Here is a 57,671-nt window from a genome sequence, read left to right as displayed (position 1 = left end):
CGGCGAGATGCCCCGCTCGTACCGGGAGACCTGCGCCCCGGAGTATCCGGTCATCGTGCCCAGCTCGGCGAGCGTGAGGCCCTTCGCCTTCCGGGTCTGACGTACCAGTTCCCCGGGCTTCACATCAGCCCCCTGGGGCGCTCGTGATCCGTTAATCGCATCTGAACCTCGTTCCCGCCGTTAGCCGAGGCTGCGCCGCTCCCACCGTAGTCCTAGGACTGCATGGCTGACAGGCCGTTTGCATGAGGTGCAAACGGCTTTGCAAGCCAGGACAGCGCCTCTCCCGGCGCTGGGCCGGCAGCAGCGACCTTCGACAGCGAGCGGCCCGCAGCCACGGGCCGCCCCAGATTCCGGGAGGTCCTGATGCAGTCCGCGAATCCCATCCCGTCCACGGCGCCGGCGGCCGATGACCGCCTCATCCCCGCCTACTACGTTCGTCCCGAGGGGCTTGGCCCGTACATCGCCCGGCTGTTGGCGGGCTGCTCCAACGTCTTCGACATCAAGGCCACGATGGCCGCCGACCTTGACCACGGAGGCGAGGACCTGCGGGCGGGGCAGGGCGTGGTCGAGGACGGCGCACTGCTCCAGGGCGACGTGATCGTCCAGGCGGGGGCCCGCATCGAGGCGGGAGCCCAGGTGATCGGACCGGTCCTGGTGTGCGCGGGGGCCGTCGTGGCGGCCGGCGCGCTGGTGCGGGACCACAGCGTGATCGGCCCCGGCTGCCGGGTCGGGTTCGGCGCGGAGATCACCCGCAGCCTGCTGGCCGGGCACGTCTTCATGAAGCACCCCTGCTTCATCGGCGACTCGGTCATCGGGCGGCGCGTCAACATCGGCTCGTTCTGCTCCACCACCGGACTGCGGTGCGACCGCGGCCCCGTCGCCGAGCCGGCGCTCGAGGAGATCACCGTCAACCTCGATGGGCAGCGGATCCCCACCGGTCAGACGAAGTTCGGCGCTGTCATCGGCGACGAGGTGGCGCTGCCCGCCGGAACCGTGCTCTCGCCGGGCACCCTGATCGGGCCGGGCACGGTGGTCTACCCGCGCGACCACATCGGCGGCTTCCTGCCCGCCGGCTCTCGGGTCCGGTGACGGCCGTGGCCACCGCACCCACACGCGACGCCATGGACACTACCCTCGTGCGGGTCACCGGCGGGCGCCCGCTGTCCGGCCGGATCCCGGTGCAGGGCAGCAAGAACATCGCCCTGCACCTGTACGCCGCCGCGCTCCTTGCCGACGTCCCGGTCGTCCTGTCCGGCGCGCCGGACATCATTGACACCGGGGTGTGCGCGCAGATCCTGCGCCACACCGGAGCTCACGTCGCCACTGGGGACGGCTGCTTCACGGTGACCCCGCCGGACGGTATCTGCCCGGTCGTTCATCCCGAGCTCGGCCGCCGCGTCCGCACGACCGCCGTGCTGGCCGCGGCGGTGCTGGCCCGCACCGGGCAGGTGACCTTCCCCTATCCCGGCGGCGACGCGTTCTGCCCCCGCCTGATCGACCGGCACCTCGCGGCGATGCAGGCCGCCGGCGCCGAGGTCATCGCGATCGACACCGGCATCCGCGCCCGGTGCGATGCCCGCCGGGTACGGGCGTTCACCGTGGATGTGAACACGCCGTACGGGCCGAGCCTCGGGGCGACGGTGACGGCGATGCTGCTGGCCGCCCGAGCGCACGGCGCCAGCCTGATCACCCATCCGTCGACCGAGCCGGAAGTCACCGAAACCGCCCGCTTCCTGGCCGACCGGGGCGTCATCGTCCACCTCGACCAGGAGGGCCTGCATGTGTCCGGCAGCGACTGGATCGCCGGCGGCTCGTTCGCAGTGGCCGGAGACCGGATCGAGGCCGCCACCATGGTCATGGCCACGGCCGCGACCGGCGGCAGCGTCCACCTCGACAACATCACCGCCGCCGACTTCCCCGCCGGCCTCACCCGCACCCTCGCCGCGGCCGGCATCACCTTGGCCGACGAGGCGAGCGGTGGTGTGCGTACGCGCCTCCACGGGCCGCTTCAGCCCGTGGAGGCAGCGACCGGCCCGCACCCGGGCCTGCCGACCGACACCGCGCCACAGCTGGCCGCGATGCTCACCCGAGCCGACGGCACCTCGGCAATCGGCGAACGTATCTACCCCCGCCGCGACACCCACGTTCAGGGCCTGCGCACCTTCGGCGCCGACATCACCGTCACCGGCTCAACGCTCCGCGTCCGGGGGCCGGCCCGCCTGAACGGCGCCACGGTGGAGGCTACGGACATCCGCGCGGTGACCGCACTGCTGATCGCCGCACTCGCCGCCCACGGCACCTCTACGATCCGAGGGATGTTCCATCTCCAGCGCGGCTACGCACGCCTGCTGCCCAATCTGGCCACGCTGGGAGCCGAGATCACCACCATCCCCGGAGGCCCTTGATGCCCGTCCCGTTCACCGCCGATGACACCACCCGCCTCCGGGACACCCTCGACCAGGTCGTCGCCGACGGCGCCACCCCCGGTGGCGTCATCGCCTACGGCACCACCGGCGCGAGCCCCGACTTCTTCAGCGTCGGCAAGGTCGCTCCCGAGTGTGGCGACACCGAGCCCGACCAGGACACCGTCTACGACATCGCCTCGCTGACGAAGGTCGTGGCCACCTGGCCCCTGATCGGCCAGGCCCTGGAAGCGGGGCTGCTCGACCTCGACGCCCCGATCCGCGACTTCCTGCCGCCGATGAACAGCGAGACCCCCAGCGGTGAGGCGACCGTGCGCCAGCTGATCGCGCATACCTCTGGCCTTCGCGCCTCCACGCGCCTCGACCACTACCGCGGCTCCGACCTGCCGCTGCACGAACTCCTGTGCCGCGAACCGCTGGAAGACGCCCCCGGCCAGCACCGGTACATCAACCGCGGCTACATCCTGCTCGGCCTGGCCCTCGCCCACATCCAGGGTCGCCCCCTCGACCAACTCGGCGCGGCTCTGTGGCGAACGCTCGGGATGGACACCACCGTGTACGGGCCCGTCGCCCGCACCACCAAGGTCGCCCCGACCGAACAGCGCATCCCCGGCGCCCCACGCATCTGGGGCGCCCCGCACGACGACAACGCCAGCCTCCTCGGTGGGATCGCCGGCCACGCCGGAGTGTTCTCCACCGCCAGCGACCTCGCGGTATACGCCCAGCGGCTGTTGGCCGCCCACGCGGACGGCGATGAGCACGGCCTGGGCAACTGGCTGCACGCCAGCCTCGTCCCCCAGGCCCCGATCGAGCCCGGCCTGGACCGCGGCCAGTCCTGGATCCTCGCCGCCGGTGGGCGCGTCGCGTACCACCACGGATTCACCGGCACGAGCTTCTACCTCGCGCCCGAGACCGGCCGTTACCTCGTCATCTGCGCCAACGCCGTCTACGGCGGCAACGCCCGCACCAAGATCGCCCCTCTGCGGGAACTCGCACTCAAGACGATCTCCGCCACCTGACACACGGAGGCGCCCCATGGGGGAGCTGCTGGCCGACCACACCACGCTTCGCCTGGGCGGACCAGCCCACCGTCTCCTCACACACACCGACCCCGCCGTCTGGCCTGACGTCGTGCGCTCCGCGTCGGGTGAAGGCACGGCGCCGTTCGTACTCGGCGGCGGCAGCAACACCCTGGCAGACGACGCTGGATACCCCGGAACCGTGATTCGCATGGCCACCCGCGGTGCGACCGTCCGCCCGCTTGGCGGCGACCTCGTGGAGGTCGTCGTACAGGCGGGAGAACCGCTCTCCGCACTCGTTGCATTCGCCGTCGACCAGGGTCTCTCGGGCATCGAGTACCTCGGCGGCATCCCCGGCACGACCGGTGCCGCCCCGGTACAGAACACCGGTGCCTACGGACAGCAGATATCTGACACCCTCACCCACGTCATCGCTTTCGACTGGCACCTCGAACGCATCGTCGAACTCCGCGCGGTTGACTGCGGGTTCGGCTATCGCGCCAGCACCTTTAAGTCCCAGCCTGGACGGTGGACGATCCTCGCCCTCGCCCTGCGCCTCCTCCGCAGTGCATCAGCGGCCCCGGTCGCCTACCGGCACCTCGCCGACGCCATGGGGGTCCCCTTGGGGGCCCGGCCACCGCTCACCCAGGCCGCCCAGGCCGTGATCACTGACCGGGAGCAGCGAGGTCTCGCCCTGCCGGGTTCCGGCCCCGATGCTCGGCAGGCGGGTTCCGTCTTCCTCAACCCGGTCATCACCCCGGTCCAGGAAGCAGCCGTACGCCGCGCCGGCGGCCCTGTCCACCGCGACCGAAGCGGACCCCAGCGCACCAGCGCCGGGTGGCTGCTGGAGCAGTGCGGCTACCGTCCCGGAACCCGCATCGGGCCCGGGGTGTACTGCTCCGCCACCCGGACTCTGACACTGACCACCCGTGACGATGCCACAGCAGCGTCTTTCACCTCGGCATTGCGGCAACTCGCCGCCGAAGTATTTGAGGCGTACGGCATCCGACTTTGTCCGGAGCCCGTTCGTCCGGGCCTGACCACAGGATCGTGGGAAGTCCCGGCCATGCCCTCACACCGAGCCGTCGCCAAGTCGTCCTCGTCCAACCGGCCTCCTGCTGTCGTGAGTCGGCTCTGGTGAGGGCCGAACCGGGCGCAGCCACGATCGAGCGGCGCAGGGCCGCAAGCAGGCCTGCTGGCGGGCTCATTCGCACACTGCCTCGGGTGATCCGTCGTCGGGCCAGGTTGGGCGGTACGGGTCATCGATGATCCACCCCCGCCATGCGGTGTCGCGGAGCTCGCCCGTGCTCTCGTCGACCACGCCCTCAGGCACCAGCCGCAGCCGGGGCCGGGCAGGCCGGCGCTGCTCGACGGCGTACTGCGTGCGTTCGGTGAGCCACTGCCGGTACCGGCGCCGCTGGTCGCCGTGCCGTTTGCGGCGCCTTTCGCCCAGGTCGGCGGTGCCCCGGGTGAGCGCGACGTGCTCAAGCTGGTCGGGGTCGGGGCGAAGGCCTTCGCCGCCGGCCAGGTGGCGGGGCAGGTAGACCAAGCCGTCGGCCTCCTCGGCGAGACCGTCTTCGACGAGCTTGTCCACGCGGCGGCGCACCGTGGTGCGGTGCAGGCCCGTCGCCGCGGCCAGGTGCGCGACGTCGGCCCCGTCGAGCGGGTCGAGGGCGGCGAGGATCCGGGCGCCGGACGTGCCGTGGGCATAGTGGTGACAGGCGTCGGTCCCCATCACGGAACCCAGCGCGCGCGTGCTCACCTCCCGCTCCGTGTGCGCGCCCGGGTCACCCTCTGCCCCCCTCTCCCCCGAGGCTGGACGGTGTCCCGGGCGCGCACACGACTTCTGGTCTTCGGGCCCTGCCGGGGGGATGCGCAGGGACCAGGCCGAACTGTGCTCTCCTATGCCGGCCGTGACCAGGACCAGCCACCCGGACGCCCGCAAGCGGGCGTTGCTGGCTTCTACGGTCGAGCGGGCGCAGCCCATCAGCTCGGCAAGCTGCCGTACCGACACCTCGTGCTCGATCCCGCCGGCCTGTTCGGCCAGCTGCAGCCGCGCGGTGAGGTTCTTGAGATCGGTGCCGCCGCCCGGTCCTGGCCAAACGACGGCTTCCACGGCGGCCCGCAGGCGGGCGATCGCCACGATGGCATCGGCCCGGCACACGATCGTGCCGGAAGTGCCCACGAACCCACGTGCCTTGTCGAGCATTCCGGCGAGCTTGCTCTCGGCGTACCGCTCCCCCTTGCGTGAGCGCAGCGACCGCGCCCAGGCGCCGCCCGCCGTCGGGCGCAGCACCAGGGCCTCCCACCACTGCGCGAGGGTCCACTCCCGGCCGGGCTGGGAGACCGCGACCGCCAGGGCCATCGTCAGCCGGTAGCCGGAATCGGCGGCCGTCCTGCCCGCGTACCGGGCCTCGGTGTCGCCCTCCAGCAGCAGCCGGCGCGCCCGCCCCGACAGACCCGGCAGCCCTTGCACCCACTCGGTCAACGACGGCCGCCGTACCGGCCGTTGCGCGACAGTAGCCCGTACGGGACGGTTCATGCTCCCACCCCCGCCTCGCTGCCACGTGCCGGCGAGCCCGGCAAAGCCGGGGGCCGTCGTACGGACACGGCGCGCTCGGGCGGCGCGGGGCGGATCAGGCCACGGACCTGGGCGGCCGCCTGCGAATAGCAGTCGGGTTCGGCATCCGCTTCGGACGTGGGCCGGGCGGCCCGCAGCGTACGCAGCTGGTCGTTGAGGAGTGCGTGTGCCGTGTTGAATCGTGCCGTCTGGGCGGTCTCTTCAGCCGCCTCGCGGGCCTCCTCAAGGCTGTCGTGGAGGTGGCTGCGCCGCATCTCGGTGGCGAAGACCTTCTCGTACTCGGCCTGGGCCGGCGGCTGGTAGGCGAACCAGTTCACAGCCCGGCGTTGCAAGGCGCCCAGTTGGAGTTCCGCGGCCAACCGCGCCGCGAGCGCCACCGACTCGGCGAACACGCCACCGCCCGCCGCGAGCAGCTCCCTCACCGCCTGGTCGATCGCGCCGCGCATGTCCTGCTCGGTCCTGCGGACCGCATCAAGCCGGTCCGCCTCGCCGCTCATGCCCCAGGTGGCCACCGCCACGTCGATGCCCTCGGCCACCAGTTCCTCGACGCGGCGCTCGTCGCGGCACCGGCCGCACAGACCGGCTGTCTCCGGCGTCCCGCACACCGTGCAAGCCAGTGCCCGCCGGGCGGCCTCCTGGGCTGCCCGCTGGGCCCGCTGCTCGGCCCACACCCGCTCACGGGCCTGCCGCTGGCGGAGGGCATCCTCGCGGCGCACCGCCGCGGCGGCGGCCTCCCGCTGCCAGCACGCGTTCAGCTCCGCCTCGAACACCAGCCGGTCAACCCGGCCGCCGGCCATAGCCGTTGCCGTCTGGGCGAAGGCCCGGGAGCGCAGCGCCCGTCCGTCCAGGACCAGCATCTGGCAGGCGGCGCAGTCGGCCCGGGTGTCCATCCGTCGTCCGTCGTCGCACCGACTGTCAGGGCACAACGCCCGGCGCGGCAGAGCACGGCCGACCAGCCACCCCACCGGGTCGGTGACCGGCACCGTGCCCTGCTCGGTCAACCGGCGCTTGAGTCGCTCCCGGAGAACCCGCTCGGCATCCACCCCAGGACCGCACGCCCCTGAGATCTCGTCGAGCCGCGCTCGGACCACCTTCGTGACGTAACGCCTGGTCGTCAGCCGGTTCAGCCGGCCCCAGACCATGGCCACCGGCTCCAGCACACGCTCCAGCCCTTTGGGCACCTGAGCCCACACCGGCGGCGGCCCCCCCGACGCTGACCGCCACGCCTCAAGCGTCGACACCGCGGCCGACGAACCCGACTCCCCCTCCGCCAGCAGCAGATCAGGCTTGTCCCCGCGAAGCGGGCCAGCCCCGGGGTCGACGGCCGTCACGTCACCGTGGAGACCATCCTCCAGCGTCGGGGAGTTCCCGCCCTCGCACGCGCGTACCGGCTGACGGCAGTACCCCGACGCGGCTTCGCCGGAAAACCCGAAACCTCCAGCACCCTCACCACGTACATCAGCCACCACAGCGTGGTCGGCGTGAGGGTCTGCAGCAGCGCAACTCGCCTCGAACGTCTCAAAGACGACCTGACCTGCGAAAAGGTCACTATCAGCGTCGTCGAGATCCCTGGGTGCAGTTCCGGAACCCTCCCCGGCGCCCCCAAGGTCATCCCACGACAGCTGCCGCCACCCATCCCCCTCCACCACAAGCACGTCGGGCTCTTCACGCCGGGCACACCGAACACAGCCCGCCGTATCACCGGCAGACGCCGGATCAGCAGACGCAGAACTCTCGAGCTCGGCATCGTCCGCGACCGCGGCCGCGGACCCATGCGCGGCCGCCACCGCCGGCACCACGAGTCGACCCGGCGCGACCGTCACCGCTTCCGCGGCAACAAGCCGGCCCAGCACCGTGGCCGCCACCGGCACACGGCACCCCAGCATCCGCGCCAGCGTCACCGCCGCCCGGCCATGACGAGCCACCTTCTTCGCCAACGGCCCACCGACCAACGGAACTCGCCCGTCCGGCCGTGCATGCAGGGCGAGCAGAACCAGTGCCAGCCGATCCGACGCCGCGCCCCTCCCCCGCCGTCCCTTCTTCACCAGCAGGCCCGGGGGCGTGGCGCACTGCTCACCCCACCCCGGAGCGAACAACTCCTCCAAAAACCGCAGCAGCGTCGCCAACTCGGCCTTCGACAACGCCAAAGGTGCGCCGACGTCGTTGCGGGCCTCCCACAGAGCTTCCACCCGATACTCGACACCGGTCGGCAGACCGTCGCCGCCCCGCAGCACACGCGCAGCCACGGCATCAACGTCACGGAGAACGTTGAGTACTTCGTGGTCGACGGTCGACTCCGACACCCCGAGCCAACGACCCAGCTCCCTGGCCGTGATCTCAACCCGGCAGCTGCCATGGCTGGCCTTCGCCATCAGCACGAGGGTGCCGAGACGCACAACATCCTTGCGGCCGACGAGCCTGGGATCGGCTAGCAGAGCGCGGACGGCCGTCAACAGCCGGAACCCCATGCCGCGCCCCAGCTGAAGGGCCAGAGTCGGTCGGTCGGCCAGGTATGGAGAGCTTGACGAGACGCCATGCGAGGGCGCTCGCCCTGGAATTTTCGACTTCTTGGGTAGGCTTCCGCCTGCTTCAGGCATGACTGAGCCGACCCTCGTACGGGTAGCTATGATCTGCTCCAGTCGAGGAGGTACAAGGACGTCCGTCATCGCCACCCGGCGCGCTAGGCCGTAGCAGAACAGCCGGGCATGCGACGTGATTCAGCTAGGGATGTCGGTTGTGCCTCACCTCCTCGACAACAGCAGTGGCCCGGGACCGCAGATCCCGGGCCGTCCTGCTACATGAGCCCCCGCAGGGCGTTTCTCAGTGGAGCGTGCCGGAAGCCAATGCTTCGCGGTCGACTCCGGCTGCTGGCCTCTCGGCGGTATGCCCGGCGAGTCACTTTGTTTCCCGGTCAGGACGCCGGCCAAAGTGCTTGAGCTGGGGTCCGTACTCGTTGCGAAGGCTTATGTCGTCCACTGGACGACGAATGAGTCCGCCGTCCGGAAGGCCATAGAGCTCGGACCAACGAGACTGTGCACCCTTTGTTTGGTGCTCGATGATTCGGATCGCTGAGCCAGGGTGCTGCGATGACACTTGCTGCTGCACCTTCTGGTACGTGGCGTCGTTGAGCGCGGTGCTTGATGTCGCAAACACCGTGACCTGTTGGGGAATGGTGCTGAAGCCCAGGAGAGCGATCTCCGTGTCTTGGACAGTGATCGTGGTGTCCAAGATCTTGCGCGGCCAGTGGAAGATAGTTTCGAGGTTCGGTGGAAGTTCAGCGATCCATTCGCCGATTGGGACTGCGACGAAGTTCGACCGCTGGTGCGCGAGGACAAATCCCGTGTGGGCACCGAAATCGTTGGTTACCTCAACGCCCTCAGGGGTAATCCACAGGATTGAGTCCATCTTGGTGGCTGGGTCACGTGCTGCATCTCGCGCCGCGTTGACCGCAAGCGACACCCAGGGCTCCATCGCCCGAGCCTCGCTTCGAGAGCGCTTCTTGCCCGGCCAGACGAGCTGATCCACAAAGGCGAACACGCGTACGACAATGACGTCTTCCCCGTCGAGCGCACTTGCGTTCACGAGACCGAGCTGGGCGGCCTTGGTAACCCAGGAGCGGTTGACGTTGGCCGTACTCGCGAGAACGGCCGGCTGCACGTAGGCGGACAAGGCGTCTCCAGTGTGTGTCCTTCAGGCTGTGGATCACCGTAGCGCATTGCGGCCCGTTCTCGTGTCACGACGCGACACGCGTTTCCCTCGATTCTTCGCCCCTGCCTGGGAGTTCGCCCGAGTTGTCCGGTTATACCGAGCTGTTTGTGTGTCGCGTCGCGTCATAGTCGAGGCACTCAAGAGGGCCGAACGATACGAACATAGGAGCGCGCCTAGATCCCTACAGGCATCCCTACAGGCATCCCTACAGGCATCCCTACAGAACTACTGATGTGACTACGAAGGCGCATTCTCAACGGCACGCCGAGTGTCGCTGCTCATGGAAGGGCAGGCAGAAGTGCGGAGGCGCCGACCACATCGCTGTGGTCGGCGCCTCCGTGAATCCGAGGGGGTTCCTGTGCCCTACTTCCCGAGCGGCCCTTCTGCTTCGAGATCGCGGAGGAAGCTGTCAAGGGCCCCTGAGTAGACGTGAACGGCGATGCGCGCGTGCCCTGCTTCCCGGAGATCATTGGCTAGGGGCGCTGCGACGGCATAGACCTCAGGGCTGACCCGATGGCTGGCCTGCTTCCCCGTGCCCACGTCCGTCTCGCGAGAGAGGAGGAACTCCTCGGCGAGCGCCAACTGCTCCTCTATGGTCGTCGGCAGATACTGGCTCATGGCAGCGTCGACGTACTGCGCAGCTGTCAGCGACTTACCGGAAGACGAACAGTCTTGCGCCACCCGTTTGCTTAGCTGTGTCACCAAGTCCGCCGCGAAGCGGAACGGATGCGTCTGCCAGGCGTCCCGACGGAGCTTGAGGTCCACCCTGCTGCTACGCCATGAGTTGAGCAGTGCCGTATGTGCGGGCCCCACCTTGGAGCCCTGGCGGGTGGAGACAGAGCGCTTTCGCCGGGACCCTGATGAAGGTGCTCCCCCCGCTCTTGGCTCAGCCTCAGTCATCTCGGCTGTGGTCGCCTCCTCCCCCGGTACCTGCTGCTCGTCGTCATGAGCAACGAGGTGCTGGGCGGCGGCCTCCCCGTCGGGTAGGTCTTGGTAGGCATGCGGGGTCGTTCCGTGCGTTGCTCCAGAGCTAGCAGCGCCTGGAGATGAAAGATCACCGAGATGCGGTCGTGCCGGTTCGCTGGGTTGCACATCCGTGGCGGAGACCGACAGAGGCGTGACGGAGCCGGGTGGCGCTCCCTCGCTCAACGCCTGGTCTTCGGCCCGCGTCTGCGCGGTGTCCGGCGCAACCGCCTCAGCCGCGCCCTGCCAGTCAGGGGGTGTGCTCGGGGCAGGCACGGCAATGGCGTCTTGTGAGGCCGAGGCCGGAACTTGGACAGCCCTAACTGGCTGGGCTCCGGCACCCTGACCCAGGACTGATCGGGCCGCCACGCTTGCCGCACCCGACAGGGCGGGATTGCTGAGCAAGTCTGGACGAGGCCTGAGACCCGCGACCTTCTTCGCCGTCCTCTTCTTGGGTTGCTTGCGCTCCGCTCCGGAGGGCTCTTCCTCAGGCATCGACGTTCTCCTCGACAAGGACCGGATCGGCGATGGTCCACTTCTGGCGCGGCAGTTGGATGCGGTCCAGGATCTCCTCCACGACGCCCGTGTACTGCTTGCCACACGAGTGATTCGGGAACCGCGTTACTGCGGGCCGGCCGTGGATGTAGGACTCCGAGATGCGGACGTCGCGTCGCACATCCGTAACGAACGGAAAGAGGCCCCGCCCTGGCTCAGCGTTGATGCCGTCACCAATCATCGCGTTCCGGATGTCCACGTCTTGAGCCGTCCACGCAGACTCGGGGTTGGAGCGATTGAGTAGAGCGCCGAGAAGCTGTGGCTCGCAGACTCCCTGGGTGTTCGTTGCGATCGCTTGCGTGGCTGCGCTCAGAACTAGGGCACCCTTAATGGACTGGTACTCCGGGATGCAGACGGTTACCACGAAGTCAGCGGCCGCCAGCGCCACTGCGTTGAGGTGGGATACGGCTGGCGGTGTGTCGATGAGGACGAAGTGGAAGCCCCGTGCCTCCTGGAGCAAGAGGTGCCGAAGGGTGACGATCTCCTTGTAGGGCTTCGTCACGAAGGCGTTCTGCGCCGCTGACATGGATGCCTCTTCCGAGGCAAGGACGCAGAGCTGACCGTGACCTTCGAAGTCCCCCAGTACCTCGTCGGTGCGGTCGAACATCGCCTGCTTGAGATGCGGACGCGGGAACTTCTGGAGAGCCATCTGCAGGATGTAGCCGAGAGACCGCTGGAGCTCCGCTTCGTTCGCAGCCTCATCTTCATGGCCGCCGAGCGTGATGCCGAGCGCGGTTCCAGCTTGCGCCTGGGGCTCAAGATCAACAATTAGGACGTTGTAGCCGGCCATGGAGAGGCGTGCGCCCAAGTTCACGGTGGTGGTGGTCTTGCCCACGCCGCCCTTCTGAGTGGCGATGGCAAGCACCACCGGCGCCGGGAGCGATGCCTCGTCGGCGACGTCGATGTCGCTCGGAAGGGCTGTGGTCATCGCGAGGGCCTCCGGAGTTGGGAGAGAGGGTGGCTGCGGGAGACGGCGAGGTGACTGTCGCGTCGTGTCACGCGCTTGAGGTGTATCTGAGTGACAGTACTTGTCATTTGCTGCATCACGAGTGCGCTCTGCTGGTTATTACGGACATTGGGGGCGTGCTTCGTGCACTGGATGTCTGCAGTCCGTGTCACGACGCGACACGGGCGACCATAACAGGAAGATGCGGCGAGTGTTGGTGTTGTGGCGTAGCGCGGGGCGTGTCGCGAGTCTTGCGGTGCACCGAGTCCACCCCAGTACCGAGGCCGCGGAGCTTGAGGGGCTGTCGCCAAGGCAGGGGGGTGTGCAGGCGGCGACAAGAGGCCATGCAGCTAGATAGCGCGAAGGGACATGGTGCGCGTGCAGGCGGAGTGGCGGGGTCAGACGCGCCAAGGTGCGGAACGTCCGAGCAGGGTGCGTTCGCAGCATGGAGCGCGCGGATCGACGCGCAGGCGGCGACGTCGTCGCAGGTGCGCGAGGTGATGGTGAGCAACTGCCAGTGTAGGTGCAGTGTGTGTCGATAGAGGTGCGTGTGAGGTGGAGAGACGGCCGACCTGACTCCATCGATCGAAACCTACAGAGGTACGAACATCCCTACAGAGATCCCTACAGAGATCCCTACGTACCTACTGGCATGCCTACAAGCATGCCTTCGAAGATGAGTAAATTAGCTCAGCCTCAGCAGTCAGTGCGCGCACTATGGAGACGCAAAGAGTATGTGTCGACCATAGATGGCGAGTGTGAAGTACAGGAGCAGTACCAACATATGTGTTGGTGGGGGCAAGCAAATGGCCAGTGGTAAGTGCGCAGGATGGGTTGCAAGTCCATGCCGACTGGAACGAATGTTTCACTGAATCAGAGCCGAGGCGAGTGCGCACCCTTTTGGTGCATCAGCGACCAGGTGCAGTGTCGGCGTACCAGTATCGTGGAGTCCAAAGGGACCTGATGTTGCAACTCCGTCCCAAAAAAGCTGCTTGAGACAATTCACGACGACCAACCGTCTCCGGTCGATGTCAAAAGCCCGTCGTAATGAGGCTATTCGAGGCCACTGCTTGTGGACATCCCAATCGAGAATTCAAGGAGGTGGAGAGCCCGAGGAGGCAGTGGCCGTGTGGCGCAGGCAGTGGACACCGGGGGGAGCCACACGGCAGTAACACTACGTTTGGCGGCGACCGGGCTCTGGCCGGTGGCAGTAGGGCCCCTAAAGGTCTACAGCCAGAACACCTCGGCGCGCTGAACGGCTCCGCCGCACGCGGCGGGCCAAGGTGCCTACACGGCCCGAGTGGGCTTGGTGAGGTGGACCAGACGGACAACCTCTGGTCAGCCGAAGCAGTCGCCCGGGGCTGGATCACCGGCGGCCTGGCCCGCACTCGACGATGCTGTAGTGAAGCGCAGCCAGAGCTGCCCGTCGCCGGTGCGGATGTCCAGGGTGTTGGGGCCGGTGCTCTGGACGTGGCCGGCGGGCCGGGCGCGCAGGACCCTGCGGGCGGCCAGGAGGACGTCCAGGCCGGGGAGTTCCCGGTGGTTGGGGTCGGTGAGCTGTGCCCAGCCGTTGTCGGTGCGGGTGTGGACGGTGTAGTTGGCGTCGGGGTCGATCAGCTGGCGGGCGGTGGCGTAGGCGTGGTTGGGGTTCATGTCGCTGCTCCGTCGGACGAGGGTCGGGGGTGTTCGTGCTCGCCGGCGTTGTTCACCTCAACGAGCAGCAGTCCGGGCCCTTCGTTCTGGTCCTCGATGTGGACGTAGGGGACGTCGGTGGCGGGGCCCCACTGTGCTCGGCGGCGGATGAGGACGCTGACACCGTGGACCTGGATCTCGTAGACGTCGCTGGGGGTGTTGTCCTCGGGGGAGGCGTCGACCACGGTGATCGACGCGTCGCGGATGCGGTGGAGTTCGGGGTCGGCCATGGAGGTTCCGGAGGTTGTTGGCGCGGAGTCGGGGGAGTAGGTGGCGGGATCGAGTGCGACGAGAGCCTCGGCGATGGCCGAAGCCAGGTGGGAGGGGATGAGGCTGGTGTTCTGCAGCAGCGCGAGCTTGTCGTGCGGGGTGTCGGCGTGGTCAATCGCGTCGAGCTGGTCCTGGTCCTCGGTGTCGTCGCACGCCCACTGCTGGGCTTCGGCGAGGAGGGCTTCGAAGAGGGGGCCGGCTGCGTCGGTGGGGTTCATGAGGGGCCTTGGGTCGGGGTGCCGTGCCCTGCGGGCCCGGCACCGGAGGGCGGCGTGGGGTGGTGTCAGGGCTTGGCGGGGAGGAAGTGGACGAGGTGGAGGGGGGTTTGCGGCCCGCGCTCGTTGAAGGCGTCGACGCAGTCGGAACAGGTCGCCAGACGGGGATCGGCCGCGATGGGCTGGTGGGACTCGGCGCCGCACAGGGTCCAGCCCTTGCTCGTCGGAGCGAGCGGGGAAGTGAGGGGGCCCGGGTTCCAGGCGGTGGGGTCGGTCGTGGCTGCGATGCACGCCTCCGTGGTGGGGACGGGCGGGGCGTTGCGGACGGCTTCGGCGAGTTGGAGGAGGAGGCCGAGCACCTTGTCGCGGTTGCCGTAGAGGGCGATGCCGTCGCTGCTGTCGTAGACGGCGGCGACGATCTCGCCGGGCTCGACGAGCGCGTCGTCGGAGTTGAAGCCGGGGTAGAGCAGGACCGGTGTGGCGTCGGCGGAGACCCACTCGAATTCGGTGTTGCCGAGCATGGGAGAGCCCTTCGGGTAGGGGTGCGGGACACGGGCGAGCAGGCGCCCGACGCGTGGCCGGGCGCAGCTGTGGGTGAGGTCAGGGGGTGACCGGCTCGACGTGTTCGACGGTGTCGTCGAGCCAGGCGTCGTCATCGCGGGCGAACTCCTCGTACGCGCGTTGCACGGCGTGGCGGTGGGTGTCGACGGGGAACGTGCACGCCCAGTTCGCGCCCTCGGCGAACACGGGCCGGGTGAGGGCGTCGACGGCGTCCTGGTCCTCGTCGTCGACCTGGTGGGACGCGGTGATGCTGAGGGTGGCGTTGTCCGTGGACCAGCGGCCGATCAGCAGAGTGGACATGGCGTGGCTCGCCTTCGTGGCTGGCCGGGACCCGGCGGTGGCTCACCGGGCCCTGGGGACGGTGAGGTTCAGGAGGCCAGGACGACGCGGATGTGTTCGCCGTAGCCCGGCTCCGACCACCTGGTCAGGGAGTCGAGGGCGGCGGCGATGTCCGCGAAGCGGTCCCGGTCACGGAACCCGCCGGTGACCTCTTCGGTCCTGCCGCCGTACATCTCGGTGACCTCGGCGCCGCGCCAGCCGGGTCCGCCCCAGTAGTCGAAGACCACGGCGTCGGGCATCGGGGCGTCGGGGCCGTAGTGCCGGAGCAGCGCGCGGCGCAGCGCGGCCCACCGGCGCTCGGTGTACATGCACGGGTGGAGGTCGCCGACCGGCTTGCCCTTGCTGCCCCATCCGCAGCCCTCGCAGTAGCGCTGCCCCCGGTAGTTGTAGGCGGGGCAGGCCGGGTTGCCGCAGCGCCATATGTAGCTGGCCTGGCGCGCGAGTTCGTGGATGCGCTGGGTCTCGGGCTCGTCGGCATGGGCGAGGAGACGGGCTATGACGGATCGGACCGCTTCGGCTTCGGACATGGGAGATCTCCGTAAGGGGGCGTGGGGGAGCGGCAGTGCGGCTCCGAGAGGGGGGCGGGGTGGAGGGGAACGTCACCCTCAACACGAAGAACACTACACACTGAAACGAGAATAGGCAACAGATCGGGATGGTGTGGGCCCGCGCAGCCCAACCCTTCAGGAGACGCAGCGCCACGGGGCCAACGCGCTGCCGTAGGCGGGACCCAACCGCGCGGAGCCCGAGCAAAAGCGCACGGACACACTGACCTTCATCTCGCGCGCGCCGCCCCTTCGGGAGCGCCGGCGCCGCCAACACGCCAGCCATCGGCTCAGCCTCAGCCATTCCGGAGAACGCGGTCCCCCTCCTGGGCCACCATCAGAGGCATGCGTGAAGAGGACTTCCAGGAAGAGCAGTACTTCGGCGACGACTTCATTCACCTCACTGACGCGCCCTTGTGGGAGCGAGAGGCCCTGCCCAAGTCGCGCAGGACCAAGAACTTCAAGAATCGGCATCTGCTTCCCGGCGCCAGGGTGCGACTGCTCGACTACTTCGACACGGGGCGTACGCCCCCCAAGGAGATCTGCGTCGCCGTACGGCACAGGGCGTGGGAGGACCTGGAAGCAACAGGAGGGCCGCTCGATGCCGTCGGCGACCGGCTCTACGTCCTGGAGTTCCGGTCCATGATCGAGAAGCTGTCCTACATCAAGGTCGGCAGGGCGGAGAACACGCCTGCCAACACCCGCGAGGTCGTGGATCGCATCTCACGCCATGAAAGCGACGCGCAGGTGACTCAGGCGCTCCTGTTCCAGGAGTGGATCTCGCGCCCGTGCGCCACGGCTGAGGGATGGGAGACAGGCGTCAAGGATCATCTGACGGCCGTGACGGAGATCCTGAGAATCGGTGTGGCGGTCAAGAAGGAGTACTTCCGAGGCATCAGCCACTTCGACGCCGTGCGGGTTGCGGAGATGCACCAGGAGCACGTTGATCTGGCCTAACACCGAGGAGCGCGCGATCCGGCGAGCGTGTCGGCGATGGTCAAGAGAGACGGACGATGCCGATGTGCACGGTCCGGCCGCACGGGAGGCTTCCCCGCCCATCCAGACCGCTGTCGGTGCGCCATGTCCGGACCTGCTCCAGCCCTGCGCCGACGGCAGCGGCGACACTCTCCACGTCGTCACCGCGTGCGGCTGTCGCCAGCAGCCGGACCGTGAAGACCTGGCCGTCGTCGTCCACCCACAACTGGGCCCCCGACAGCAGCTCTTGGTCCAGTGCGGCCGTCCACGGGGCCAGCGTACGCAGCAGGGCAGCCGCCGCCGACGTCGACGTTGAGCGGAGTCTGGGCGCGGTCCCGCGCACCGGCGTGTCCACGGCGGCGACCAGCACCACTTCGTCTTCCAGGTCCGCCGTGATCACACCGTCGTCACGGTCGACCGCCCGGCCGGCCACCTCGCCGCCCGTCGCCGCTGACAGGCGCGCCATACTCGCCGAGGCGGCCGGCCCGCTCGCGCACACCTCCGCCTGCACGTCCCGGTCGCTCATGCACAGCCGGACCGGCTCCAACGGGCCACAGCTATCCAGCAGGCGGGCAACCGCTTCCACGCAGCGGGCCAGGGAGAGTGACATGGCCGCCATTCTCGCCCCAGCGAGGTCGAGGCGTTGGGTTGTCCGGCCAACGGGCCGGCTTGAACCTGGGCAGCCGCCGGTCGGCGGTCAGCTGCCCGCGGCGGCCGTCGGCCGGGTGTCGGTGACCGGCCTGAGCCACGACACCGCGTCGTGGGCGTAGCTCTGGAACGCCGGGACGAGGTCCGAGGAGTCGTCCAGGGCGCTGAAGTTGAACGCGATGCTCGTGGCGCCGTCGTTCAGGGCGACAACTGGCTCCCGCAGTCGGGGCAGCGACCGCGCCGCGTCTTGTGGGTACGTGTAGAACCAGACCGGCTCCCGGCCGACCCACACCAGACCCGCCTGAGCCTGTTCACCAAGACGTGTGTCGTCGGCTCAAGTACGCCACGGGAAAGGCGTTGTGGGCTGCGCCAGCCCTCGGGGAGCGGCTCTTCGTACCACGCGCCAGTGCCGGGCGGCCGGAGGCTACGGCACCGCATGGCCTGGGGGCCTAGGGCTACGCGACGCTGCCGACGGGGAGATGCCCGGAGACGTGCCAGTCCCACAGCTGGTGGGCGATGTCCAGGCTGGGGCACCAGGTGACCTTGCGTCCGTTGCGGCAGATTTCGCCGGCACCCGGCGCGCACCGGCACACCACCCGGAACTGCCCGGCGCGCGCGGTCACGACCGCCTGCACGATCCGGCCCACGTGCGTGCCGTGGAGGACATCCAGACGGATGGCCGCGGCGAGCTGTTCCGCCGTGACCACCTCCAGCCGGTCGACCGAGTCCAGCGCCTGGCAGACACCGCCGTCAGGGAGCGTGTACGACTTCACGGCCACCCACTGCCCGAGCCGGACCACGGCGCCGACCACTGCGGCACGCTCCTGCTCGGGGTAGCGCTGCATGACCAGGTCGCCCCGCCGGATGTGAGGGGTATCCGACAGACGCTGGAGCGAGCTCACCGAGACCTTCGCGCTGACGCGGTCCTCGAGCCGCGCGGATTCCACGGTCCACACACCCGGCCCGGGCTTCATCAGTTCCCACTCGCCTGGCCGGCCCTCCACCTCCACGATCTCACCGGCACTGAACATCCCGCCGTCGGGCGGAGAGTCGGGGGTCCAGAGCATGGCCTGAGTAGACGTCACCACTTCTTCCCAGCTTCCTTTCCGTGTTCATTCGAGTGACCTCGAAGCCGCGAGCCGTCGGCCCGGCCCGCCTTCTCGGAGGCGGGCTGGGCCGCAACTGGGCAAGCGCGTTTCGCGCGGCCGGTCAGCCTTGGGCCTTCGCCGCCTCGGCGGTGAGCTCGTGGTGCACGCGCAGCGCCGCGGCCGCGTACGCCACGGGCGACGGGTTGGCACCCTGCACGCCCGTCATCGCCGCAAGGAAGCGTGCGTAGAGGGCCTGGTCGGCGTCGTCGACGACGTCCTCGATCAGCTTGAACGCGCTTGTTGCGAAGCGGCGGATGGCCAGCGGCCGGGCCTTGCGGCCGGCCGTGCCCTGCCTGTCGCGCTCGACCACACAGTCGGCGTGAGTGTCCGTCAGAGCGAGCACGCGCAGCATCCGCTCGCGGTCGACCATGTCGGGGGCCATGTCCTGCCACAGCTGCCCGACCCGGACGGGTTGGACGGCGGAGGAGACGGGGGAGGGGCTGGTACTCATGAGGAACTCCTCAACAGGGGCGAAGGATTGGTGCCGGGCGGGCGCCCGGGGGCAAGCGGAGGATCGGGGGACTCAGGCCGTGGTCCCGGGGACGGGAGCCTTGAGGATGCGGAGGTTCTCCGCCTGGATCTCGGCGCAGAACCGGCAGATGAGCACCCACAACGGCATGGACAGCCCGTCGAGCTGGTCATGGAGCAACCGGGCGGCTTCGTGCATGCCGTGCTGCGCGCGGACCACGTCCATCGAGTCCAGGCCGCGCGACCTCCGCTCAAGAGACCGGCCGGCGCCGAGCAGGAGGTCGTGAGCCTCGCGGCTGACCGTCTCCAGCCGCAGTGGATGCGCTGGGGTGAGCCGGGACGGCGGCGGCGGGGCTGGGTCGAAGGCGGTCGGGCGGGCCGCGCTGTAGCGCGTCGCCCACAGCTCGACCATGTAGACCGCGGCGGCCTGCCAGGCCGCTTCGTCGTGCTCGCCGGTGCGCTCCTGGAACGTCGCGATCGCCCGGTCGAGGAGGACCTCGGCGCGCTCCAGTGCCGTGCCGTGGCCGAGGCGGAAGTCTTCCAGGGCCTTGGCGGCCTCGATCACGTGCACCTGGGCCGCGGGGGCGTGATCGGTGAGACTGCGGCGCATCAGGATGTCGCCCGCCTCCACGACGATCCGCGAGCCCGGCGCGGCGGGCTCTCCTGGTTCGGGGGACAGATAGGGCATGGCTGTCGTACTCCTCAGGTGTCATGTCGGTCGCGGGAGGCAGATCCCGGCGGGCCAGGAGACGGGTAAGTCCCGGCGCGTGCCGCGTCGTTGCGGACAAGGCCGCCTTCTCGTTTCTCCTCCGGGCGGCCCCGGCCAACGCTCAATGACAATACATCTTGAAATCTAATCAGGCAACGATCACAATACATACTGGAATCTCAACAAGGCGCTTGCGTCCGCCGGCTCGGGTGCGTTAGATTCGCGTTAGATTTGAACTCTGAGGGTGGAGGTGGAGATGGGGGCCAGTGACCCGGTGACGGCTGTACTCGACCGGATCTCGTTCGACGGTCCGGTGCCGCCACTGCCGGAACCGGCGGAACGGGTCAGGCTTCGGGAGGCGTTCGGCTGGACCGTGACGCAGATGGGCCAGGCCAACGACGTCCGCCGCGAGACGGTGTGGACCTGGGAATCGGACCCGCCCCGCACACCGCGCGGCGAAAAGGGACAGCGGTACGCCAGGATCCTCGCCTACTTCGCCGCCGAGCTCGCTCGCGTTGGTGCAGAGGGTGGCTCCGCCACCTTGGAACCCGAGCCCGAAGGTGAGCCCGAGTCAGCGCCGGATGCGCTCGCCACGGAGGCGACTCCTCTCGAGTTCGAGTTCGACATCGAGGACCCTCCCGAGCTCTCCTGGCCCGAACCCGCCCCGGCCCTCGCGGAGACGGCGGTACCCGAGTTCGACGCGCCCGGCTCCTGGACCGACCTGCCGGAGGGCGTCACCCGGCTGTGCGCCCGCTGCGGGCACCCGACGTCCAGCGTCGTGGACGGCCAGCCCCGCCACGTGTACCTCCAGGCCATGGCCGCCATGGGCATGCCCCGCTGCGGCACCCGGCCCACCACGCAAGCCGAGCCCGCCTCCGCCCCGCGCACCGAGACGGCGCCCACGTCCGCCGTTGCCCCTCCCGCCCCCGCGGCGCCGGCGGTCGCCGCACCGGTGGCCACCCCGGCACCGGAGTTCCCCGCTGCCGCCGCATCTCCCGGCCGTCCGCCGGCCGCGCCGCGCCGCCCGGCCACCGCTCCGGCCTCCCGCCGTACGAAGCGCACGGCGAAGAAGCCGGCCCTGAAGCCGGTGCCGCCGGAGTACGCCGACGGCCCTCTGGCCGTCCTCGGCATCACCGACGGCGCCCTCACCGCGCACCTCGCTGACGGCCGCACCGTTCCGTGCCCGGCCAAGACCCTCCAGGCCCTGGCCGCGTGGGCGCTGGACAAGCGGAAGATCCGCCTGGGCGCGGCCAAGGTCCACGACAACGGCTTCGACCAGGACCCGCTGATCATCCTCACGGAGGGCGCCGTCGCCCACTTCGGCCTGCCCACCAACCTTGCGGACCAGGAAGACCTCCGCCTGCCGGCCGACCACAAGGCCCTCAAGAGCCTCACCAAGGCCGGATGGGAACTCACCAAGGCCGGGTTCGGCCCGTGGCCGCGGATCTTCAAGCGCCTCGACGGCAAGCGCCACTGCATCCAGCTCTTCCTCACCCCGTGGGGCGCCCTGGAGAGCCGCGTCTGGGGCCCGGCCGGCGAACTGCCCGCGGGCGACCTCGCCAGGATGCTTGGCACCTACGCCCGCCTGGTCATCACCCCCCGCGGCACCGTCGCCGTCACCGGCGAAGAGCTCATGACCTCGCTGCGCCCGCCCACCAAGGCCGAGTGGAGCCAGGACGAGGGCAAGTACGTCTCGGCGAAGGTGCCCCACACCCTCCACACCCTCGTCGACCCCGCCCCGTGCGAGGCCCCCGACGAGCATCCCGTCGTCGCCGCCGACTACCCCGAGGAAGGCTCCCGGCCCGCCAGCGAGGCCCTCGACGAGGAGGCGTGCATCTGGGTCCGTCCCGCCGACCTGATCACCGACGCCGAGCGGGCGTGCACCCACGTCGCCGCCCTGGACGTGCAGGTCGCCTTCCTCGCGGCCTGCCGCCGGCTGCACGTCGGCACCGGCCCCGCCATCCACTACCCCCGCAACCCCGACTTCGACCCCGACCTGCCCGGATCCTGGTACCTCGACCTCTCCCACGTCGAGACCGACCCGCGCCTGCCCAGCCCCTTCACCTCCAGCGGCGAACGCCCCGACGGCCCCGGCTGGTACGCCACCCCCACCGTCGCCTACGCCGTCGAACTCGGCGCCGACGTCCGCCCGATGGAGGCATGGGTCCGCGAGACCCACAGCCCCTACCTCCAGCCCTGGTACGACACGCTGCGGGACGCCTACCTGACCGTGATGGCCGAACTCGGCGTCACCCAGGACCTCGACGACGAGGACTTCCTCGCGGCCATGGCCGTCTACAAGGACGGCGACCCGCTGCTGGTGACGCTGGCCAACGCGATCAAGGCCACCGCCAAGTCGGGCATCGGCAAGCTGCGCCAGCGCCCGAACATGGGCGTCGACCACGTCTTCGGCGACCCGTGGCCGGCCCTGAAGCGCCTGACGTGGCGGCCCGACATCCGTGCCATGATCCTGTCGAAGGCGCGGACCAACATGCACCGCAAGATGCACAACCTCGCCACCACGGCGGGCCGTTACCCCCTCGCGGTCAACAACGACTGCGTCGTCTACGCCATCGACGGCCTGTCGCCGCTGCCCCTCCTCCTCGGCCCCGACGGCGAGCCGATCCGCGGCGGGTTCCGCCTCGGTGTCAACCCCGGCTCCGTCAAGCACCAGGGCTCCCAGACCATCGGCTGGGCGCTGGACCTGCTCGCCGACGGAGTGAACATCGCCAACGAGATCAAGGACGCCTCGCTCGTCCGCGTGGCCTGAGACCAAGGAAGCTGACTGACCGTGGGACTGATCGAAGACCGCCTGGACGAGGCCGCCGAGACCGCCTACTCCCAGCCGATCCCCAAGACCCTCGGCGCCCGGATCCGTTTCCTGCTCAAGCAGGAGAAGGGCGTCAGCCGTGCTGAGGCCGCCCGCGCGGTCGCTGAGAAGATCGGCAAGTCCCAGCGCACCGTGGAGCGCTACCGCGACGACAAGATCAAGTCCACGAAGCCCGAGACCGCCGCCCTCGTCGAAGCCGAGGTCAAGAAGCTCTGGCAGCCGATCGTCAAGGCGAAGAAGCTCCAGGCCGCCATCACCACCGGCGGCATCAAGGTCGACGTACGCGCCAAGTTCGGGTTCACGTCCCCCAAGGGCACCACCAACGACCCCCGCTACCGCCGCCTCACCCGCCGCCTGGACGCAGCCACCGCCGCCGCCCTCTTCGAGGCCAAGACAGCTGGCGCCTCCGAGGAAGACCTCGCCCAGATCGTCGCCGACGGACTGCGCGACGACTACTTCACCGACGGCGGCACCCGTGCCACCTCCCTCCAGCAGGTCGAGCTGACCGGCATCGACCACATCCGCTTCAGCATCACCTGACCGCCAACCGCCCCCGGCTGAGAGGACCGGCCACCCCGTGACCGCGACCATCACCACCCCGCCGCCCCGGATCAGGCTGCGCCCGCACCAGTCCAAGGCCGTCCACGCCGCGCACACCGCGCTGCGCCACACCGCCCGGACCTCCATCGTGATGGCCTGCGGCACCGGCAAGACGTACGTCGCCGCGCGCACCGCCGCCCGCGTCGCCCCCCAGGGCACCCGGCTGGTGCTGCTGCCCACCCTTGAACTCCTCGCCCAGACCATCGACGACTGGCGCACCGCCGGCATGAGCGGCCCGGTCCTGGCCCTGTGCTCCAAGCGCCCCAACACCGCGGGCGAGCCGGTCGCGTTCACCACCGACCCGGCCGTCCTCGCCGCCACCGTCCGCCAGAACCCCGGCCTGACGGTGTTCGCCACCTACCACTCCCTGCACCGCGTCCAAGACGCCCACCACCGCTTCGCCCTGCCCACCTGGTCGCTGATCGCCATCGACGAAGCCCACCGCACCAGCGGTGACCTGGGAAAACGCTGGGCTGCCGTCCACGACGACGAGCTGATCCCCGCACACAAGCGGCTTTACCTCACCGCCACCCCGAGGATCTGGTCGGCCGGCGAGCCCGATGACGACGAGGACGACTCGCTCGTCGCATCCATGGACAACCCCGCCCTCTACGGCGACACCTGCTTCCGCCTCCCACTCGCCGAGGCCATCGACATAGACCTCCTGGCCGACTACCGCGTCGTCGTCATGGAAGTCCACGAGGCCACCATCCGCACCCGGCTCGGCATCTCCGACAAGGCCACCGAAGCCGAACTGCGCCAGGCCGCGCTCCAGATCGCCGTCCTGCGAGCCATGGCCGAGCTCGACCTGCGCCGCGTCGTCTCCTTCCACCACCGCGTCGCCGACGCCCACGCCTTCGCCAGCACCCTCCCCGAGACCGCCGCCCTCCTCCACGCACTCGACGAGACCGGAACCAGCTGCCCCGACCCGGGCGAACTGTGGGCGGCCGGCCTCGACAGCACCATGGACCCCGCCTACCGCCGCGAACTCCTCGACCGCTTCGACGGCCGCCCCGGCGAGTTCCTCGAACCCGCCCACCGCACCGTGATCGCGAACGCCCGCCTTCTCGGCGAGGGCGTCAACATCCCCAGCATCGACACCGTCGTCTTCGCCGACCCCAAAGAGTCCATCGTCGACACGGTCCAAGCCGTCGGCCGGGCACTGCGCCAAAAGCCCGGCCAGGGCAAGAAGGCCACCCTCATCGTCCCCGTCTACGTCGCACCCGGCGAAGACGCCGACGACCTCATGGGCTCCAACCTGTACCGGCCGCTCTGGCGGGTCCTCCAGGCTCTGCGTGCACACGATGACCGCATCGCCGACCGTCTCGCCGTCCCCCAGCAGCCCGCCCACCCGGTCCCGCAAGACGAGGACGAGGAGTCCGGCGTGCCCGTGGACGTCGTCTTCGACCGGCCCTTCCCCGCCGACACCATCGCCCAGGCGTTCCGGCTGCGCGTCCTCCACCCCCGCGAAGCGTCCTTCCGCCGCGGCCTGGAAGCCGCCACCGCCTACCAGCAGCACCACGGGCACCTCGACGTCCCCCGGCTCTACGACGACGAGAACGGCTTCGCGCTGGGCCGCTGGATCAACCGGGCCCGAAAGGCGTACGCGGCCGGCACCCTCAAGCCCGCCCAGATCAAGGCCCTCGAACACCTCGGAATCATCTGGAACCTCCAGACCCAGGCCGCCGAACGCGGACTCCTCCACGCCCGCAACTGGGCCGCCCGCCACGGCCATCTCGCCGCCCCCACCGGCGAGACGGCCGGCGACTTCGCCCTCGGCCGCTGGCTCACCAACCGCCGGGCCGCCGCCCGCACCCGCGCGGACAACGGACTCGAACCCGACCCCACCGACACCGCGCTCACCGAGATCGACCCGTACTGGAACCCCGCCTGGCCGATCACCTGGCAGCGCCTCTACTACACCGCCCGCACCTACGCCGACGCGAGCATCACCCTCGACGACCTCCCCGCCGACTTCCTCACCGACGACGACGAACCCCTCGGCGAGTGGGTCCGCGCCCAGAGCACCGACTACAGCACCCTCCACCCCGAACAGCTCCGGCTCGTGCGCGAACTCGGCATCACCTTGATCGAACCCGCCGACGACGAACCGCCCCAGCCCACCGGCCGCGCCGCCCGCCAGCAGCGGCAGCTTGACCACGGCCTGGCGGCCGTCGCCGCCTTCCGCGCCCGCGAAGGCCACCTCCACATCCGCCAACGCGACACCGTCACCGTCGACGGCGCCGAATTCAAGGTCGGCCAGTGGCTCAAGAACCTCCGCAAACGCTGGGACACCCTGCCCCCCGAGCATCTCCAAGCCGTCACCGAGGCAGGACTGACCCCCAGCCCCTCACTGACGCCTGGCCCGGCAGGCACCTGATACGAGCAGCCCCAGAGGGAGGACTGTGCTGTCCCGTGGCACCCGAGTCCAATCCCGCACGCGGTCGGCTGTCGGCGGCAACAGCGACCGAGTCCCCCTCGCCAACAGGCTGGAAGACCGCTGACGACCGACTACCACCCCCGGCTGGCGGCCTGGTCGAAGGCTACGACAGCCGAGCACGCCCGGCACGAGGGACAGCCAGAGTACGTGCGCCGGATGACTGAGAGACGAGCCGAATCCAGCACGGGATCGACCGCCGCCCTGCGAGAACCCCGCCGACTCACCAACCCGCATGGCAAGACCAGGTGCTGGCGGAACTGGATTTACATCCCGATGCTGAGTTGTTTCAAGCTGTCCTGGAAGCGTGTGTTGCGGAGAGCTCGGGCGTCACTATCAGTGATACCTAGGTCTTGGAGTAGTCGCACCCTCATCAACCAAAGCAGCACCTCTCCGCACCAATAGCGTTGAGTTGCGCTTGGCCCCTTGTCTGCTCCGCCGTGAGAAACGCCGGTGCGCGCGTTGTAGACGAGAGTTGGAAAATCTGGAACTGCGGCAAGGATTATCTGTCCGAGTTTCCCTGTAGATGACACGACATCTACAATTTGCTCCTTGAGTGACTTGTCGTTGCGTCCTTGGATCACATTCTTTGTCCACTGGACATGATCTTGGGGCAAGCCAGCAGCATCGAGTGCCGACACGACCAGTTTGACCCGCGCCCCGTGCTCCTGTTTAGATACGTCTTTGCTGCCGAACTCATTCTTCTTGACCCTGTGATATGCCTCAAGGATTTGGAAAAAGGATGCGTACCGGTGCGCCGAGTAGGTGAAGGGTGCGTAGAGCGGTGCATGCAGCAGTGCGATCACCGTCTGGCGGTCCTGGTACAGGTCGAACCAGCGAGGCAGGAGCTCTGAGAGAGGTACAGGGGAATCCTCTGCGGTGAGCAAGGTAGGGGCACGGTAGGAGGAAATGCTCGATTCCACAACGCTTCCGGGTGCGAGCGTTCGGAAGTATGCAGACATCCATTCCTCGCTTCCTTCTGGGCGCAACTCCACATCTCTCATCCGGAGTTCTCTACCCAGAGACAAGAGCAGGAGATCATGGAAGGGGCGAAGGTAGGATTCAAGCAACTCTGACCAGCGCTGCGGTGAGCCGGATTCAGCAGAGAAGGCGCACCAGCGGCGAACAGAAACATGGGCTTCATCAGACGATCCGATTACGCCACTTCGAATGGCCAGTGAGGCGTCTCCCCATGTCGTTGAGACGCACTCCGCAATCTTGTCGTCAATAAGGGTTGCCCGCGGCTCCTTTTGCCTCTTGCTCACTGGCGGAGCGCCAACCCAGTCCGCCAGATAGTCAAAGTCGGATCGAATTCCACTGAAATCCGCGTCCATCAGGTGGTCCCCTATCACGGCCAGCTCTGCATCAAACGTCTGCTCCGTGATTTCAGGCCACTGGCTAGTCATTCCGAAAGCGCCGAGCAGTGTAATGGAACGCTGCTGCTCGTCGCGGCCATGGATGAGAGGGAGAGTTCCCCACTCGGCTGGCCCGGAAAGCTCCCCACCGGGAACCTCCTGGCTCAGCAACGCACCGTAGAGCGTCAGGACCGGGCCCTTCTCGGAGAAACTGAGCTTCCCCGTCGTAGGCGCTCCCCCTGGGATCCACCAGGAACCGTAAACCTCGAAGTTGTCCATCGCTGAAGTCTGTCGGATCGGCGCCACATAGGCCGGGGATGAGGCATGAAGCCAGCCGGCACTAGTCCTTGAGACCAGCGCTCCAACGTTGCCCGCACCGCAGCTCCGGTGATCCGGCGAGGAACTGCCTGGCACTGGACCCGGCGTTGTCAGACCCAGGTGACAGGATGGCGCCGCACACGTCCCGTCCGTGCAGCGGACGTGACAACCCGAGGACCACGGAGTACCCCTCATGAACCGCAGTGAGCTGATCGCAGCCCTCGCCGAGCGCGCCGAGGTGACCCGCAAGGACGCCGACGCCGTGCTGGCCGCCCTCGCCGAGACTGTCGGCGACGTCGTCGCCAAGGGCGACGAGAAGGTCACCATTCCCGGCTTCCTGACCTTCGAGCGAACCCACCGTGCCGCTCGCACCGCGCGCAACCCGCAGACCGGCGAGCCGATCGAGATCCCGGCAGGCTTCAGCGTGAAGGTCTCCGCCGGCAGCAAGCTCAAGGAAGCCGCGAAGGGCAAGTAGGCGCCAGCCTCCCGCACGCAGCGGGCCAGCACCGAAGAGCCCGAGGCCCGCTGGGCGGCACAACTTGCACGCCTCACCCGCGCGGGAGCCGGATTGGTGTCCCGCCTACGGGGTAGAACGGACGCCGGACGCCCTTCGATGACGGAGGGCACCACCCACAGACCGACCGGGAACCACCCGGCGATTTCGAAGGACAGACGCATGGCCAGCGGCACCGTGAAGTGGTTCAACGCCGAGAAGGGCTTCGGCTTCATCCAGCAGGACGGCGGTGGACCGGACGTCTTCGCGCACTACTCCAACATCTCCGGCAACGGATTCCGCGAGCTCCTCGAAGGCGAGCAGGTCACCTTCGACGTGACCCAGGGCCAGAAGGGCCCCCAGGCCGAGAACATCGTCCGCCGCGGCTGACCCCGGAAAATGCGCGCCGCCCCGCGACGGCCACTGTGTAGAGTGGCGTCACCGACGCGGGGTGGAGCAGCTCGGTAGCTCGCTGGGCTCATAACCCAGAGGTCGCAGGTTCAAATCCTGTCCCCGCTACTGACCGAAGGGCCCGGATCCGTCCGGGCTCTTCGCCGTATCCGAACCCCGCACAGCCAAGGGGGCCAACGGCCTCCTCGCCTCCTTCCGGCGCAGCTGCCCGGGCCTCTCCCCACAGGCTGGCGTCATTCCGGCATCGGCGGAGGCCACAGGAGCCGGGCCCGGCCGTACCGGGCCCTGGCCGCATCCGCGCTCAGACCGTGCGGGCGCCCGATCTGCTCCCAGGTGGCGCTCACCTCCCGATCCGCGATCACCGCGCACCGCACCAGCTCGCTGGTCAGGTGCTGGAAGTCCGCGGCCGCAGTGCTGTGCATCCCCGCGTGAGCCCGCTCGTTGCCGACCGCGTCGGCCACCAGCAGCTCCAGGGCCTCGCATCGGGCCCGGATCTCGCGAGAGATCTGCAGCAGAGCGATCCGTGCCCGGAGGGCAGCTGCGGCTCGCCGCCGCTCGCGGTAGGCCTCCTGTCGGCAGGGACGCGGACGGGGGCAGTACCGGCGCCGCCGCCCGCCGGGAAGCCCGGCGCCACACCACGCACGTGTGTCGTCCATATCCGAAGGATTCCCCCGGAACAAGATGACAGCACCATGGCCCACCGCCTTCCAGGAGGCCCGGCGTGGCCGGCCGCGCACGTCCCTACAACCACACTTGCATGACCTTGACCTGCAAAGACACCCACTGAAGTGCGGGCCACAGTCCCGCTGCCGGCATCGTTCCGCCCAGCCCCGCCAAGGCGTTTTCGTATGCTCCGCTGCACCGCGGGAACGCCCTCGCCCGCGGCGCGCCTGGTGCCGGCCGGCCCAGCGCCCAGACACGCAGGGCTGGAGGACTTGATGCGCGGCACGACGGTCGCCGGCCGGTACCGGCTGAAGGAGCCGATCGGCAGCGGAGGCATGGGCACCGTGTGGCGCGCAGAGGACCTCCACGAGAACCACGACCTCGCCCTCAAGATCATTGCGGTCGGGGAGGGTTACCCGGTGCGGGAAGCGGCCTTCCGCCGCGAGGCGCAGGTCGCCGCGCGCCTGTCCCACCCGAACGTCGTCGCCGTCCGGGACCACGGCGCCGCCGACCTCGACGGCCGCAGGATCCTCTTCCTGGCCATGGACCTCATCGACGGACGGCCGCTGAACACCCTCACCGGCCGCCCGCTCCCCGTCACCCAGGCCCTGACCTGGGCGATCCAGATCAGCCAGGCCCTGGAGGCCGCCCACCACCGCGGCATCGTCCACCGCGACCTCAAGCCGTCCAACGTCCTCCTCGACCAGGCCGCCGGCAACGCCGCGAAACTGTGCGACTTCGGCATCGCGCGCCTTGCCGAGGCCACCCACCACACCCTGACCGTGACCGGCGTCGCCATCGGCACCCCCGCCTACATGTCGCCCGAGCAGGCCCGCGGAGACACCACGCTGAGCGCACCCAGTGACCTCTACTCGCTCGGCTGCCTCCTCCACGAGCTGCTCACCGGACACGTCCCCTTCACCGGCACGGGCTGGCAGATCCTCAACCAGCACGTCCACGACGCGCCGACCCCGCTGTCCACCCTGCGCCCCGGTGTTCCCCGCGAGCTCGAGCAGCTGCTCCTGGAACTCCTCGACAAGGACCCCGACCGCCGGCCGACCGCGGCCGACACCCGCATGCGGCTCACCCGGCTGAACACCGCGCTGGCCGCTCTCGCCGACGCACCCACCGCGACAGCGCCCCGGCACCCGCCCACGCTGGTCGCCACCACGACCTCCGTCAGCCGCCACCGCGAGCCGGCCGCCCGCAGCAGCACTATGTGCGCGGCCGGCCTGACCACGGCCGCCATCACCGGCGCCCTCTCGCTCACCACCACCGTGCCGACGCCCTGGACGACCAGCCTGGGCACTCTCGCCGGGCTGCTGCTCGCCGCCCTCTACCTTCTCGATCCGCCCCAGCCACCGCACCCCGAGCAGCTGAGGATCACCACGGCCGCCCTCATGACCCTCCTGCTCCTCACCGGCGGCACGGCGCTCGCCGTCCTCGTCACCGACATCTCCTTTTGGGCGTACGCCCTGGCCATCAGCGTCCTCGGCGGGCCAACCCTGATCGCCTGCACCAGCGGTGTGCGCCGCCTGGTCGAGCACACCCTCCACCGCTCGGCCTGGCACGGCGACCTCGCGGCGACCGCCGGTGCCCTGCAGACCGCCACCGTGCTGCTCGCCGCCCACCACGCCGGCCTTCCGCCTCTCACCCTCATCGCCGCCGGCGCCGTGCTGTGGCCGGCCGCAGCACTTCTCACCGCGGTCCTCACACCGCGCCGAACCCGCCACGACCCTCTTGCGCCGGCCCGGACCGGAAACACCGAGCTCCTTCGTGTCACCCGGCCCCGGTCCGCCGTTACCCCCACATGAACGACGCCACCACCGTCTCCGGCGAGATCATTTCCGGCTCCGTGATCGACCGACTCCTTGCCACCGCCGACTGCTCCGACGGTGAACGCGCCCTCGCGAACAGCTCCCTTGCCGAGGAAGCGGCCTACAAGTACGCACTGGCCTACGGGCTGTCCGGCGGCCGCGACCTCCACCACGAGGCTCACAGCGCCGGCATCGACAACCTCCTGGGCCACACGGTGCCGGCGGCCGTCGCCTTCGCACTGCACCACCTCGATGCACTGCTGCCCGACCTGACGATCGAGCAGTGGGAGCGGCTCGATGCCGCCGCCATCGCCCTGCACTCCCGAATCTGCGAGGACCTGACCGGAGCGAACTGCACCGGCGACGAACCCCAAGTTCCTGCCGATGCCGTACCCGATGACGTGAACTGAGCCGTCCGGCCCCCGGTACCGGTTCCCACCGACGGCAAGGCGACGATCAGCGTCGCGTCGATGTCAGTGGCCGCCTCTAGGCTGCGCCGCACAGCGAGGCAAGACCCCGCTCACCCTTGAAGAGCGGGGAGTTGGACCATGACGCGCACCGGCAGACCGCGGAAGGACCCCCGCGAACCGGAAGAGATCATGCGGGCAGCGGGCCTGGAGCCGCTGGAGCCCTACCCCGGCAGCTCCGCCCCGTGGCGGTGCCGCCATACGGCGTGCGGCCGGGAGGTCACCCCCCGCCTGAGCAATGTCACCAAGGGACAGCGCGGCTGCGTCTACTGCTCCGGGCGGGCCCGGATCGAGCCCGAGGCCGCAGCCGGCGTCATGCGGGCCGCCGGCCTGGAGCCCCTGGAGCCCTATCCCGGCAGCGACCGCAAGTGGCGGTGCCGCCACCTCGCATGCGGACGCGAGGTCACACCCACCTACGTCCGGATCAACTCCGGTGCCGGGCCCTGCCGGTGGTGCGCTCCGAACGCGCCGGTCGACCCGGACGTCGCCGCGGCCGACATGCGGGCCGCGGGCCTGGAACCCCTCGGCCCGTACCCGGGAGTGGACACGCCGTGGCCCGTCCGCTGCCGGACGTGCGGAGCGCCCGGGGCACCCACGCTGGGCTCCATCCGGCAGGGCCAGGGCGGCTGTTACCCCTGTGGCCGGCGCAAAGCCAACGAGTCGATGCGCCACGACGCCGAGACCGCGGCCGCGGTGATGCGGGAAGCGGGCCTGGAGCCGCTGGAGCCGTACCCCGGGACCGCGTTCCCGTGGAAGAGCCGCTGCACCAAGTGCGGGTCCATCGTCTCCCCCCGCCTGGGTTCCCTGACCGGCCAGAGCCGGCGTCCGGCCTGCAAGCGGTGCGCTGACCGGGCCAACGGTGAGGCGCAGCGCCACGACGAGGACCTGGCCGTCGCCGAGATGCGCGAACACGGATTCGAACCCCAGGAACCGTACCGCGGGGTCAAGTACCCCTGGCGGTGCCTGTGCCACGGCTGCGGCACCATCACCTCGCCGACCTTCGGATCCATCCTCGCCGGCCAGAGCGGATGCCGGCGCTGCGCCGACCTCCGCGCCGGCGCCGCCCGACGGGAAGACCCCGAGCGCGCCGCCGCCTCCATGCGCGAAGCCGGCCTCGAGCCCCTGGAGCCCTATACCACGACCATGACGCCCTGGCGCTGCCGCTGCACCACCTGCGGCCGCACCTCGACCCCCACCCTGGCCAAGATCCGCAGCGGCCGCAGATGCAAGTACTGCGCCCGCTATGGCTTCGACCGCGCCGCGCCCGCCCGCGTCTACGTCGTCACCCACGCACAGCACGGCGCCGTCAAGATCGGCGTCGCCGGCGCCCTTCAGCGCAACGACCGCATCGCCCAGCACCGCCGCCTCGGATGGACCCTGTTCTACGAACACCACGTGCCCAGCGGCGACGACGCCCTGGCCGTGGAGCAGACGATCCTGCGGCGCCTGCGCGCCGCCGGGCACGGCGTCTTCCTCACCGCCGTCCAGATGCCCAACGGCTGGACCGAGACGTTCGACGCAGCCCGCGTCACGGCCGCCCAGCTTCGAGACGCGATCCGAGAACACCAGCCCACGCCAGCCCCTCCCGAGCCGCTGACCCTGTTCTAGCGGCCCAGCCGGGCCGGGGAGCAAGCCAACCTCGGCGGTGATGGGGCGGGCTATGCCGCGTCCTGGAGGGGGAGGGCCGCCGCGGCGGCCTGCTTGGCGGACTCCAGCGCCCTGGTGAACGTCGAGGCGACGACGGCGGCCTCGTCGGTCAGCGCCTCAATCTCGGCGACCGCCAGGTCGTCGACCGTGGTGCGGGCAAGAAGGTCGAGGAGTTCGTCGCTGCCCGCGTCCAGCCGCTCGATCTCCCGTACCTCGGCGTAGCGGGCGTCGGCCTCGGCGACCTGTGAGGCGTAGGCCTCCAGCGCCGCCACCCGCCGCTCGATGCCGTGCAGGCTCGTCGCGAGCACACGCCGGCGAGAGGCGAGCAGCTCGGCCACCGTGGCGTTGTCCGTCTCCTGCGGCGCCCTGTGACCCTTGCGGGCCACGCGGCTGTAGTTCCGCAGGTCTTGGGCGATCGCCCACTCCTGACGAGGGAAGGTCGCCTCGTTGCGCTGGGCGTCGAGCCACCTCTCGCGGTGCACCCTGGAGTCGAGCACGGCCGTCATCGCCCGCCGCGCACGTGCCAGAAGTTCCTGGGCCTCGGCGGTCAGCTCCCTCGGATGAACGAGGTGCTGCTGGACGGCGGCGAGCCGGCGCAGCTGCCCGTTGTAGAGCGCCCGATCGGCGATCAGACCGGCGCAGAGCACGGCCACGACGCCGGCGGCCAGCGGCCACATGGACAGCAGCGTGTGCGCCATGTCGACGGCCTCCTGCAGCTTCCGGTCCAGCGTGCCGACGAGGCTGGAGGAGTCGGCGGCGGGATCCGCGATTTCGAGGCCACCGGTCCACCACCACACCACACCGGCAACCGCGACTCCCGCTCCGCCGCGCGCAAGAAGGGGGACGGCCGCCCACAGCGGGTTGGCCGGGCGGCCCACGTACCGGCCAGGGTCCTCAAGAGCCTGCCGTAGGACCTTCCGAGTAGCGTCCGAGAGCTCCGCATCCGGGTCAAGGACCGGGCGCGTCGCGCTGTCCGCGGACTCCGTCACCGCTTCCTCCCCTTGTACGACCACAGGCCGCTCGGCCCTGCTCCACCTGTCCCGGCGGTGACCGCGCTGTCGCGGGCCGACACCTCGGTCCGCGCCACGGTACGTGATCGCGTTCCGGCGCCAAGGCGATTGGACCCAGTGGACTGCCGCTGTCTCTGCGCGCCAGCCCCATCCACCGTGCCACTGCCGGGATACTGCCGACCGCAAGCACCTTGATCGCATGATTCCGTAACACGTACGCTGGCGGCCGTTACTGTGTGTGGCGCAGAGTGAACAGTCCGCTGAACGCGGTTCGCTCGGGTTGCCTGCGGGATGCGGGGGTGCAGGTTGGACAACTCCATGCCGGTGGCAGCTGGTGTTCCGCCCATCCATTTCGGAGTGCACGAACTGAGGACCGGAAGCGCGGACGGGGCACGGGCCGACTTCGAGAAGATGCTCGCGCAGCTCGCCAGTGCGACCAATCCGAACGTCCGGATGATCGCCGCGAATCCGGGCGACTGGGGAATCGACGCTTTCGCCGGTGACCTCGGCGGTGCCATCACGGTCTGGCAGTCCAAGTACTTCATGCCGAAGACCACAACCAGCCAGTCGCAGCAGATTCGCGAGTCCCTCGCGAACGGGCTGAAAGCCGCAGCGGCCAACGGTCACACCATCACGCTCTGGATCCTGTGCATCCCCTCCAGCATGGACGGGCCGGCAGCCCAATGGTGGGATGGCTGGAAGAAGCGGCAGGAGAAGGCGCATGGCCTTGTCATCGAGTTGTGGGACGAGACCACGCTCATGAAGAAGCTGCTGAGCCCCGAAGGTGACCAGGTACGCCGTGCCTATTACGAACCCTTCACGGCGCCCGCCGCCCCCACCCAGGAGCAGATACGCCTCGTGCTGGACGTGGAGGAGGACAAGGCGGCGGCGCTCGACTCGGCTCTATTCGTGCGCCAGATGACCGAGGCCGGCCACGTCGAACTGGACTCGGCGAAACGCCAGTTCTTCAACGCCGACCTGGTGGCGCGCGAAGTCGCGCACAAGGGAGTGCCGGCTGAGGTTGCCGCACTGAGCTCTGCTGACGCCACCCTTCACGGGGTGTGGGAGATGCAGTTCAACGAGTGCTCGGCCGAGGGCACCCTCGCTGCTCTGCACGGCCGGGTATGGCGCGAGGTGCGCGGCGAGCACGACAAACTGCCCAAGGTGCTGCGTCTGGAGGTGACGCACAGCTGGGGTCTGGTCCACCGGCTGGTCGACAACCGTCGGGCAGGGTGGGTCGCACACTGGCGGCAGATCGCGAGCGGTCATGCCGACGACTGAGGTTTCGCGTCTGTCCGTACCGCTCGACCACTGATGAGGAGCATGCCGTGCAAGCAGACCGGCCGGTTGTGATGCCCGAGGACGAGGTACCTTTCCGTCTCGCTCAACTGCTGCTGCTCCTTGACGCCGTCGCCGCGCAGGACGCAAACGGGGCGACCCTGGAACGCATCGGGTACTACGACTTCCTGTCCGCGAACCCCTTCCTCGTAGTTCCCTCCGAGGGCCGGGACGCGAGCCTCCTCCGGTTGGCCGGATTCGACCCGCAGGTCCTTGCCTACGCGTCCTCTTCACAGCGATTCACGAGCCGGCGAGAACGGATCCAGCACGACTTGGCGCTCCTGGTGGCCTATGGGTGCTGCCAGGTCCGAAATCGCAACGGCTCCCTCACCTACTCGATCACAGAGGCCGGTCAGCACCTCGGCGGGCAGTTCACCGCCACCTACGCCACCTCCTTTGCTACTGCCGCAGACATCGTCGTCCGCCAGCTCCGCAAACTCAGCGACAAAAGGCTGCGCGAGCAGACCGCACGGTGGCTCAGGCCGGACGGACCCGACGGGCCCGCAGCTGCCCTCATGAGCGTCCTGGGGCCAGGCCCGTTGCTGGAAACGTCCTGGGAGGGATGATCACCATGGAGCCGCTTCCCGGCATCCGGATCCGCCGTCTGCGCCTGGTCGGCATGGAGCGGTCCTACGACGTCGATTTCACCGCCGAACAACGGGTACGGAACCTCTCCGTTATCGCCGGGGCATTCAGCTCCGGCAAGACAGCGGTCCTGGAATTCATCGCCTACGGGCTCGGCGCGAAACGGCACCCCCGCCACCAGGAGGTGCTGCGAAGGGTCCGTTCATGTCTCCTGGAGGTCGAGCTCTCCGGCGAGCCGCACGTGATCGAGCGGTCGGTCGGAGAGCCCTCGAAAATCGCCTTCGTACGCCGCGGAACGCTCGACAGCAGGCCCACCTCCAGGGCCGAGAGCAGGCCCATCGACCCGCCCGGGGCACCGGAGAGCCTGTCCTCCCTCCTCCTGAGTCATTGCAAGCTCGAAGGCGTCCAGCTACGCGAAGCGCCCACCAACAGCGAATCCCGCACGGACCCGCTCAGCTTCCGCGACTTGATGTGGCTCGCCTTCCTGCCCAACGAACGCGTCGCGGACAAGAACTTCCTGTTCGAGAACGACTACATGCGCAAGCACAAACTGCGGCAGGTCGTCGACGTCGCCTTCGGGGTCCACGACGATCGTGCCGTCGAACTCGGCCAGCGCATCCAGGAACTCGGCGGCCGGCTCAACCGCGCCAAAGCCGAACTCGCAGCAGCCCGTACCTTCGTCGTGGAACAGGCTCCCACCGCACTGGACGGTGAACCCACACCTGCCGTCCACGAACAGGAGCTAGCTGACATCACGAGCCAGCTCACGGAGTTGGACCGCCGGGCGCAGGCGGGAACGGAATTCGCCGCCCAACTGCGCCACCAGCACAAAGAGGCGGCCCAGACTTCTCACCGGGCGGCAGCGGTCCTGCGGGACTGCGAAACACAGCTCCAACGCCTGATGCCTCTCCGCGCACAGTACGCCGACGATCTCCTCAAGCTCGGCATGCTCGGCGAGGCACAGCAGATCTTCGACCCCCTGAGCGTCACCACCTGCCCCGCCTGCCTGAACCGGCTGTCGGCTCCCCCCACCGCCGACAACGGACGCTGCAGCCTCTGCCGCCACGAACTGACAGCGGCGGAAGGGGCGTTGGTCCTGGGCACTGCCGACACCGGCAGCCAGGCCGGAGACAACCGGGTGGACGTCGCAGCCGAGACCCGGTCCACCAAGGCCCGCCTCAAGGAGATCACCACCTACATCGACGAGCTCGGCGCCTCACTTGCCACACTCAAACTCCGGGCGGAAGAGGCGGCCGTCCGGGAAGAGGAAGCCGCCGCCGCGCTGGATGCCGCGACGTCGCCCTCCGTCTCACCGTTCCTCGCCGCCCGCGACGACCTCCACCGAAGGCGCGAACGAGTCCTGCGCCAACTCGAACAGGCCGAAAGCGCGGTCAAACTCCGCGAAGGACTTGCCAAACGGGCCGACGCCGTGGAACGTCACGAAGCCCAGATCGCCCGTCTCCGAGAGGAACTCGCACGACTCGGAGATGCCTCCCACGACCGCGATCGGGTCATCGCCAAGATCAGCGGCCGATACGGCGAGCTCTTGCGAGCCTGGCGCTACCCCAAGGTCAGTACGCCCTTCATCAAGACCGACCTCACCCCCTTCGTACGCGGTGAGCCGTACCAGGAAGCCTCCTCCGGCGCCCGCACCCTGCTCACCCTGGCCTGGCAGCTGGCCGTATTCGAAATCGCCGTCGAAGCAGGGGCCGCACACCCGGGATTCCTCATGATCGACAGTCCCCAGAAAAACCTCGGCCACGGCGGCACCCTCGATGCCGTGATCGCGGACGCCGTCGCCATCGACGACTTCTACCACCACCTGTCCCTCTGGCTCGCAGAGCGCGGTAGCCGAGCACAGCTCATCGTCGCCGACAACAGCCCGCCACCGCTGGTGGAAAGCAGCGTGGTGGTGCGCTACAGCCGCAACGAGGACCGTCCGCCGTACGGGCTGATCGAGGACGAAACCAGTGCGGACGAGGAGGCAGAAGCCGACGCGTGAAACGCCCTCCCAAACACGGGTCCTTTCCTCGATAGCAGGCTGACCCCAAAAGGCGCATCCGCGCGGATCACTCACTCGGCAGTTGAAGCGGGCTCGACTCGAGGTCAGCCCGACAGCCGCGTGTCGGTCAGCATCAGTGGCTGCCAGAGCTCGGACGGGTGGGCGGACCATGGCGCGGTAGATCCTGACCTTTTGCCACTGAAGACTGACCGATGGCCCGCGCGTGCAGGATGTAGCCATGGAGAACGAGGTGCCCTTGTCCGGCGGACGCATCACTACAGGGGTGGTCAGGATCGGCGATACCGTCCGTCGGCCAGTCACCGCGTCGTCCTCGTTCGTGGCCGAATTGCTCGGTGACCTTCGACGGCAGGGCTTCACTGGCGCTCCGCGTCATCTGGGGTTCGACGAGGCCAACCGCGAGATCCTCAGCTACCTTCCTGGCTGGGTGCCCGCCCGCTTCCAGCGCTGGACAGACCCTCAGGTGGCTGCCGCCGGCTCCCTGCTCCGCGCTTTCCACGACGCCACCAGCGCGAGCCGCCTGGCCGGTCAGCACCCCGTTGTCTGCCACCACGACCCGGGGCCGAACAACACGGTCTTCGCAGACGACATCCCGTTCGCCTTCATCGACTTCGACACCGCCGCCCCCGGTGATCCGCTGGAAGACCTCGGATACATGGCATGGACCTGGTGCATTTCCTCCAAGCCTGACGCTCCACCCGCCGCCAGCCAGGCCGCACAGGTACGCATCCTCGCTGGCGCGTACGGCCTCGACGACGCCTCCCGCTCACGTCTCATCGATGCCGCGCTCGACCGCCAGATGCGCAATGCCCGGTGGTGGCGCCACCACCTCATGCGCCCGTCTCCGCACGTCGCTGACGACCACGAGATCGCCGAGCGCATCCGGTGGTCCGAACGGGAGCACGCCTACACCTTGGCCAACCGCACGACCTTCGACGCAGCCCTGCACTGACATCCGACACGAGTCCGATCCGCCTGCGCGATCAAGGCTCGCTGGCACACTCCCGCGTCCGCAACCTCGGTGACACTGGGGAGCCATCGCACGGCGTCCGAACGATCCCGGAAACTCGTCCGCTCTGACTGTCACACCGCGCTCCGTCCGCACACCTGTACCAGGTGACAGCGGACCTCACAGCGGGAGCAGCACGTGACCCACACCCTCACTCCGTACGCGCCCCGGCGACAGCAGGGCCTTCGCACGACCGACACGGCCGTCCCCCCGGTCGCCCTGCGCCAGATGGCCACCGGCGAAACCGAAGAGACGGCCCGAGACGAACTCCCGGAGGCTGAGCACCTCATCCCGACGCCAGCGCCCGAACAGGCCCGAGGCGAGGCACGGATCTTCCATGCGCTGATCACCGCCTACGGCCGTCACCGCCCCACCCTCACCGGCGGCCCGTTCGGTATCCGCAGCCTCACCCCCCGCACCGACGAACTGGTGGTGCGGATCGCGCCCGCCCAGATGGACCGGTGGATCGACGCCCTCGCCCACCGGCCGGGCGGGACAGGCGTAGCAGGCCTGCGCTGGGCCGGCCTGCGAGAGGGGATTGCCCTGACGCTGCCCGGGATGAGGCTGCTCCTCGCCGACATCAGCGAGACCGACTGGCGTGCCGCACTCGGCCGCCGGTCCGCCGACCAGAGCAGCCTGATGCCGCACTGGATCCCCCAGTTCCGCGGCGAGCCCGAGTACGCAGCCGCCCAGGACGCCGAACTCGCGAGCCTCGCCGACCACCTGTGCGCCACCTTGCGCCGGATCCGGCTCCTCGACGCCCTCACCCGTATCAGCGGTCACGTCCACCTGTTCACCACCCGCCACCACGGCAGCCTCCACCTGATCGAGGCATGCGAGGCAACCTCCACCGCCCTGCCGCTGTGGACCTCCCGGTCCGTCCCCCTGGCCCTGTGGCCCGCCGGACCGATCCCCGCTCCGGGCCCTGCCGACCCACGCGCAGCTGTCCTTGACCTCCTCACCGAGATCGAACCCGCCCGCGCCCCGTCCGGCACCGCCGATCACCCCGCTGCCCGCGCCCTCTGCCACATCGCCGGCCTCACTACGGACCCTGTTCTGGTCCAGGCCGCCGAGCACGCTCTCGAAGTCGCCACCTGTGTCCTCGCCGACCCCGCCCACGCCAGCGTGTACGCCGCCGGCGGCTGGGCAGGCAGCTGCCGCACATACCCCGAAGGCACGGTCCACGGAAGCGACCCCTGCCTCCCGCCCGGCGCCGAGGCCGTCACCGGCCTCCCCGAGGAAGCCGTCCAGCGCCTCGGCCAGCACTTCTCCAGCCGGCCCTCGGACACCTCCCGCGCCGACCTCGTCGCCGCCGGCCGGGAGGAGCTCGTCCACCTTCTCGACTGGGCACTCGCCGTCGCGACCCGCCCCGCCAACCGGCCGGACTGGACCCGCGACAGGACCGACGGCACGCTTCAGCACACCCAGCCGCTGCCCGACCGCGACGGCCTCCTGACCCTGACCGCCACCACCACCGGCGTTTACCGCGTCAGCCTGGACGCACTGGGGCTGAGCGACCTCGCCGACGAGGACGACAGCGTGGAATGGGAACGTGAGGCCGCGCCCTCGCAGAGTGCCGCCGTCCTGCTCGCCGATCACGCCGCGATCGAGGCCGCCGTCTGCCTGCCCTTCCAGCGCGAACACCGCAAGCAGCGCCTCCTGCTGCCCGCGGCGGTGCCGGCCGAGCCGACGATCCGCTCCGTCATCGCCGGAGCCGACTACGTTCTTGGGTTCTTCACCTTCGCCAGCGTCCTCGGCCGCCTCCACGAGCGCGTGGGCTCCACCCAGGGAGCAGCCGACGGCCACTGGCGAACCGACACCCCGCCCGACGGCCCCGCTACCCTCACCGCTCTCATCAGCGACTGGTGCGCGCTGCCCTCACCCCACCACGGCGAAGCCGCCAACACCGCCACCGTCGACAGCCCCACCTACCTCCGCCACCTCGCTGCCCACCGCGCCGCCCTCGACCCGTTCGTCACCCGCTACCTTGCCGCCGCTGACAGCCTCCCGGGTGCGCGCACCTTCGAAGAGCGGCACGTCGCCGGCTTCGCAGCCCTGCGCACCACTGACCTGTCCGCCCTGGCCCGCACGGAGGTACGCCCCACCGGCGAACGGCTCCTCCGCCTGGTCAGGTCCATCCCACAGGACCCTGCCCAGCTGACCGCCTGGTACGAACACCACCTCGACCAGGCCTGAACCCCGCCGACCTCGGAAGAAGGAGCAACCGCACGATGAGCGATCAACTGGCGGACCCGACAGCGTTCGTAGGCGCCATCGGACGCGGGAAGGCGCCGCTGTCGGGTGACGCCGACGCCGACCAGTACACGGCCGTGCTCAGGCGCGCCCTGCACACCGTCGAATGCCGCGAACTCGGCCCGGAGGCCGCCGGTCAGAAGTTCGGACCGTTCGCGGACACCTCCGACGACCGTGTGACCGTGCTCGTGGACGAGCACCAGATCCGGGACCGCTACCCCGGCCACGACGAGCTCCACCACCTGGCGCACGCGGTCCGTGAGCGAGGACCAGCGGTGGACGTCGTCATGGTGCTGCCCAAGCCAGCCACGCCGTTCATGGATGAGATGGCCCACGTCGTCAGCAAGGTCGCCGAGCCCGCCTGCGGCCCAGCGCCGGCCGGGCCCACCCGCTGGGTGTACGAGCCGAGCCGCCCACTGCGACCGTTCCGGTGGTACCCGGGGGGTGAGCGTGAAGCGGCGGACGAGCGGTAACGGCTCGGGCCGGAGGCGGTGCTCGACGCGTTCGCGTCGGCAGACGTGAGCACGGGCGGGCGTGCCAGGAGCGGCGGGCGGTGGTCGGTCGGGAGCGAGGCAGGCTTGACATGGGAATGCGGCCCGAAGGAAATCTCCTCGGGCCGCAGTTCGGAATCTGTATACGCTTTCGCAGCCGGCCTGCGCGCCGGCGTCCAGCCGGGCCCGGCCCGGGACGAATCAGGGGGACCAGATGACCACCACGAAGACCTCAAGCCCGGCAGTATCAGTGCCCGGCCGTACGCCGGGCGCCCCCGTCGCCCTCTTCAGCGACGAGGCGTCCGCGGTGACGAGAGCCGTGCCCGGCGCGGCCCGAAGCCTGCCGCGGCCACTGGACACCCTGACCTGGCAGGAGCCCCCCGCCATGGAGGACGCGGACGACGTCGCGCGGTGACCGCATGGCCCGGGCCACGTCGCCTTTCGCCGCTCGGCTGATCCGTCCAGGTGCCCCACCACGATCACCGGTTGTGCCAAGCAGAGTGGTCCTCGTTCCACTGCTCCCGGGCCCGGGCCCGCTCCACTTCTGCGTCGAGACGCTCGACGCGCGTTCCGTCCTTGATGTGGACATCGGCGTGCGACGAACCAGCGTGGTACCGGTGGCGCTGGCTGACCATGACCACGGTCCGGGCGATACCCGCCTGGTTCGGCATCGCCATCGCCGTCGACACGAAGGGCCCCGCCGGGCCGCCCGGCACCGAGATCCAGTCGTCCTCAGGGGCCTGCCAGGGGAAGATCAGGTCTCCTCCCTGAGGGCCGGTGCCGGAGGGAAGACCTGCGAGCGCCGGATCAAGACCGGCGGTCTGCCTGGCGAGCGCCTCCAGTTCGAGGACGGCCACCTGAAAATTGTCCCCGGGGGCTGCCATCTGCCCGAGCATGGCGAGTTCTGAGGCCACCCGGCGCCAGTCCTCCGCGCGGTCACCGGTGATGCTCCGGTCCGTACGCAGTGTGGTGAGGGTGCGGGTGATGAAGGCGTGACGGGCGCGTTCTCAGCCTGCGTTGCCTCGCATTGCCGGGGGCAGAGGCGGGAGGCGGTCGGTGAGGTGCTGGGCGCGGAGCCGGGTGTCCGGGGCGGGCATCGGGGTCCTCGAAGTCGGAGGGCGTTTGGGTGGGTTCTGGCCTGCTGCTGCGTGCCGGTCCGGTGCCGTCGCGCAAGTACGACGGCACCGGACCGGGCGGAGTGGGTTCGGCGGGCACCGGCCGGAGCGGGGAGGGGGCTACTCGCCCCGGGTGCTCCACCCGAAGAAGCACCAGGTCAGTTCGTCTCCCGGCGTGCGCAGCAGCAGTGCGGCGGCGCCGGATCTGACGATCGGGTCGTAATCCTCGATCAGGCGGTCGGCGAGCCAGTCGGCGTCGTCCTCGCACAGCGGCCCGCCGTCTTGGCCGTCGAAGCAGCCGTCGGCGCGCAGCCGGTCCCGGCTGTGGGCGACCTTCACCTCGGTCACCTTCGACAGGTCCGCGCGGGGCCGGAACGGATCGTGCGGCTGTTCGCCGTCCTGGGCGGCGAACGCGGTGAAGGCTGCTTCGGGTGTCGGCCCGCTCGCCGTGAATCGGAACAGCATGGGCTCCGTGCTCATGTCGGTCCTCACATCTGGGGGCGGAGAGCCGGGTGTTCGGTCTGCTGGCCGGGGCCGCTGTTGAGGGCGTGCACGAACCGGCCCAGGGCGACGGGGATGGTTCCCTCCAGCTCCGGTGCGCCCTCTCGTCCGGCGACCGACAGGTGGGGTTTTCCGCCGCGGGCCCGCACGATGTGGAAGGTGCGCTGGTTGAGGTCGACGGCGTGGACGATCCGGACTTCCTGGCGGCCGGGCAGGAGATGGTTCACCCGTTCACCGCTGTTCCGCAGCATGCGCAGTTCCGGCGGGAGTTGGACGTTCTTCGGCTTGTTCCACCCCTCGAACATGAACCCAACAGCGAAGACGGAGTCCTCATGCACCTCGCCGGGGACCAGGAGGGACGGTACGGGCGGCAGCGCCTCAGCGTGGTGCCGCAAGGCGTCGGCGGGGTTGATACCCGCCGGGTTCCAGATGACCTCCGGGATGAACTCCACCTCCACGCGAGGGGGCTGCAGACGGAGCATGAACAGGCGGGGAGGTAGGTCCCAGCCCTGTTGTTCGCCGAGCCGGGATTCGATGTCGGCCAGGACGGAGGCGACCATGTCGGAGGCCAGGTCCTGCGATGGAGGTGCAGCGGGGAGGGGCTGGAGGTCTTGGGGCATGGAGGAGTCACCTTTCGTCCCGGCCGCACAAGGAAGCGGCCGCAGCGAATGCGATCAAGGGAGAGAAGGAGGGCCGGGCTGACCCGGCGATACGATCAATCTACATACTGAAATACAAATACGCAACACTTCTGTTCTGTGTGTACGGCGCCGACCTGACGCGCCAGCAGGTCACAATGGGAGTGGTCTCGACGGCGTCCGGCTACTGGGGGAGTGTCTTTGTCCATCGACCGCCTGCAGCCCATCAGTCCCGCAGCGCTGGCCGCCCGGACACCCCGAGTCCAGATCCCGCCCTCCCGCGCCGACGCCTCGGTCGAGAGCACGTCCTTGGCCCTGATGGACGCGGACGCCTTCCGCAGCACGCTTCAACGCGTCGTCGCCCAAGGCACATCCGCTGCTGCGATCGCGTCCGAAGCCACCCGTCGCATCGCCCGGGGCCACCTCGACGTCGCCGCCCTGCGGACCGTGCTGTTCGACACGGCCGGAACAGACGTCTGGCCGCCCGTACAGCAGGCCGCCATCACCGCCGTCGCCGCCAACCCGGCTCTGGCGCCGAGCATCATCTCCATGCACGCCCAACTGCTGCGCACCCCCTCCGCGACCGTCCGGGAGGGACAGGGGGATGACGGCCAGCCGTTCTTCGTCGCACAGGCCACCTTCGCCCCAGCTGGCCGTGACATCACCGGCAGCGCCCAGCGGGCCCGCACCCGTAAGGCGGCGCGGCAGCAGGCCATGACCACCCTCATCGCCGCGCTCGCCAACCTGCCGGACCCCTTTGCCGATCGCGCGGTACTCGAGTGGAATTGGGACACGCCCGCCGCCCAGCCCCAGGCGCCCGCTCCAGCGGTCGAAGCCAACCCCGTGTCGGCCTTGAACGAGTTCCACCAGGCCGGCCACATCACCCGGCCCGACTACCGGCCCCCCACACCGGCGCCCACCGGCTTCACGGCCACGGTCACCGCCGTCCACCGCGGTCGGCAGCTCACCGGCGAAGGAGCCGGCCCCACCAAGCGGCAGGCTCGGGCCGAAGCAGCCGACCGGCTCCTCCAGGCCCTGCAGAACGCCCTCGGCGCCGACGCCGAGCCCCCGGCTGCGACCGAAGCGGCGGCGGCCGCGCCCGTCCAACCCGCGCTCCCCATGCCGCCCGCGCCGACAGAGAACCAGGAGCCGCCGCGCGCCCTCCCCGCCGGCCCAACTGATCTGTTTGTGGCCACAGGCCTTCTCGAGCAGGCCCTCGCCGACGGCGCCGCCCTGACCCTGCTGCCCTCGCGCCACCCCGGTCGGACCGCATGGATGCTGTTCCAGCCCGACGGCGCACCCTTGCTCGCTGCCGGCCACCTGCCTCCGCCGCTTCAGCCGGTCGCCCGCGACCTTGTCCTCGCCAGCTCCGGCGGCATCATGCCGCGCCGCGCCACCGTGACGGGCATCGCGGTCCCCGTCGGCCTCGCTCTGCCCGCACTGCTCGCCCCCCGCGAAGGCGAGCACCCCTCCGTCACCGGATGGCGAGCAGGCCTTCGCCTGGCCGTGGAGTGCGTGGCCCAGCAGCGCGTCTATCCCGCCCTGACCGCCGACGGCCAGGGCTGCTGGCGCATCGGTCCGATCACCGATCCGCTGCGCACCGCCGTCACCGAGGCCGCTGCCCGCATGGCCCCCGAGGGGCACTGCCTCCTCGCCGGCCACAGCCCCCTGCGCGTCCCGGCGCCCGGGCACGCCCTCTGGCCCCTGCTCGACGCCGTCGCCGACGCGATGGTCCGAACCCCTGGTACCGCCCCCCTCCTGGGCCCCGGCCCGTTCACCAGCACCCCGGCCCCCGACACCGAGCCCAGCGCAGAGCTGTGGGCCTGGGCCGACGCGATCGAGGACGCCGCCGACCCCTGCCCCGCTGCCCGCCTCACGGTGCGCATCAAGGAACCCGAGAACACCGAGCACGCCCCCACTGCCCAGGCCGTCCTGCTCCTGGCCACCGACGATCACGACGAACCCGTGCCGGCGAGCAGCATCTGGGACGGTCACTCCACCCATCCCACCCTGACCCCCGCCGTGCTGCCCGGCGTACGCCGCGCGCTGCGCCGCGGCGCCCGCCACTTCCCGCCGCTCGGCGACCTCGCCGGACAGGAACGCCCCCGCCGCCTCACTCTGTCCGCGGTGGACCTGGCCCGCCTCCACGACCACGCCGTCGCCCCGCTCGCCACGGCCGGCATCACCGTCCACTGGCCGCCCGCGCTCCTCGGCGCCCTCACCGCCACCGCGGTCATCGGCCGACGCCACGACGCCGCCGACGAGTTCACCGCCGGCAGCGGCTTCCTCGCCCTGGACCGCCTGGTGGACTGCCGCTGGCACATCAGCATCGACGGCGAACCGCTGACCGAGGACGAGATGACTGCCCTCGCCGACGCCGCCTGGCCGCTGATCCGCATGCGCGGGCGCTGGCTGCTCATCGACCCCGACACCGCCCGCCGCGCCCGCCACCGTGACCTGGCGCCGCTGCCCTCGCTCGACGCGCTCGCCGCCGCCCTGTCCGGCACCCTCACCCTCGAAGGCGAGACCCTCGACGTCCGAGCCGCCGGCACGCTGGCCACTCTCGTCGACGCCCTGCGCCAGGCCCCCGACGACCCCCGCCCCGTACCGCCGCCGGCCAGCCTGAACGCGAACCTGCGCCACTACCAGCAGCGGGCCCTGACCTGGCTCGCCCACACCCTCGACCTAGGCTTCGGCGCGCTCCTCGCCGACGACATGGGCCTGGGCAAGACGCTGACGACCATCGCCTTGCACCTCCACCGCGCCGAAACGGCCGGCGAAGCCGCCGGCCCGACCCTCGTGGTCTGCCCGGCCTCCCTCATCACGAACTGGCAGCGCGAGATCGCCCGCTTCGCCCCGGACACCACCGCCCTCCGGTACCACGGCACCGGCCGCACCCTCGACACCGATGCGCTCGACCACACCACGGTCGTCATCACCACCTACGGCACCCTGCGCCGCGACCCCGCCCTCACCGCCACCCACTGGGGCCTGGTCGTCGCCGACGAGGCCCAGCACATCAAGAACCCGGCCTCCGCCACCGCCAAGGCGCTACGCGACGTCCCCGCCCGGTCCCGGCTCGCGGTCACCGGCACCCCCGTCGAGAACAACCTGACCGAGCTGTGGGCTATCCTCGACTGGACCAACCCCGGCCTCTTCGGCACCCGTTCCGCCTTCCGCGCCCGCTACGGCGCCGTCGAGAAAGACCCGGGCGCGCCCGCCGCCGCGGGGCTTGCCCGGCTTGTCGCCCCGTTCATGCTGCGCCGACGAAAGACCGACCCCGGCATCGCCCCCGAGCTGCCCGGCAAGGTCCACCACCACCGCATCGTCGCGCTCACGGACGAGCAGACCGGCCTGTACGAGGCGATCGTCCGCGACACCATGCACAAGATCACCACCAGCAGCGGGATCGAACGCCGCGGCCTGGTCCTGAAGCTGCTCCAGGCCCTGCGTCAGATCTGCAACACCCCCACCCTCTATCTCAAGGAACCCCTCCACGACGCCGAGCCGGCCGGCTTCGCCCGCCGCTCGGGCAAGCTCGCCGCCCTCGACGACCTCATGGCGACCCTTGCCGACCGGGGCGAAGCCGCCCTCGTCTTCACCGGATACGTCCAGATGGGACGCATCCTCGAGCACCACCTGCGCGCCCGCGGCCGCTCCGTCCGCTTCCTCCACGGCGGCACCCCGCCGGCCCGCCGCCAGGAGCTCGTCGACGCCTTCCAGCACGACCCCGACCCCGCCCCGGTGTTCATCCTGTCCGTCAAGGCGGCCGGCACCGGCCTGACCCTCACCCGGGCCGAGCACGTCATCCACTACGACCGGCCCTGGAACCCCGCCGTCGAGGACCAGGCCACCGACCGCGCCCACCGCATCGGACAGCACCGCACCGTCCAGGTCCACCACCTGATCACCGAGGGCACCGTCGAGGACCACATCAACGAGCTCCTCGCCCGCAAGCGCGCCCTGACCGAGGCCGTCCTCGCCTCCGGCGAAGGCGCCCTCACCGAACTCGACGACACCGAACTCACCGCCCTCGTCACCCTGGGAACCCGATGACCGGCACCGCCCGATTCCTCGCGCCCCTGGCCGGAGCGTGGAAACAGGCCTTCCACCTCGCCACCAACGGCTCCGGCTCCTACGGAAAGGGCCTCAACCTCGCCCGCAACGGCGCGGTCGCCCAGATCCAGACCCAGCCCGGCAGGATCGGTGCCCCCGTCGCCGCGAAGAAGGCCACCCACCAGGCCGCGATCCACCTGCCCGAGCTGACCGCCGCCCAATGGGACACCCTGGCCGCCCGGCTTGCCGACGACCCCCAGGCCGTCGCCGACCTCGTCGCCAACCGGATCCCCGCCACGATCGCCGACTCCGGCCACGCCGGCGGCATCTCCATCGTCCCGCCGGCCGACGGCATCACCTTCTCCTGCTCCTGCCCCGCCGGCCGGGCCCACCGTGTGTGCGACCACAGCGCAGCCCTCGGCCACGCCGTCGCTGAACGCCTCGCCGCCACCCCTTCCCTGCTGCTCGGCGCCCGCGGCATGACCGCCCGCGCCCTCGCCGCCCACGTACGCGACCTCGTCGACGGCGCCGACCCCGGCCCCCTCCCCGCCGACACCAACGGCACCGTGCGCGCCGCCCAGCTCTACGCGCTGGCCGCCCATCGCCCCCCACAGCCCCCGCCAGCCCTCGACCTCGATGCTGTCAGCACCCTCACCTGGAGCGACGCACCCCTCCTCGGGCCCCGAACCCAGGATCTGACCCGCATGACCGCCGATGCCGCCGCCCGTGCCCGGAGCCTCCTGGCCGGCACCGCCGCTGCGCCCCACGACGAGTTGGCCGACATCCTCCGGATCCTCGCCAGCCCCGACGGCGCGGACCATCTGGCGGCCGCCCAGCACGCCACCGGCATCCCCGAAGCCACCCTGCGGGCGATGATGATCGGCTACCGCCACGGCGGCCCGGCCGGCGCCCACGCCACTCTCGCCGCCACCCCAGCAACCACCAATGCCCTCGAGCGGGCACGAGAGGCCGTCCACGTCTCCCGCGCTGTCGGCCTCGGAACCATCACCATCGACGCCAGTACGCTCACCGACACGACCGCCGGAGTCCAGATCCGCCCCGGCCCCGACGGCCGCTGGTACCCCTTCACCCTCTGGCGCGCCAACGAGTGGCGCCCCGCACCCGGAGCCTGCGACGATCCCGCAGAGGCCTTCCGCGCCGCACGACGCGCCCGCGCCGCACGACCACTCAGGCGATAGCCCCACCGGCGACCTGACCAGAACGTCACCGAGCCCGAAAGACCCACCGCATGCCGGGATCCGCAGACCGGCGTACGCGTCTACCAGTTTATTGTCGACCGGCTCGACGACCGGCGCCGCGAGCAGTACCCCGCCGGCCGCGAGGAATACGAGGCCGACTGGAGCGCCGCCCACGATCTCGAGAAAGACTTCGCCGAGGCCGTCCATGCCGACGACCTCGCCACAGCTGAGCAGCTCCTCGAGGAGCTCACCGACATGGCAGCTCCGTGGTGCGACCACCCTCACCACCCGGCCAATCAGGCCCGTGACGGGCACCAGGCCGACCCGACGATCCCGGGTACACGATCGTGAGGCGGCAGTTCGTCCTTCCAGGCGGCGTGGTCGCCTTGATGGTGGCGCTCACGCCGACCGTGATCAGCACCCGCAGTACGCCATGGGCCGTGGGATGGGCCGCCATCCTTCTCGGAGCCGTCCTCCTGCTGATGCTGCTCGCCCTGGTAGAGCACCTCACTTCACCAGACCGACCCGAACCCCACGACGCCCCAGAATCTGGACCCCTCTGACCCGTCGTCATCGTCCTGGGTAAAGGCGGCTATCAGGTTTCTGACAGAGACGCACGACCATGGGCGTTGTGCCAGCCGGCTGCCGCCGGATCCGAAGCCGGGGAATCCGGAATCTGCAGATGCCCCGTCAGAACGGCTGAGATCATGGCAAGAGGGTCAGTGCATGATCAAGGCACAGCAGTGGGGGCGGCGATGGACGAGAAGAAGACGGTGCGCGCGGTCGCGATCGACTACAAGGCAGTCCTGCACGGGCCCGGGCGCGCGCACGAGGGGATCGCTGAACTGCTGCGGTGGCTCGATCAACGCGACGTGGCGTGGGTGCTGCTGACCAACGACCCGATGGACGCCAAATCGGCCCTTGCCGCGGCCGGCCTTCCCGAACCGGCCCTGCATCTGTGCCGCGACGACATCCCGGACAAGGCGAAGCGCGGCAACAAGGCCTGGCTGGAGGCGGTCGCGGACAGACTCGGCCTCCGCATGAACCAGCTCATCCTCATCGGGACCTCGCAGTTCGACTGGTACACAGGCATCCACGCCGGCGTCGTCCACATCCACGCCCGCTGGGCCAGCCGCCTGGGAGCGAAGATCACCTCGCTGATGTCCGACGAGCCCGCCGACGTCATCGAACTCCTGAAGTACTTCCTGCTGCACGAGCCCCGCTGGGCGTTCCGTCTCGATGACGAGGACCGCGCCTTCGCGATCCGCTCGATGCTGCCCTTCAACGCGCGGTTCCCCCGCGGCGGCGGCCGGACCTTCACGATCAAGGACATCTTCACCTACGAGAACACCGTCAAGGTCGGTGACGAGGACGCGCGTGATGTCCTGATGCTGCACCTTCTGTGTGCGGCCTACCTCGACGGTGCGCTGCCTGGTCAGAGCTTCTTCTGCGTGTACCCCAGCAGCACGCCGGCCAAGGGCAACCCGCAGCTCGCTGGCTTCCTGGACCGCGCAAAGGTCAGGACGGGCTCCTCCTACAAGGAGGACCTTCTCGAGCGTGTCGCCCAGGCCCCGGACACCAGCCTGGAGCGGTACAAGAGGAGCATCAATCAGTCGACGGGCCGGGACATCTCCATCGCCGCCCAGGCCCGCACCGTACGAGTCAACCCGGCCTACAAGAAGAAGATCATCGGCAAGACGGTGATCGTCTTCGACGACTTCACCACCGAGGGCAAGTCCCTGGAATGGGCCCGAACCCTCCTCAGCGAGGCCGGAGCAGCACGGGTCATCGCACTGACCATCGGAAAGTACCCCTCGCGCCACACCGTCTACCAGCTACGTTCCGGCGTCACGATCGATCCCTTCACCACCAACGACATCACCCTGACACACTTCCAGACGACGACGGGCCCTGGAGGAGCGGAGGAAGGGCCGTCGGTGGTCCTGACGACGGCCATGGAGCACTTCGCCGCCGCTGCGGAGGGTGCCGTCGAACCCCAGGCCCCTGAGGCGGCCCCTGACCGGATGGCTCACCCGGCGCCCCGCCCGGTTCCTGTCGGCACCCGCTCTCCGATGACCGCCTACAAGATCGCCCGACAGCGGCACCTCGCGGACATGCTCACCCACCTCCAACAGCATGCGTACCCCCTCGTCTGGCGCGGCGAGTACCTCGTGCCGACCGGGGAGACGACGACTACCGCTTTGTGGCGGATCGCCCTGCCAGGGCAGGTCGAGCAGTGGTACGACACCAGCGAGGCTGAACGCCTGGTCAGCGGCATCTGCCTGGCCGTAGGGATCATCTGGGAACCGGTCGCGGCGCCCGGCGGAGCCACCCAGCTCGCCGAAGCCCTCGCCCGTATGGAACAGCGGCGACAGGCCTGAGGAACCGGCCCGACGGCCCCCCTTCCTGTCCGTCCGGGGGCTCCGTACGCCATGATGGAAGTGGCCCGAGAACCTCGCTTCATCCTTCGAACATCCCGGGGCCACGAGTAGAAGGACACCCTGATGGACCTCGATATCACCGCTGACCAGCACGATCTGCTGACCCTGTGCGCGCTGCGCGCCGGCGATGCCACCCTCGACTGGAGCCTGCTCGCCCGCGGAGCCCAGAGCCCCGATGGCCTGGCCGCGCTCATGGACGGACAGCTGCACGAGGACTCGCGTGCCGCGACCAAGAACCGCCCCCTGCTGCAGCAGGCCCTGGCCGCCGGCCTGGACGACGCCCGTGCCCGCGTCGACGACGAACTCGCCGCCGCCGACAAGGCCGGCGCACGCCTGGTCACCGTCCTGGACAAGGACTACCCGGCGAACCTGCGCGTGATCGGCAACCTGCCGCCGTTCCTCTTCTACCGCGGCGAACTCGATCAGCGCGACGCCCGCTCCATCGCCATCGTCGGCACCCGCCAGGCCTCCGAGGACGGGCTGCGCCGGGCGGCACGGATGGCCCGCGAGCTCGTCGAGCACGACGTCGTGATCGCCAGCGGTCTCGCCAAGGGCATTGACGCTGCCGCCCATCAGGCAACGCTCACCGCGGGCGGCCGGACCTTCGCCGTCATGGGCACCGGCGTCGCCGCCCCGATCTACCCGGCCGAGAACCGTCCGCTCGCGAAGGCGATCCTCAGCGCTGGGGGAGCGCTGCTGAGCCAGTTCTGGCCCACGAGCCCCCCGGCGAAGTACACCTTCCCCCGCCGCAACGTCGTCACGTCCGGCACCACGCTGGGCAGCGTCGTCATCGAGGCCTCGAGCACGTCAGGCGCGAAGATGCAGGCCCGCCTGGCCGCCGAGCACGGCAAGCTCGTCTTCCTGATCCGTTCCCTCGCCGACACACAGCCCTGGGCCAAGAAGATGCTGGACGGGGGCCGGGCGGTCCTGGTCACCGCCTCCAGCGACATCACCGACCGCCTCGGCCAGGCAGCGGACATCCAGGCCGCAGGACAGCAGCGCCAGCAGCTCGCCCTGGCCGGCCTGTGACGGCCGGTCTCCCCAATCCAGCAGGCTTTCCCAACTGTCCGGTATGCGCGTACCGCATCACCGGCACCGCCCGCCTGTGCTCCGACTGCGCCGGCCGCATTCTCCAGCCGGTCGCCGAACCCCACTGCCCCGTCTGCTCCCAGGCCGTCGCGCCCGGCAGGCAGTGCAGTAATCGGGTGTGTGCGCTCCCGGAAGCCGAGCGGGGGTTCTCCCGCGTCGACGCGGTGGCCATGTACTCCGGAGCCCTTCGCGACAAGATCCACACGCTGAAGTACGAGGGCCGGGCCGGCTGGGCGATGATCTTCGGCCGGCTCCTCGTCGGCTGGATGGAGAGCCACCCCGAGGCGATGAACGGCGTCGACTACGTCGTCGGCAACCCCACCCACGTCGGCCGCCAGCCCATCCAGCACATCGAGGCGATCATGGACGCCGCCTACACAGAGGACGTGACCAGGGCCTTCCCGCTCAGCCCGCCGGGCGCGCACCGGCTGGTGAAGCATGCCGAGACGGCCCGGTCCGCGAACCGCACCCTGGAGGAGAAGCGCGCGGCCGCGACCGCGCATGCCGCCGCCCTGACCTGGACCGGGGACATCAGCGACATCAAATCGGCCACGATCCTGCTCGTCGACGACGTGTTCACCAGCGGATCGCAGCTCCAGCACGTCGCGCTCCGGCTCCGGGCGACCGGAGCCGCCGACGTCCGAGGGCTCGTTCTCGCCCGGGTCCCCTGGAGCGGGTGACGCCGACCGGGACACCGGGACTGGGCCTGTCGGCTGGCTCCGGCCGGTCGGTCAGTGCCGGACGCTTCGCGTCGAACTCACGCGGCGTGCCCAGGACGGTGATCATGTGGAGGCTGAGGCGCCTCAAGGAAATCCGAGGGGAGCAGCCCGGCGCCACCGTCACCAGCCCGGGCCGGTGACGCCGTGATCGGGGCGTCCGCGTCGGGAATCACGACGATCCCGCCGACGTGGTCAGTGACCCAAGCCGGAGGAGTCCGGCCTTCCAGGACGTCGCGTACGTAGTCGGGGACCTCCGCCCGCAGCCCGCGGAGCATATGCGCGAGGTACGGCACGGAGAAATGCCCATAGTCGTTGGGGACATTCTCGAAAAGGGCGCCGGTGACCGGGGCGGCGCGTTCCATGACCGCCGCGCCCGCGAACTGGCCGTGTCTGATCCGCTGAACAGGCCGGAGAAGTTCCTTTGCCACCCTGCGAGATCCTCGCTGCGGTTGCCGCAGGAAGCGCTCGAGGTCCTGGTCCAGTCCGCGCGCGAGGGGCACGATCGGCGCGTCCAGGCCGTCGGGGCTGGCGATGTCTTCGACTGGAACGGCGTCGTGGAAGGCGCTCACGCCCGCGTTCTTGGCGTCCAGGCCGACCGCGTTCTCCGCCACCAGAGCGGAGACAGTGGACACACCGACCCGGTCGCGCTCCTTGCACGGAACGTCGTCATGAGTGCGGTCGCAGGCCAGAGTCGATCGGTACTGGGCGCCCCCGCAGTACAAGACGTACGCGGCGGGGACATGGAAGCGGTTCGCCGCCTTGATCAGCTTCGAGAGCTGCGTCTGGTCGTCGCCGCGCGTCTTGTAGCTGAAGTCGATGCTCCAGCGCTTGCCGTGCAACTTCAGGATCTTCGCCTGGACCAGGAGCCCGTAGCAGGTGCCGTCCCGGTCCACCCACCACCACAGCCAGTCGGCTCCGTTCTCCTTCTCCTCGTCGGCTGCGAACTCGACGAACCGGATGCGTGGGGAAGCGGTGGACAGGAGCACCTGGGTCGCCGTCACCTCACGGAACATCCCGCCGGCTTCCAGCATCCCCGCCATCAGACGATCCACTGCCGTCCGGCCCTGCCGGAGCGCCTCATGAGGGCTGGTCTCATGCCCGGAGAAGTGACTCAACGCGGCTGCCCTTCTGCGGCTTGGCCATGGCTTCCTCATCATCCCCCGGCACCAGGTCCGTCGTGGCCGATCCGGCGTCCTCGTGACCGCCTCCCGGGCCAGACTGCGTTCGATCCGCGCCGGGCCCCGCCACGCGAATAGGTTCCGCGATACATGCGATAAGCGACGGGATGGCGCGGTACGTTGGCAAGCAGTCCTCCCGGACGTCGCGTCCCCCCGTGCGCGGCGTCCGGGGGCACACCGCCGGATCCTGTCGATAATCGGCCGCCGCCTGTCTGATAGCGGCAAGCCGCCAGCCACGCGTTCACCGCCATTCGGGCGTAGCGCGCTACTTGCTCTTCGGCAGCAGCACACGCAGGCGTGGGTAGCGGGCGAGCAGCCGGGCCAGGTGGGTGCTGAGGCGGCCCGGCTTGAGGGCGGCAGCGACGTGGGAAAGCCAGAAGTCCTCCACGGTGCGCCTGGCGTGCGTCAGGGCGTCCTGGGACGGCGTGGTCTCGTCGTGGTCGGGGAGGTGCCGGCCGTAGACGGGAATCACCTCGATGCTGGCGGCACGCAGCGCGCACAGGCGGTGCTGGCCGTTGGTCAGATTCTGCTGGCCGGTGTCCCACCAGATGTGGCCCCCTCCGATGAGGGAGCGAAACCAGGCGCGGTCGCGCTCGCTCAGGTGCGTGGCGCGGTAGAGCCGGTCCTGTTCGTCGCTGTCGGGTTCGGCGCGGGCGAAGGCGAACACGGCCGCGGTGATCGCCTCCCAGTTGTCGGCCTGGTGGTAGGGGCAGGCGGCGAAGTCCTGATCGCCGAGCCGGGCGAACAGCTCGGCGTGGGCGGTTTTGCTGTGACCTTTGGGGTAGGTGGCGGCCAGGGCCTTCGCCCGCTCACCGTAGGGACACTTGAACAGGCCATGCGGCCAGGGAAGCTGGGAGGCGGCGACGGGGCGGATGCCGGTGACGCCGTCCAGGTGCAGAGCCCGCTGGGCGGGGCTGCTGAACCTGCTGGGGTACAGAGCGGCCTCCGAACTTGGCGGCTCCGGCCGTAGACGGGCATCGGCGTGGAGCTGCTCGGTGAGGTCGGGTTCGGTGACCCCGGCCAGTTCGTAGAAGGGACCCTCGTGCCAGGCTTCGTCCTCGTCGGAGCGGCGACGCTCCGGGTTGGGCTGGACCAGGACGGTCACCGGAACCTCGGGCAGTACGAGGATGCCGGACAGGCCGTGGACCGAGGCGAGGGTAAGGCGGCCGCGCGCCCAGGCAGGATCGTTCAGCACAGCGTCGAGGGCATCACCGGCGAGGTGGCCGATCCATTCGACACGGTGGAATCCTTCGTCGATACGCATGTCCCACTTCGGGTGCCGCAGGGCATGGATCTGAAGGTAGTCACCAACCATGACCAGGTGGGCCGGCTTGTCGAACACGGCTGCCCGCTGCCGCGGCGGCTGCGGCTCGGACGCGGCGGCCGGCGCCACGAGATCGGGGCCGTGGATGGTGTTGCGAAAGGGGTGTGGTCCGGCGGCCAAGCGGCTTCCGGTGAACAGGGGTTCTTGGGTCTCTGGCCACCAGGGATGGGCGGAATCCCAGCGGGCCCGACCGCTGTCGACCTCGCCGAGGGTCCACTGATCACCCTCGCGCAACATGACCGGGCCCGGCATGCCGTGACAGAACACGACCGCGATCTGCCGGGCTGCCCGGGTACGCACCTGGGTGGAGTCCGGAGCCAGGAATCCGGTGTCGGCGATGATCTCCACCCGCTCGATCCGGGCGAACCCCTCGCCGTCCGGCACGCCGTCGACGGCCATCCGTTCCCCTCTCTGTCAGCCTTGGGTGAGACGTCCCGCGGCCGGCGGCCTGGAGCCTGCTCCCCGCACCCGCGGGGATGGTCCCGCCGCGAACCAGCGGCGGATCGCTGAGGCGTACGCTTACGCCGCACCGTGCGGGCCGAAACCCCGGTGCCCCCCGTTTCCGTCAGCTCCTTGGCCTTGGCCTTCTCCCGCTCGGCCAGGGAGTGGCACGTGGGGTCGAACCCGGGGCAGGGCCGCGCGTTGGGCGCGGCGTCGGACGGCAGCCCGGTGAGCACCTCATGGATGTGTAACTCCCACCACAGCGCCCGCTCCACGGACGCATCACCGGAGCCGGGGCCGTGCGCCGCCCGCCGGTACCGACCACCGGCTCCAGCACGACGAAGCCGGGGCTGAACAATAGCGCCAGCACATCCGACTCGTGCTTGTGGCCGCATCCGTCCGTGAGCGTGACCTGCCGCCCGCGCACGGCCGTGATCGTGTACGCGGCACCATTCCAGCGGACCTGGTCACCGACCGTCAGCCGGTCGGGCCACAGCCGTCCTTCCACCCCTTGACTCCGAACCCTTGACCTTGACTCCGAGCACGACAAGAGCAGCCCACTCCGACCTCGCTCTCGTACGCTATGACGAGGGGCATCCTGCCCGACCTCGTACGCACGGAACACCCTCGGACCGGCCGGGGACATTCTCCGCGCTCCGCTCAGCACACTCCGAAGCGCCGCAGGCGAAGCGCCGGGTCGGGGAGCCCCGCGACCCGGCCGAGTCGGTCGACGTACGGGTTTACGGAGCGGCGCAGTTCGCCCAGGGCCTCCACGAACGCCGTGTACTCCTCCCACTCCGCCGGGGCGTGGCCGGGGTGCGCTCGCTCGTACGCGGCCAGGCGCGGATGCCACACAGACAGGAACGGGCGAAGGCCACGGGTGAGGATGGCCATGGCCAGCCAGTGGACGGGCACGCCACCCGCCGGGGCGGCGGGTCGGCCATCGACTGGTCCCGGTACATGGCGAAGAGGGAGTTGAGGGTGTTCCGCGGCGTGCAGCCGCCGTCAGCGTCGAGTCGTCGCCCGATGCGTGGTGCGGCCTGGAAGAACATCAGGGTCGCGGCCTCCCGGGCCCTCGCGTCCGACGTGATCGTGAATTCGCCCTCGGGAAGCGTGATATGGGCCCTGTGCGCGTGTGGGTGCCTCACCATGGGAACGTACCCGACCCGGCTCGGTGGACACCGACGAAAAGGGGAGGTTCTTGATGGTATCCCGCGTGGGGGTGTAGGCGATGATGCTTGAGTAGTGCGCCGGTGTGCGCCGGCTGGTGGTGCCTGCTCTCTGCGCAGGGGACGGGCACCGTGCAACTTTCCCCAATAAAAGCCCAGTTCACCGAGCGGAGGAGGCTGCAGTAGTCCCGTCCTAGTACTCCAGCCGTAGATCGTGATCATGTTGGCCCGCCGCCTGCTCGGTTGTAGTGGTTTGCTTGGGAGCGGTCCTGGTGGGAGTGGCTGTGCCGCT

Annotated in this window: 49 protein-coding genes, 1 tRNA gene and 1 pseudogene (1 of these 51 running past the window's edge); 26 read left to right on the top strand and 25 right to left on the bottom strand. The window is 69.8% G+C overall.

Features of this window, described 5'->3' with window-relative positions:
- Window positions 1-123: pseudogene (locus tag IG90_RS46625) on the bottom strand (helix-turn-helix domain-containing protein) (its annotated part extends 42 nt beyond the left edge of the window); the annotation flags it as partial.
- A 240-nt stretch (window positions 124-363) separates the two neighbouring features.
- On the opposite strand from IG90_RS46625, the gene IG90_RS40605 reads away from it, so the two are divergent.
- From IG90_RS40605 to IG90_RS0105540, 4 genes are read left to right on the top strand one after another with little or no spacing between them, the layout of a single operon-like run.
- Window positions 364-1,089, top strand: coding sequence for an LbetaH domain-containing protein (locus tag IG90_RS40605; RefSeq protein ID WP_030578415.1), 726 nt, complete (start codon window positions 364-366; stop codon window positions 1,087-1,089).
- A 32-nt stretch (window positions 1,090-1,121) separates the two neighbouring features.
- Entirely contained in the window at window positions 1,122-2,405 is a 1,284-nt protein-coding gene (locus IG90_RS0105550) for a UDP-N-acetylglucosamine 1-carboxyvinyltransferase (RefSeq protein ID WP_157846293.1), read from the top strand.
- Window positions 2,405-3,442 carry a serine hydrolase domain-containing protein gene (locus tag IG90_RS0105545; protein ID WP_030578409.1) on the top strand — a complete coding sequence of 346 codons (1,038 nt, stop codon included), beginning with the start codon at window positions 2,405-2,407 and terminating at the stop codon, window positions 3,440-3,442. The genes IG90_RS0105550 and IG90_RS0105545 overlap by 1 nt, the downstream gene beginning before the upstream one ends.
- A gap of 16 nt (window positions 3,443-3,458) precedes the next feature.
- Complete coding sequence (locus tag IG90_RS0105540) at window positions 3,459-4,583, top strand: UDP-N-acetylmuramate dehydrogenase (protein WP_051860004.1); 1,125 nt, start codon at window positions 3,459-3,461, stop codon at window positions 4,581-4,583.
- A gap of 63 nt (window positions 4,584-4,646) precedes the next feature.
- Here the strand turns inward: IG90_RS0105540 and IG90_RS0105535 are convergent, their stop codons facing one another.
- The 10 genes from IG90_RS0105535 to IG90_RS0105490 form a co-directional block, all read right to left on the bottom strand.
- The gene (locus tag IG90_RS0105535) at window positions 4,647-5,984 is read right to left on the bottom strand and encodes a helix-turn-helix domain-containing protein (RefSeq protein ID WP_030578405.1); all 1,338 of its coding nucleotides are present in this window, start codon (window positions 5,982-5,984) and stop codon (window positions 4,647-4,649) included.
- On the bottom strand, window positions 5,981-8,491 hold the full coding sequence (locus IG90_RS0105530) for a hypothetical protein (protein ID WP_051860003.1): 2,511 nt from the start codon (window positions 8,489-8,491) through the stop codon (window positions 5,981-5,983). Before IG90_RS0105530 ends, IG90_RS0105535 begins: the two co-directional genes overlap by 4 nt.
- 427 nt (window positions 8,492-8,918) lie before the next feature.
- Window positions 8,919-9,692 (bottom strand): hypothetical protein, encoded by a 774-nt coding sequence (locus IG90_RS0105525; RefSeq protein ID WP_030578398.1) that lies wholly within the window; start codon window positions 9,690-9,692, stop codon window positions 8,919-8,921.
- Window positions 9,693-10,094: 402 nt separating this feature from the next.
- Window positions 10,095-10,496: a hypothetical protein gene (locus tag IG90_RS0105520; RefSeq protein ID WP_030578395.1), complete on the bottom strand. Its 402-nt coding sequence runs from the start codon at window positions 10,494-10,496 to the stop codon at window positions 10,095-10,097.
- A 685-nt stretch (window positions 10,497-11,181) separates the two neighbouring features.
- A complete protein-coding gene (locus IG90_RS0105515) occupies window positions 11,182-12,177 on the bottom strand; it encodes a ParA family protein (protein ID WP_030578392.1) in 996 nt (331 codons plus the stop codon).
- Between the two features lie 1,356 nt (window positions 12,178-13,533).
- Complete coding sequence (locus IG90_RS0105510) at window positions 13,534-13,848, bottom strand: hypothetical protein (protein WP_030578389.1); 315 nt, start codon at window positions 13,846-13,848, stop codon at window positions 13,534-13,536.
- Window positions 13,845-14,375, bottom strand: coding sequence for a hypothetical protein (locus IG90_RS0105505; protein WP_030578386.1), 531 nt, complete (start codon window positions 14,373-14,375; stop codon window positions 13,845-13,847). Before IG90_RS0105505 ends, IG90_RS0105510 begins: the two co-directional genes overlap by 4 nt.
- Window positions 14,376-14,440: 65 nt before the next feature.
- Window positions 14,441-14,893 carry a hypothetical protein gene (locus tag IG90_RS0105500; protein WP_030578383.1) on the bottom strand — a complete coding sequence of 151 codons (453 nt, stop codon included), beginning with the start codon at window positions 14,891-14,893 and terminating at the stop codon, window positions 14,441-14,443.
- A gap of 79 nt (window positions 14,894-14,972) precedes the next feature.
- A complete protein-coding gene (locus IG90_RS0105495; protein WP_030578380.1) occupies window positions 14,973-15,233 on the bottom strand; it encodes a hypothetical protein in 261 nt (86 codons plus the stop codon).
- A 68-nt stretch (window positions 15,234-15,301) separates the two neighbouring features.
- A complete protein-coding gene (locus IG90_RS0105490; protein ID WP_030578377.1) occupies window positions 15,302-15,799 on the bottom strand; it encodes a hypothetical protein in 498 nt (165 codons plus the stop codon).
- A 363-nt stretch (window positions 15,800-16,162) separates the two neighbouring features.
- Between IG90_RS0105490 and IG90_RS0105485 the strand changes: the two genes are divergently transcribed.
- Window positions 16,163-16,774 carry a hypothetical protein gene (locus IG90_RS0105485; protein ID WP_030578374.1) on the top strand — a complete coding sequence of 204 codons (612 nt, stop codon included), beginning with the start codon at window positions 16,163-16,165 and terminating at the stop codon, window positions 16,772-16,774.
- A 40-nt stretch (window positions 16,775-16,814) separates the two neighbouring features.
- Here IG90_RS0105485 and IG90_RS0105480 read toward each other — a convergent pair whose 3' ends face one another.
- The 5 genes from IG90_RS0105480 to IG90_RS0105460 all read right to left on the bottom strand — a co-directional run bounded on the left by IG90_RS0105480 (window position 16,815) and on the right by IG90_RS0105460 (window position 19,744).
- A complete protein-coding gene (locus IG90_RS0105480) occupies window positions 16,815-17,402 on the bottom strand; it encodes a hypothetical protein (RefSeq protein ID WP_033895227.1) in 588 nt (195 codons plus the stop codon).
- An 87-nt stretch (window positions 17,403-17,489) separates the two neighbouring features.
- Window positions 17,490-17,732 carry an aldehyde-activating protein gene (locus tag IG90_RS39160; protein ID WP_106972901.1) on the bottom strand — a complete coding sequence of 81 codons (243 nt, stop codon included), beginning with the start codon at window positions 17,730-17,732 and terminating at the stop codon, window positions 17,490-17,492.
- A gap of 163 nt (window positions 17,733-17,895) precedes the next feature.
- Window positions 17,896-18,507, bottom strand: a complete 612-nt coding sequence (locus tag IG90_RS0105470; RefSeq protein WP_030578368.1) for a hypothetical protein — start codon at window positions 18,505-18,507, stop codon at window positions 17,896-17,898.
- Window positions 18,508-18,649: 142 nt separating this feature from the next.
- Window positions 18,650-19,039 carry a DUF6354 family protein gene (locus IG90_RS0105465; RefSeq protein WP_030578365.1) on the bottom strand — a complete coding sequence of 130 codons (390 nt, stop codon included), beginning with the start codon at window positions 19,037-19,039 and terminating at the stop codon, window positions 18,650-18,652.
- A 72-nt stretch (window positions 19,040-19,111) separates the two neighbouring features.
- Entirely contained in the window at window positions 19,112-19,744 is a 633-nt protein-coding gene (locus tag IG90_RS0105460; protein WP_030578362.1) for a hypothetical protein, read from the bottom strand.
- 277 nt (window positions 19,745-20,021) lie between these two features.
- On the opposite strand from IG90_RS0105460, the gene tap reads away from it, so the two are divergent.
- Genes tap through IG90_RS0105445 form a run of 3 tightly spaced genes read left to right on the top strand, consistent with a single transcriptional unit; the run spans window position 20,022 to window position 25,575 of the window.
- Window positions 20,022-22,535 (top strand): telomere-associated protein Tap, encoded by a 2,514-nt coding sequence (gene tap / locus IG90_RS0105455; protein WP_233435911.1) that lies wholly within the window; start codon window positions 20,022-20,024, stop codon window positions 22,533-22,535.
- Window positions 22,536-22,556: 21 nt separating this feature from the next.
- Window positions 22,557-23,135 (top strand): telomere-protecting terminal protein Tpg, encoded by a 579-nt coding sequence (gene tpg, locus IG90_RS0105450; protein WP_030578356.1) that lies wholly within the window; start codon window positions 22,557-22,559, stop codon window positions 23,133-23,135.
- A 37-nt stretch (window positions 23,136-23,172) separates the two neighbouring features.
- Window positions 23,173-25,575: a DEAD/DEAH box helicase gene (locus tag IG90_RS0105445; protein WP_051860002.1), complete on the top strand. Its 2,403-nt coding sequence runs from the start codon at window positions 23,173-23,175 to the stop codon at window positions 25,573-25,575.
- Window positions 25,576-25,898: 323 nt separating this feature from the next.
- Here IG90_RS0105445 and IG90_RS44215 read toward each other — a convergent pair whose 3' ends face one another.
- The gene (locus IG90_RS44215; RefSeq protein WP_157846292.1) at window positions 25,899-27,266 is read right to left on the bottom strand and encodes an ApeA N-terminal domain 1-containing protein; all 1,368 of its coding nucleotides are present in this window, start codon (window positions 27,264-27,266) and stop codon (window positions 25,899-25,901) included.
- 232 nt (window positions 27,267-27,498) lie between these two features.
- Between IG90_RS44215 and IG90_RS0105440 the strand changes: the two genes are divergently transcribed.
- From IG90_RS0105440 to IG90_RS0105430, 3 genes are all read left to right on the top strand, one after another.
- Entirely contained in the window at window positions 27,499-27,780 is a 282-nt protein-coding gene (locus IG90_RS0105440; RefSeq protein ID WP_030578350.1) for an HU family DNA-binding protein, read from the top strand.
- A gap of 201 nt (window positions 27,781-27,981) precedes the next feature.
- Window positions 27,982-28,188 (top strand): cold-shock protein, encoded by a 207-nt coding sequence (locus tag IG90_RS0105435; protein WP_030578348.1) that lies wholly within the window; start codon window positions 27,982-27,984, stop codon window positions 28,186-28,188.
- Window positions 28,189-28,243: 55 nt separating this feature from the next.
- A tRNA-Met gene (locus IG90_RS0105430) sits at window positions 28,244-28,317 on the top strand.
- A gap of 125 nt (window positions 28,318-28,442) precedes the next feature.
- Here IG90_RS0105430 and IG90_RS0105425 read toward each other — a convergent pair.
- Entirely contained in the window at window positions 28,443-28,865 is a 423-nt protein-coding gene (locus tag IG90_RS0105425; RefSeq protein WP_030578345.1) for a hypothetical protein, read from the bottom strand.
- Window positions 28,866-29,147: 282 nt separating this feature from the next.
- Here IG90_RS0105425 and IG90_RS0105420 point away from each other — a divergent pair, with 282 nt between their 5' ends.
- From IG90_RS0105420 to IG90_RS45150, 3 genes are all read left to right on the top strand, one after another.
- Entirely contained in the window at window positions 29,148-30,686 is a 1,539-nt protein-coding gene (locus IG90_RS0105420; RefSeq protein ID WP_051860001.1) for a serine/threonine-protein kinase, read from the top strand.
- Window positions 30,683-31,099: a hypothetical protein gene (locus tag IG90_RS0105415; RefSeq protein ID WP_030578340.1), complete on the top strand. Its 417-nt coding sequence runs from the start codon at window positions 30,683-30,685 to the stop codon at window positions 31,097-31,099. Before IG90_RS0105420 ends, IG90_RS0105415 begins: the two co-directional genes overlap by 4 nt.
- 138 nt (window positions 31,100-31,237) lie before the next feature.
- Entirely contained in the window at window positions 31,238-32,764 is a 1,527-nt protein-coding gene (locus IG90_RS45150; protein ID WP_051860000.1) for a hypothetical protein, read from the top strand.
- A 50-nt stretch (window positions 32,765-32,814) separates the two neighbouring features.
- On the opposite strand, the gene IG90_RS0105400 is transcribed toward IG90_RS45150, so the two are convergent.
- Window positions 32,815-33,792 (bottom strand): hypothetical protein, encoded by a 978-nt coding sequence (locus IG90_RS0105400; RefSeq protein ID WP_200402156.1) that lies wholly within the window; start codon window positions 33,790-33,792, stop codon window positions 32,815-32,817.
- A gap of 327 nt (window positions 33,793-34,119) precedes the next feature.
- On the opposite strand from IG90_RS0105400, the gene IG90_RS0105395 reads away from it, so the two are divergent.
- The 7 genes from IG90_RS0105395 to IG90_RS41545 all read left to right on the top strand — a co-directional run bounded on the left by IG90_RS0105395 (window position 34,120) and on the right by IG90_RS41545 (window position 41,924).
- Window positions 34,120-35,094 carry a serine/threonine protein kinase gene (locus IG90_RS0105395; protein ID WP_233435910.1) on the top strand — a complete coding sequence of 325 codons (975 nt, stop codon included), beginning with the start codon at window positions 34,120-34,122 and terminating at the stop codon, window positions 35,092-35,094.
- A 47-nt stretch (window positions 35,095-35,141) separates the two neighbouring features.
- The gene (locus IG90_RS0105390; RefSeq protein WP_030578332.1) at window positions 35,142-35,717 is read left to right on the top strand and encodes an ABC-three component system middle component 2; all 576 of its coding nucleotides are present in this window, start codon (window positions 35,142-35,144) and stop codon (window positions 35,715-35,717) included.
- A 5-nt stretch (window positions 35,718-35,722) separates the two neighbouring features.
- On the top strand, window positions 35,723-37,738 hold the full coding sequence (locus IG90_RS0105385; protein ID WP_233435909.1) for a coiled-coil domain-containing protein: 2,016 nt from the start codon (window positions 35,723-35,725) through the stop codon (window positions 37,736-37,738).
- Between the two features lie 238 nt (window positions 37,739-37,976).
- Window positions 37,977-38,708: a phosphotransferase family protein gene (locus tag IG90_RS0105380; protein WP_030578328.1), complete on the top strand. Its 732-nt coding sequence runs from the start codon at window positions 37,977-37,979 to the stop codon at window positions 38,706-38,708.
- Between the two features lie 195 nt (window positions 38,709-38,903).
- The gene (locus IG90_RS0105375) at window positions 38,904-40,961 is read left to right on the top strand and encodes a hypothetical protein (RefSeq protein ID WP_030578325.1); all 2,058 of its coding nucleotides are present in this window, start codon (window positions 38,904-38,906) and stop codon (window positions 40,959-40,961) included.
- A 35-nt stretch (window positions 40,962-40,996) separates the two neighbouring features.
- On the top strand, window positions 40,997-41,491 hold the full coding sequence (locus tag IG90_RS0105370; RefSeq protein ID WP_030578322.1) for a hypothetical protein: 495 nt from the start codon (window positions 40,997-40,999) through the stop codon (window positions 41,489-41,491).
- 232 nt (window positions 41,492-41,723) lie between these two features.
- Window positions 41,724-41,924, top strand: a complete 201-nt coding sequence (locus IG90_RS41545) for a hypothetical protein (protein ID WP_078585196.1) — start codon at window positions 41,724-41,726, stop codon at window positions 41,922-41,924.
- A 64-nt stretch (window positions 41,925-41,988) separates the two neighbouring features.
- On the opposite strand, the gene IG90_RS0105360 is transcribed toward IG90_RS41545, so the two are convergent.
- The 3 genes from IG90_RS0105360 to IG90_RS0105350 all read right to left on the bottom strand — a co-directional run bounded on the left by IG90_RS0105360 (window position 41,989) and on the right by IG90_RS0105350 (window position 43,745).
- Entirely contained in the window at window positions 41,989-42,393 is a 405-nt protein-coding gene (locus tag IG90_RS0105360; RefSeq protein ID WP_157846290.1) for a hypothetical protein, read from the bottom strand.
- Between the two features lie 351 nt (window positions 42,394-42,744).
- Window positions 42,745-43,104 carry a hypothetical protein gene (locus IG90_RS0105355; protein WP_030578316.1) on the bottom strand — a complete coding sequence of 120 codons (360 nt, stop codon included), beginning with the start codon at window positions 43,102-43,104 and terminating at the stop codon, window positions 42,745-42,747.
- A gap of 8 nt (window positions 43,105-43,112) precedes the next feature.
- A complete protein-coding gene (locus IG90_RS0105350) occupies window positions 43,113-43,745 on the bottom strand; it encodes a hypothetical protein (protein WP_157846289.1) in 633 nt (210 codons plus the stop codon).
- 336 nt (window positions 43,746-44,081) lie between these two features.
- Here IG90_RS0105350 and IG90_RS0105345 point away from each other — a divergent pair, with 336 nt between their 5' ends.
- The 5 genes from IG90_RS0105345 to IG90_RS45575 all read left to right on the top strand — a co-directional run bounded on the left by IG90_RS0105345 (window position 44,082) and on the right by IG90_RS45575 (window position 53,228).
- Window positions 44,082-47,819 carry an SNF2-related protein gene (locus IG90_RS0105345; protein ID WP_078585215.1) on the top strand — a complete coding sequence of 1,246 codons (3,738 nt, stop codon included), beginning with the start codon at window positions 44,082-44,084 and terminating at the stop codon, window positions 47,817-47,819.
- Window positions 47,816-49,018, top strand: coding sequence for a hypothetical protein (locus tag IG90_RS0105340; RefSeq protein WP_030578307.1), 1,203 nt, complete (start codon window positions 47,816-47,818; stop codon window positions 49,016-49,018). Before IG90_RS0105345 ends, IG90_RS0105340 begins: the two co-directional genes overlap by 4 nt.
- A 755-nt stretch (window positions 49,019-49,773) precedes the next feature.
- The gene (locus tag IG90_RS0105335) at window positions 49,774-51,399 is read left to right on the top strand and encodes a hypothetical protein (RefSeq protein ID WP_030578304.1); all 1,626 of its coding nucleotides are present in this window, start codon (window positions 49,774-49,776) and stop codon (window positions 51,397-51,399) included.
- Between the two features lie 123 nt (window positions 51,400-51,522).
- The gene (locus IG90_RS0105330; protein ID WP_030382687.1) at window positions 51,523-52,488 is read left to right on the top strand and encodes a DNA-processing protein DprA; all 966 of its coding nucleotides are present in this window, start codon (window positions 51,523-51,525) and stop codon (window positions 52,486-52,488) included.
- Between the two features lie 176 nt (window positions 52,489-52,664).
- Entirely contained in the window at window positions 52,665-53,228 is a 564-nt protein-coding gene (locus IG90_RS45575) for a ComF family protein (RefSeq protein WP_233435907.1), read from the top strand.
- A 77-nt stretch (window positions 53,229-53,305) separates the two neighbouring features.
- On the opposite strand, the gene IG90_RS0105320 is transcribed toward IG90_RS45575, so the two are convergent.
- The 3 genes from IG90_RS0105320 to IG90_RS43320 all read right to left on the bottom strand — a co-directional run bounded on the left by IG90_RS0105320 (window position 53,306) and on the right by IG90_RS43320 (window position 57,104).
- Window positions 53,306-54,307 carry a hypothetical protein gene (locus tag IG90_RS0105320; protein WP_030578298.1) on the bottom strand — a complete coding sequence of 334 codons (1,002 nt, stop codon included), beginning with the start codon at window positions 54,305-54,307 and terminating at the stop codon, window positions 53,306-53,308.
- A 403-nt stretch (window positions 54,308-54,710) separates the two neighbouring features.
- A complete protein-coding gene (locus IG90_RS45570; RefSeq protein WP_233435906.1) occupies window positions 54,711-56,168 on the bottom strand; it encodes a hypothetical protein in 1,458 nt (485 codons plus the stop codon).
- 702 nt (window positions 56,169-56,870) lie between these two features.
- Entirely contained in the window at window positions 56,871-57,104 is a 234-nt protein-coding gene (locus tag IG90_RS43320; protein ID WP_124288609.1) for a hypothetical protein, read from the bottom strand.
- Between the last annotated feature and the right edge of the window lie 567 nt (window positions 57,105-57,671).

The sequence above is a fragment of the Streptomyces anulatus genome (assembly GCF_000721175.1).
In the GTDB taxonomy this organism is placed as follows: Bacteria; Actinomycetota; Actinomycetes; order Streptomycetales; family Streptomycetaceae; genus Streptomyces; species Streptomyces anulatus_C.
This window is presented reverse-complemented; position numbering and strand designations above follow the sequence as displayed.

Coding starts and splice junctions, on each gene's coding strand:
- IG90_RS40605 (WP_030578415.1), top strand. CDS start 364: ATGCAGTCCGCGAATCCCATCCCGTCCACGGCGCCGGCGGCCGATGAC.
- IG90_RS0105550 (WP_157846293.1), top strand. CDS start 1,122: ATGGACACTACCCTCGTGCGGGTCACCGGCGGGCGCCCGCTGTCCGGC.
- IG90_RS0105545 (WP_030578409.1), top strand. CDS start 2,405: ATGCCCGTCCCGTTCACCGCCGATGACACCACCCGCCTCCGGGACACC.
- IG90_RS0105540 (WP_051860004.1), top strand. CDS start 3,459: ATGGGGGAGCTGCTGGCCGACCACACCACGCTTCGCCTGGGCGGACCA.
- IG90_RS0105535 (WP_030578405.1), bottom strand. CDS start 5,984: ATGAACCGTCCCGTACGGGCTACTGTCGCGCAACGGCCGGTACGGCGG.
- IG90_RS0105530 (WP_051860003.1), bottom strand. CDS start 8,491: ATGGGGTTCCGGCTGTTGACGGCCGTCCGCGCTCTGCTAGCCGATCCC.
- IG90_RS0105515 (WP_030578392.1), bottom strand. CDS start 12,177: ATGACCACAGCCCTTCCGAGCGACATCGACGTCGCCGACGAGGCATCG.
- IG90_RS0105510 (WP_030578389.1), bottom strand. CDS start 13,848: ATGAACCCCAACCACGCCTACGCCACCGCCCGCCAGCTGATCGACCCC.
- IG90_RS0105505 (WP_030578386.1), bottom strand. CDS start 14,375: ATGAACCCCACCGACGCAGCCGGCCCCCTCTTCGAAGCCCTCCTCGCC.
- IG90_RS0105500 (WP_030578383.1), bottom strand. CDS start 14,893: ATGCTCGGCAACACCGAATTCGAGTGGGTCTCCGCCGACGCCACACCG.
- IG90_RS0105495 (WP_030578380.1), bottom strand. CDS start 15,233: ATGTCCACTCTGCTGATCGGCCGCTGGTCCACGGACAACGCCACCCTC.
- IG90_RS0105490 (WP_030578377.1), bottom strand. CDS start 15,799: ATGTCCGAAGCCGAAGCGGTCCGATCCGTCATAGCCCGTCTCCTCGCC.
- IG90_RS0105485 (WP_030578374.1), top strand. CDS start 16,163: ATGCGTGAAGAGGACTTCCAGGAAGAGCAGTACTTCGGCGACGACTTC.
- IG90_RS0105480 (WP_033895227.1), bottom strand. CDS start 17,402: ATGTCACTCTCCCTGGCCCGCTGCGTGGAAGCGGTTGCCCGCCTGCTG.
- IG90_RS0105470 (WP_030578368.1), bottom strand. CDS start 18,507: ATGCTCTGGACCCCCGACTCTCCGCCCGACGGCGGGATGTTCAGTGCC.
- IG90_RS0105465 (WP_030578365.1), bottom strand. CDS start 19,039: ATGAGTACCAGCCCCTCCCCCGTCTCCTCCGCCGTCCAACCCGTCCGG.
- IG90_RS0105460 (WP_030578362.1), bottom strand. CDS start 19,744: ATGCCCTATCTGTCCCCCGAACCAGGAGAGCCCGCCGCGCCGGGCTCG.
- tap (WP_233435911.1), top strand. CDS start 20,022: ATGGGGGCCAGTGACCCGGTGACGGCTGTACTCGACCGGATCTCGTTC.
- IG90_RS44215 (WP_157846292.1), bottom strand. CDS start 27,266: ATGGACAACTTCGAGGTTTACGGTTCCTGGTGGATCCCAGGGGGAGCG.
- IG90_RS0105440 (WP_030578350.1), top strand. CDS start 27,499: ATGAACCGCAGTGAGCTGATCGCAGCCCTCGCCGAGCGCGCCGAGGTG.
- IG90_RS0105435 (WP_030578348.1), top strand. CDS start 27,982: ATGGCCAGCGGCACCGTGAAGTGGTTCAACGCCGAGAAGGGCTTCGGC.
- IG90_RS0105425 (WP_030578345.1), bottom strand. CDS start 28,865: ATGGACGACACACGTGCGTGGTGTGGCGCCGGGCTTCCCGGCGGGCGG.
- IG90_RS0105420 (WP_051860001.1), top strand. CDS start 29,148: ATGCGCGGCACGACGGTCGCCGGCCGGTACCGGCTGAAGGAGCCGATC.
- IG90_RS0105415 (WP_030578340.1), top strand. CDS start 30,683: ATGAACGACGCCACCACCGTCTCCGGCGAGATCATTTCCGGCTCCGTG.
- IG90_RS45150 (WP_051860000.1), top strand. CDS start 31,238: ATGACGCGCACCGGCAGACCGCGGAAGGACCCCCGCGAACCGGAAGAG.
- IG90_RS0105385 (WP_233435909.1), top strand. CDS start 35,723: ATGGAGCCGCTTCCCGGCATCCGGATCCGCCGTCTGCGCCTGGTCGGC.
- IG90_RS0105380 (WP_030578328.1), top strand. CDS start 37,977: ATGGAGAACGAGGTGCCCTTGTCCGGCGGACGCATCACTACAGGGGTG.
- IG90_RS0105370 (WP_030578322.1), top strand. CDS start 40,997: ATGAGCGATCAACTGGCGGACCCGACAGCGTTCGTAGGCGCCATCGGA.
- IG90_RS41545 (WP_078585196.1), top strand. CDS start 41,724: ATGACCACCACGAAGACCTCAAGCCCGGCAGTATCAGTGCCCGGCCGT.
- IG90_RS0105360 (WP_157846290.1), bottom strand. CDS start 42,393: ATGGCAGCCCCCGGGGACAATTTTCAGGTGGCCGTCCTCGAACTGGAG.
- IG90_RS0105355 (WP_030578316.1), bottom strand. CDS start 43,104: ATGAGCACGGAGCCCATGCTGTTCCGATTCACGGCGAGCGGGCCGACA.
- IG90_RS0105350 (WP_157846289.1), bottom strand. CDS start 43,745: ATGCCCCAAGACCTCCAGCCCCTCCCCGCTGCACCTCCATCGCAGGAC.
- IG90_RS0105345 (WP_078585215.1), top strand. CDS start 44,082: ATGGACGCGGACGCCTTCCGCAGCACGCTTCAACGCGTCGTCGCCCAA.
- IG90_RS0105340 (WP_030578307.1), top strand. CDS start 47,816: ATGACCGGCACCGCCCGATTCCTCGCGCCCCTGGCCGGAGCGTGGAAA.
- IG90_RS0105335 (WP_030578304.1), top strand. CDS start 49,774: ATGGACGAGAAGAAGACGGTGCGCGCGGTCGCGATCGACTACAAGGCA.
- IG90_RS0105330 (WP_030382687.1), top strand. CDS start 51,523: ATGGACCTCGATATCACCGCTGACCAGCACGATCTGCTGACCCTGTGC.
- IG90_RS0105320 (WP_030578298.1), bottom strand. CDS start 54,307: ATGGCGGGGATGCTGGAAGCCGGCGGGATGTTCCGTGAGGTGACGGCG.
- IG90_RS45570 (WP_233435906.1), bottom strand. CDS start 56,168: ATGGCCGTCGACGGCGTGCCGGACGGCGAGGGGTTCGCCCGGATCGAG.
- IG90_RS43320 (WP_124288609.1), bottom strand. CDS start 57,104: ATGGCCATCCTCACCCGTGGCCTTCGCCCGTTCCTGTCTGTGTGGCAT.